The organism is Methylobacterium sp. 1030 (genome assembly GCF_040544715.1).
In the GTDB taxonomy this organism is placed as follows: domain Bacteria; phylum Pseudomonadota; class Alphaproteobacteria; order Rhizobiales; family Beijerinckiaceae; genus Methylobacterium.
This window is the reverse complement of the sequence record NZ_JBEPKM010000001.1, coordinates 274953-329693: the sequence shown is the minus strand read 5'-3', so window position 1 is coordinate 329693 and position 54741 is coordinate 274953. Positions and strand designations below refer to the sequence as shown.

The window sequence follows — 54741 nt, the reverse complement described above, 5'->3', positions numbered from 1 at the left end:
CGGCCTCGTCGAGCGGCAGCAGGGCCGCGGCACCTTCGTTCGGCGGCCGCGCTTCGACCGGTCCCTGTTCCGGTTCTTCCGGCATCTCGGCCCGGACGGCACCCAGGCGGTGCCGGAGGGCCGGATCCTGTCGCGCGAGGCCTGTCCGGCCCCCGCGACCGTCCGCGAGGCCCTCGGCCTGGACGCGCGCGGCGACGCGATCCGGCTGATCCGGACACGCCACCTCCAGGGCCGCCCGATCCTGTCCGAGACGATCTGGCTGCCGGCCGCGCGGTTCGCGCCGCTCCTCCAGGCCCCGCTGACGGAGATCGGCGACCTCCTCTACCCCGCCTACGAGCGTCTCTGCGGCGAGATCGTCGCCCGCGCCGAGGAGACCCTGACCGTCGGCATCGCCGACGCGACCGATGCGGAGCGCCTCGCAATCGCCGACGGAGACCCGGTCGTCGTCATCGAGCGCCTCGCCTACGGCTTCGATGCCCGCCCGATCGAGTGGCGGGTGACGCGCGGCGCCGCCCGGGACTTCCGGTATCACGTCGACATCCGCTGAAAGGCGGGCGCCTTGACGCGCCGGCCCACGCGTGCTCATCTATTCATATAAATGACTAGTCCTCTTCAGAGGACGGAGGAAAGCCCGTGTTCCGCTGGTACCGAGAGGTCGGTCCGGCCGAGCGTCGCACCTTCTGGGCCTGTCTGGGCGGGTGGTCGCTCGACGCCCTGGACGTGCAGATGTTCAGCCTCGCCATTCCCGCGCTGGTCGCGAGCTTCGGCCTGAGCCGCTCGGAGGCCGGCCTGATCGGCGCGGTCACGCTCGTCGCGGCGGCGATCGGCGGCTGGCTCGGCGGCCTCGCGGCGGACCGGATCGGCCGCGTCCGGGCCCTCCAGATCACGGTGCTGTGGTTCGCGGTCGCGACCTTCCTGGCGGCCTTCGCGCAGAGCTTCGCCCAGCTGCTGACCCTGAAGGCGCTGCAGGGGATCGGCTTCGGCGCCGAGTGGGCGGCCGGCGCCGCGCTGATGGCGGAGGCGATCCGGCCCGAGCACCGCGGCCGGGCGCTGGGCGCCGTCCAGGGCGGCTGGGCGCTCGGCTGGGGCGCGGCCGTGCTCCTGTCCACGGCGGCGTTCTCGGTGCTGGATCAGGAGACGGCTTGGCGAGCCCTGTTCGCCTGCGGCCTCGCGCCGGCACTCCTCCTGCTCTACCTCCGCCGCTCCGTCCCCGAGCCGGTCCGATCCGTGGCAGGGCCGGCGCCGTCACGGGCCGGAGGGCTCGCGATCTTCGCGCCCGGCCTGCGCCGGATCACGGTGCTCGCGACGCTGCTCGGCCTCGGCGCCCACGGGGGCTTCCACGCCCTGTTCACGTGGCTGCCCACCTACCTGAGCGTCGAGCGCGGCGCCTCGGTCCTCGGCACCGGGCTCTACCTCGCCATCATCATCGCGGCCTTCGGTCTGGGCTGCCTCGTCGCCGGCGGCCTCGTGGACCGGCTCGGCCGCCGCCGGACCGTGGCGCTCTACGCCGCCGGCTGCATGGCCCTGGTCGTCCTGTACCTGCTGCTGCCGGTCGGCGGCACGGGCCTGCTCCTCCTCGGGGCGCCCCTCGGCTTCTGCACGGCCGGCATCCCCGCGAGTCTCGCGGCGCTGTTCAGCGAGCTCTTCCCGGACGGGCTGCGCGGGACCGGGATGGGCTTCTGCTACAACGCCGGCCGCCTCGCCTCCGGCCTGCTGCCCCTCGGCGTCGGCCTGCTCAGCGAGATCTGCGGCCTCGGCCCGGCGATCGGCCTGTCGGCCCTCGGTGCCTACGGGCTCGTCCTCCTCGCCGTCGCGCTCCTGCCGGATCGGCAGCCCGGCGGCGCGCTGATCCCCCAGACCGTGAGATGATCCGATGAACCGGCGCCTCTTCTGCCGCACCCTGCTCGCGGGCGGCGTCACGCTCGCGCTTCCCGCCCGCGGCCGCGCGGCCGGGACCGCCGACGCCGGCGTCGCTGCGGTGGATACCCACGCCCACGTCTTCACCCGGGCCCTCACCCTCACGGGCGACCGGCGCTACGCCCCCGACTACGACGCGAGCATCGCCGATTACCGCGCCATGCTGGACCGGAACGGCATGGCCCGCGGCGTGCTGATCCAGCCGAGCTTCCTGGGCACCGACAACGGCTACATGGTCTCGGCCCTGCGCTCCGCGCCGGAGCGGCTGCGCGGCATCGCCGTGCTGGCCCCGGAGGCCGAGACCGCGACCCTGCGCGACCTCGCCGGGCAGGGCGTCGTCGGCCTGCGCCTCAACCTGATCGGCCGGCCGGACCCGGATTTCGCCGGCCCGGTCTGGCGCGCCCACCTCGCGCGCGTCGCGGATCTCGGCTGGCAGATCGAGGTCCAGGCCGAGGCGCGGCGCCTCGCGCGGCTGCTGCCGCCGCTGGTCGCGGCGGGCGTCCCCGTGGTGGTCGATCATTTCGGCCGGATCGACCCCGCCCTCGGCATCGCCGATCCGGGCTTCGCCGACCTGCTCGGCTTCGGCCGCGGCGGCCGCGTCTGGGTCAAGCTCTCGGGCGCCTACCGCATCGGCAGCGGCGAGGCCGGCCGGCAGACGGCGGTGCAGGCCGCCGAGCGCCTGCGCGGCGCCTTCGGGGCGTGGCGCCTGCTCTGGGGCAGCGACTGGCCGCACACGCAGTTCGAGACCCAGGCCAGCCCCGCCGAGGCCCGGCGCGATCTCGACGCCTGGGTGCCGGACCCGGCCGAGCGCCGGATCGTCCTGGCCGAGACGCCCGCCGAACTCTTCCGCTTCGACCGCTAGGCCGAGGCGGCCCCGCCCGAATTCCAGCGAGGACAGGACCATGGCAACACCGACCACGCCACACGCGGCGGACGCGGCCGCCTTCGAGAGCCGAACGATGCGGAAGGTCGGCCTGCGCCTGATCCCCTTCCTCGTGCTCTGCTACTTCATCGCCTACGTCGACCGGGTGAATGTCGGCTTCGCGGCGCTGACCATGAACCACGATCTCGGCCTCTCCGCCGCGGCCTTCGGCCTGGGCGGCGGCCTGTTCTTCGTCGCCTACGTCCTGTTCGAGGTGCCGAGCAACCTCGCCATGGAGCGCGTCGGCGCGCGGATCTGGATCGCGCGGATCATGATCACCTGGGGGCTCGTCGGCATCGGCTCGGCCTTCGTCACCGGTCCGCTGAGCTTCGCCACCGCCCGCTTCCTGCTCGGCGCGGCCGAGGCCGGGTTCTTCCCCGGCGTGATCCTGTACCTGACCTACTGGTTCCCCAAGGCCTACCGGGCGCGGATCGTGGCGATGTTCATGGTCGCGATCCCGCTCTCCAGCTTCTTCGGCTCGCCGCTCTCGGCGGCGCTGCTCACCCTCGACGGCGCCGCGTCCCTGCGCGGCTGGCAGTGGCTGCTGATCATGGAGGCGGTCCCGGCCGTCCTGCTCGGCGTCGCCGCCCTCGCGCTGCTGCCGAGCCGGCCGGCCGAGGCGACCTTCCTGAGCCCGGCGGAGCGCGGCTGGCTGACGGACCGGCTGGAGACCGAGCGGCGCGCCGCCGAGGCGAGCGCCGGGCACCACGCCCACGGCCTCGCGGCGGTCTGGGCGGTGCTCGCGAGCCGGCAGGTCTGGCTGCTCGCCGTGATCTACGCGGGCAGCTCGGCCACCAGCAACACGCTGTCGCTGTGGATGCCGCAGATCCTCAAGGGGTTCGGCCTCAGCAACCTGCAGACCGGCCTGCTGAACATGATCCCGTTCGGCATCGCCTCGGTCTTCATGATCGTCTGGGGCCTGCGGGCGGACCGCAGCGGCGAGCGGATCTGGAGCACGGCCCTGCCGCTGGCGCTGACCTCGGTGAGCTTCGCCCTGACGCTCCTGACGGGCTCGCTCTGGATGACGCTGGTCCTGCTCTCGCTGGTCCTGCTCGGCAACTACGCGATCAAGGGCCCGTTCTTCGCCCTCGCCACGGAGACGCTGCCGCCGGCCCAGACGGCCGCCGGCATCGCGGCGATCAACACCCTGGCGCATCTCGGCACCGGGGCGATCACCTCGCTGATCGGCGTGCTGCGCGAGCAGACCGGCAGCTTCCCCGTCGCCCTGCTGCCGCTCTGCGCGCTCACCGGCGTCGGCTGCGCCCTGGTCTTCTGGATCGGACGGCACCAGCCGCGGGCGGCGACCGTCGGGGCGGCCCCGTCGATCGCCCGGGGCTGAGGCGGCGACCCGTCAGGTCGGCTGGCCGAGGATCCCCAGGATCTCCCGGCGCAGCCGCACGATCTCGGCATCGTCGCGGTGGCGCGGATAGGGCGCCGCGACGGGCAGCTCGGCCCGGATCGCGGCCGGGCGGTCGGAGAGCACGATCACGCGCTCGGCCAGCACCAGCGCCTCCTCGACGTCGTGGGTGACGAGGAGCGCGGTGAAGCGCTTCTCCTGCCAGAGCCGCAGGATCTCGGCCTGCATGGCGAGCCGCGTCAGGGCGTCGAGCTTGCCCAGCGGCTCGTCGAGGAGCAGCAGCCGCGGCGCGTTGACGAGCGCCCGGGCGAGGGCCGCCCGCTGCGCCATGCCGCCGGAGAGCTGGTGCGGGTAGACGTCGGCGAAGCCCGTGAGGCCGACGAGCCCCAGCGCCTGGTCGACGAGGGCCGCCCGCGACCGCCCGACGCCGCGGGCCTCCAGCCCCAGGGCGACGTTGCCGCGCACGGTCCGCCACGGATAGAGCGTCGGGTCCTGGAAGACGAGGAGCCGGGACGGGTCCGGCCCCTCGACGAGGTCGTCGTCGACCCGGATCGCGCCCTGGTCGGGCGGCTCCAGGCCGGCGACGAGCCGCAGCAGGGTGGACTTGCCGCAGCCCGAGGGGCCGAGCAGCGCCACGAAGGCGCCGGGCTCCACGTCGAGGCTCACCCGGTCGAGGACCGGCAGGGGCGCCCCGCGGATCGCGAAGGCGTGGCTGACGGCCTCGACCGCCAGGCGGGCCCCGGCGCTCTGGGCGGCGGGGCGTTCGAGGGTCGCGGCGGCTACCATTGCACCAGCCCCTTCTGCCACGCGAGCAGGCGGTCGCGCAGGCGGAACAGCAGCGTGATCAGGGAGGAGCACATCAGCGCCATCACGATCAGCGCCGCGTACATGTTGGCGTAGGCGGCCCAGCCCTGCGCCCACTGGAGGTACCAGCCGAGGCCGGACTTCACGCCGAGCATCTCGGCGACGACCAGCACCGCGAAGGAGCCGCCGAGCCCCATGAACAGCCCGACGAAGACGTGCGGCAGCGCCGCCGGGATCGCCACGCGCAGGATCAGGAAGCCGCGCGAGGCGCCGAGCGTCCGCGCCACGTCGAAATAGGCCTTGTTGACGCCCGCCACCCCCGACCAAGTCAGCACCGTGACCGGGAAGCCGGTCGCCAGCGCCACCAGGAAGGTGCTGGCCGACCACGAGGACGGGAAGACGAAGAAGGCGAGGGGCAGCCACGCCGTGGCCGGCAGCGGCCCGACGAAGCGCAGAACGGGATGGGCCCAGTAGCCCACCGCCCGGAAGGTGCCGATGGCGACGCCCAGGACGAAGCCGGTCGCCGCCCCGATGGCATAGCCGCCGGAGAGGAGGATCAGGGAGTTGAGGATGCTGCCGCCGAGCTTCGGCCAGTCGTCGAGGAAGACCTCCAGGATCGCCTGGGGCGAGGGGAAGAACGGCATCGGCAGCAGGGCGAGCTTCGCCGTGACCGCCTCCCAGACCAGCAGCGCCACCGCCAGCGCCGTGAGCCAGGGGCTCCCGTGCCGCAGCCGCGACCCGAGAGGGCCGAGGCGGGTCGCCACGGGCGCGAGGGCCAGGAGGGCGAGGCCGAGCGCCGCCGCGCCGGACCCGAGGGCCGCGGTCTCGGGCAGGTCGTCCGCCTCGGGCAGGCCGAGGGTCACGCCGGCCAGGGCGAGCCAGGCGCCGCCCGCGAGGACGATCCGCCAGGGCGGCCGCGGCAGCCTTCGGGACGGGGCGGCGGCCCGCGGGGCGACGCCGGCGGTGATGCTTCCGGACATGGCGCGCCTCAGCTCAGCACGTCGGCGTAGATCCGCTCGGCGAACTTCGCCGTGTCGGTGGACCGCCGCAGGACGTTCACCTGCTTCAACTCGTCCCCGTAGAGCGCGAGCTGCTGCTTGAGATCGCCGCCGACCGGGCTGTCGCCGTGCTGCTGGCTGCGCAGCATCGCGGCGAGATCCGCGATCGAGCCCTTGCCGCCGTAGCCGGAGAAGGCCCGGGCCGCGGCCTCGGGATCCCGGTGGACGGCGTGGCCGCCCTCCAGGATCGCCCGGGTCAGCGCGCGCGCCACCGCGCGGTCGTTCCGGATCAGGCTGCCGCGGGCGGCCACGACGCAGCAGGTGCGGGTGGCGAACTCGCCCGACAGGTTGGTGGCGACCTCGGTGAAGCGCGGGTCCTTCAGCCAGATCCAGGTCCGCGGGTCGGAATCGGCCAGCGCCTGCGCCTCGCCCTTCTCTACCGCGAGGTTGAGCAGGTCGGCCGGGTACTGCCGCCACTCGACCCCGCTCTCCGGGTCGATCCCCGCCTTGGCGAGCAGCAGGCCGAAGAAGTTCTTGGCCGGGCTCGCCTGGTCGCTGATCGCGATCGTCTTGCCCTTCAGCCCGGCGATGTCGGCGATGCCGGAGGATTTGGCACTGAGCAGCCGCAGGCAGCCGCCGTGCAGCCCCGCGGTGATCTTCACGTCGAAGCCCTGTTCCAGGGGCTTGAGCCAGCGCAGGGCCATGCCGATCCCGGCATCGGCCTTGCCCGTGGCGATCGCCTCCAGCAGGGCCTCGGTCGAGCCGCCGAAATTGACGAACTCCACGTCGAGGCCGTGCCGGGCGAAGATCCCCTGCTCCTTGGCGAGCGGCGCGGCCGCCGTGCAGATGGCCGTGGCGTTCCAGGCCAGCTTGACCGTCCGGAGCGGGCCCGCGGGCGCCTCCGCGGCGGCGGGTCGGCAGAGCGGGCCGGGGTCGAACGGCGCCCCCGGTCCGGGTGCCCAGGCGCGGCCGGTGCCCATGCCGAGGCCGAGCGGCAGAGCGGCCGCCGCGGCGCCGACCTGCAGCAGGCGCCGCCGGGAGGGCGAGGGATCGGAGGAGGGGCTGCCCGGTCGGGAGGGCGCGTCGGTCATCTCGGGTCTCCGGGCCGCGCGACCGCGCGGCGGGAACGGCGCGCGTCACCGCACCGGTGGCGCGACCGGGCGGATCTGGCGTCCTCGTCTTCGGGAATGATCCGTCGAGGGATCAAGGTGCCGAGTATTCGATCGCTGCAGGACCGAGTCAACGAAAGCGTTTCCTCTATTTTCGCGCGATCGGGTAAGATCATTCACGGATCGGCGCCGTCGCACAGCGCTAAGGCGCCCCGGCTCATCGGCGAGAAGCGTCGCTCGTCTGTCTCTCGATGACGGGATCCCGAACGACGACCGGGAGAACGATCGATTCCTGCCCCCGGGGGCGGAAACACGTTCTTCTTCACCGTCCGACGACGCGGCAACATCCTCCTTCCGATCCATGAATATTCGGAACGGCATTCCGTTGACGCGACCCGGGTCCCGGCGGACCATCGCAGCTCCCGGGATGGCGCCGCGCGGCCGCCCGCCGATCACGTCGCCGAACACCCCATGACCGTCGCCGTCCCGCCCCCCGACATCGTCAGCAGCCTCGCCGGACGGCTCGCCGCCCGCGCGGCCGACCACGACCGCGCGGGGACCTTCCCGCACGACTCCCTCGCGGCGCTCCGGGAGGCCGGGCTCCTGGCCGTCACCGTGCCGCGGCGTCTCGGCGGCGGCGGCGCGGGTCTCGCGCGGGCCGCCGCACTGGTGCGCGCGCTCGGCGCCGCCGACCCGGCGACCGCCCTGGTCGTGGCGATGCAGTACCTCCAGCACGGGCTGATCCACCGGCCCGACACCCCGTGGCCGCGCGCGCTCGCCGACGCGGTCGGCGCCGCGGCGGTCGCGCGCGGGGCGCTGATCAACGCCCTGCGGGTCGAGCCCGAGCTCGGGACGCCCTCGCGGGGCGGCCTGCCGGCCACGGTCGCCCGCCGCGACGGCGCGGGCTGGCGGATCTCCGGGCACAAGATCTACGCGACCGGGGCGCCGGGGCTCGCCTACGGCCTCGTCTTCGTCCGCACCGACGAGGCGGAGCCGCGCACCGGCACCGTCCTGGTGCCGTTCGACGCGCCGGGCATCCGCATCGCGGAGACCTGGGACCATCTCGGCCTGCGCGCCTCCGGCAGCCACGACGTCCACTTCACGGACGTGCCGATCCCAGGGGACCACGCCGTCGACCTGCGGCCGCCGGGCGGCTGGTCGGGGCCCGATCCCTGGCAGCAGGCCTGGAGCTGCACCCTGCTCGCCGCCCTCTACGACGGCGTGGCCCGGGCGGCGCAGGACTGGTTCACCGGCTTCCTGCGGGCGCGCCGGCCCGGCAGCCTCGGGGCGCCGCTGGCGAGCCTGCCGCGCTTCCACGAGGCGGTCGGCGAGAACGAGCGGCTGCTCGCCGTCAACGCGCGCCTCGTCGCCGGGCTCGCCGCCGAGGTCGATGCGGGACATCCTCCGCCGCCGCGCGAGTCCGGCTTCGTGAAGCTCACCGCCACGGAGAACGCCGTCGCGGCGGTCCAGCGCGCCGCGGAGCTGTCCGGCAACGCCGGCCTGTCCCGGGCGAACCCGCTGGAGCGGCACCTGCGCGACGTCCTGTGCGCGCGCATCCACTGGCCGCAAGGGGACGCCGTCCGCGCCGCCGCCGGCAGGGCCACCCTCGGCGCCTGAACCCGCCCTCGACCCGGAGATCGCACCATGAGCCTGCTTCCCCCCGATGCCGTCGAGTTCATCGGCTTCGTCGCCCCCCGCCACACCTCCGAGATCCACCCGGCGGCGGGGCCGTCCATCGACCGCGACTACCTGAAGCTCCTGGCGCAGGCGCACGAATGGGGCGGGTTCGACCGGGTGCTGGTGGCCTTCCACGCGACCACGCCGGACGCGCTCCTGCTCGCCGGGCAGGTCGCCGCCGTGACCGAGCGGCTGGGGCTGATGATCGCCCACCGCACCGGATTCACGGCGCCCACCGTGGCGGCGCGGCAATTCGCGACCCTCGACCAGCTCACCGGCGGCCGGGTCGCGATCCACGTGATCAGCGGCGGCGACGACCGGGAACTCGCCCAGGACGGCGACCACCTCACCAAGGACGCGCGCTACGCCCGCACCCGGGAGTTCCTCGACATCGTCCGGCAGAGCTGGACCGCCGCGGAGCCGTTCGACTACGCGGGCGATCACTACCGGGTGGAGCGCGGCTTCTCCGAGGTGAAGCCGGTCAACGCGATCCCGGTCTATTTCGGCGGCGCCTCGCCGGCGGCGCTGGCGGTGGCCGGCCGCCACGCCGACACCTACGCCCTCTGGGGCGAGACCCACGCGCAGGTCGCCGAGCTGATCGGCCGGGTGCGGGCGGCGGCCGCGGCCCACGGGCGGGCGCCGCGCTTCAGCCTGTCGGTCCGGCCGATCCTCGCCGAGACCGAGGCGCGGGCCTGGGAGCGCGCCGAGGACATCCTGGCCCGGACCCGGGCCGTCCGGGCCGCCAAGGGCCTCGGCCCGGCGGCGACGCCGCAGAACGAGGGTTCCCGGCGGCTCCTCGCGGCCGCTGCCGCGGGGCCGCGCCACGACAAGCGCCTGTTCACCGCCATCGCGGCCGAGACCGGGGCGGCGGGCAACTCGACCGCCCTGGTCGGCACCCCCGAGCAGGTCGCCGACGCCCTGCTCGACTATCACGACCTGGGCGTGCGCACCTTCCTGATCCGCGGCTTCGACCCGCTGGAGGACGCGCTCCAGTACGGCCGGGCGCTGCTGCCCGCCGTCCGGGCCGCCCTCGGGCGCCGCGGCGCCGCCGAGGCCGCCTGATGCGCGCCGTCATCCTCGCCCTGCTGGCGCTCCTGGCGGTCCGGCCGGCGCACGCGCAGGAGGTGCTGCGGGTCGGCGACCAGCGCGGCAACGCCCGCGCCCTGATGGAGGCGGCCGGCGTGCTCGACAGGTTGCCCTACCGGCTCGACTGGAGTGAGTTCCCGGCGGCCGCGCCCCTGCTCGAGGCGCTGAACGCCGGCGCGATCGACGCGGGCGGCGTCGGCGACGCGCCCTTCACCTTCGCGGCGGCCGCCGGGGTGCCGGTGAAGGCGTTCCTGGCCTTCCGCAACCGGCAGGACGGGCTGGCGATCCTGGCGCTCAAGGAATCGCCCCTCCGCACCGTGGCCGACCTGAAGGGCAAGCGCGTCGCCACGAACCGCGGCTCGATCGGCCATCAGGTGGTCCTGGCGGCGCTGGAGGAGGCGGGCCTGCCCGCCGACAGCGTGACCTTCAGCTTCCTGCCGCCGGCCGACGCCAAGATCGCGCTGGCTTCCGGGGCGGTCGACGCCTGGGCGACCTGGGAGCCCTACACCTCCACGGCGGAGCTCGCCGGCCTCGTCCGGGTGATCCGCGACGGCAACGGCATCACCCCGGGCCTGACCTTCGCGGTGGCGAGCGACGACGCGATCCGGACCAAGCGGGCGCTGCTCGCCGATTTCGGCGCGCGCCTCGCCCGCGCCCGGGAATGGGCCCTGAAGGATCCGGCGCCCTACGCGTCCGTCTGGTCGAAGCTCATCGGCCTGCCGGAGGCGGTGCCGCTGCGCTGGTTCGGCCGCGCCGCCTACCGGGCCGTCCCGATCGACGCGTCCGTGATCGCCGACGAGCAGCGCAACATCGATCTCTACCTCCGCGCCGGGCTGATCCCGAAGGCCCGCGCGCCGCGGGCCGAGGCGATCCTCGACACGAGCGTCTCGCAAACCGCCGCCGCCGTGCAATGATGGCGCGGGAGGACCCGACATGCACGACCACGGCGACGACCACGGCCACAGCCACGATCATGGCCACGCCCACGATCACGCCCACGATCACGCCCACGACCACGGCGCGTCCGAGCGCTGGAAGCACGACGGCGTTCGGGTGATCCCCGGCGACCGGCTCGACGCCAACACCGCGCAGACGCCCGGCATGTACCGGCAGGCCGCGATCAACGCCGCCCGGGTCGGCGCCCAGAAGATCTGGGCCGGCACGGTGGCGATCCAGCCCGACGCCAAGACCGGCGTGCACCACCACGGCGAACTGGAGAGCGTGATCTACGTGGTCTCGGGCCGCGCCCGGATGCGCTGGGGCGACAGGCTCGAATACGTCGCCGAGGCCGGGCCGGGCGACTTCATCTTCGTGCCGCCCTTCGTGCCGCACCAGGAGATCAACGCCTCGACCGACGAGCCGCTGCACTGCGTGCTGGTGCGCTCCGACAACGAGGCGGTGGTGGTCAACCTGCCCGACGTCGAGGCCGCCGAGGCGCCCGAGACGGTGTACTGGGTCGACCCGATCCACAAGCATCCGTGAGAGACCGGAGACGGCAGCGATGAGCCGGGACCGCCAGCTGCATCTCGGCGCCTTCATGCGCCCGGTCGGCATCCACACCGCGTGGTGGCGCTATCCAGGCAGCTATCCGGACGCGAACTTCAACTTCGAGCACCTGGCGCACTTCGCCCGGCGGCTGGAGGCCGCGAAGTTCGACGCGTTCTTCATGGCCGACCACCTCGCGGTGATGAACATGCCGGTGGCGGCGCTCCGCCGCTCGGCCACCGTGACGTCGTTCGACCCGCTGACCCTGCTGCCGGCGCTCGCCGTGCTCACCGATCGGATCGGCCTGATCGCCACCGCGTCGACCACCTACAACGAGCCCTACCACGTCGCCCGCAAGTTCGCCTCGCTCGACCACATCTCGAAGGGGCGGGCCGGCTGGAACCTCGTCACCTCCGGCAACCCGGACGAGGCCCTGAACTTCGGCCGCGACGCGCATCTGGAGCACGCCACCCGCTACGCCCGGGCGCGCGAGTTCTTCGACGTGGTGACCGGCCTGTGGGATTCCTTCGCGGACGACGCCTTCACGATGGATCCGGCGAGCGGCCTGTTCTTCGACCCGGCGAAGATGCGCGTCCTCGACCACCGCGGCGACTTCCTGAAGGTGAAGGGCCCGCTCAACGTCGCCCGGCCGGTGCAGGGCTGGCCGGTGATCGTCCAGGCCGGCGCCTCCGAGGCCGGCAAGCAGATCGCCGCCGAGACCGCCGAGATGGTGTTCGGCGCGGCCTCGACCGTGGAGGCGGCCCGGGCCTTCTACGCCGACGTGAAGGGCCGGATGCCGGCGGCGGGGCGCGACCCGGACCAGCTCAAGATCCTGCCCGGCTGCTTCATCGTCCTGGGCGAGACGGAGGACGAGGCGCAGGCCAAGAAGGCGCGCCTCGACGACCTCGTCCATCCCGACAGCGGCCTCGCCAACCTCTCGGTCCGCCTCGGCGTCGACGCGACCGGCTTCGCCCTCGACGCGCCGCTCCCGGAGCTCCCCGAGAGCAACGCCAGCAAGAGCGGGCAGGCCCAGATCGTCGACTACGCCCGCCGCACCGGCGCGACCGTGCGGGAACTCGCCCGCAAGGTCGGCGGCTACGGCGGCCTGCAGATGGTCGGCACGCCCGCGCAGGTGGCCGACCGGATGGAGGAGTGGCTGGAGACCCGCGCCTGCGACGGCTTCAACGTGATGTTCCCGTTCGTGCCCGAGGGTCTCGACGACGTGGTCGACCGGCTGGTGCCGGAGCTGCAGCGGCGCGGGCTGTTCCGCCGGGACTACGCCGGGACGACGCTGCGCGACCATCTCGGCCTCGCGCGGCCGGCCAACCGCTTCTTCCCGCCCGACGCCCCGCCCGACGCCCCGCCCGACGCCCCGGCTCGGCCAGGGGGCTGATCGACCCGCCGCGCGGGCCGGCGCGGTCCCGCGCCGTCGGGGTGCGTGGCGGATCATGCGAACGGCGCGAACCTCCGGTCGTGTCGCGCGGTTATTCTCGGATCGTCGCGCGCCGATGGGAGGGGATCGTGCCCGAGGCTGTTCCGCCCCTGTCCGGGTGCCGCGTCCTCGTCGTCGAGGACGAGTATCTCATCGCCAGCGAGGTCAAGCGCTGGTTGCACAGCGCCGGGGCCGAGGTGATCGGCCCGGTCCCACGCGCGGATCTCGCCCTGGACCTGATCGCCGAGCAGACGCCCGACGCCGCGGTGCTCGACGTGAATCTGGGCGACGGGAACAGCGTCTATCCGGTCGCCGAGCGTCTCGGCGTCCTCGGCGTGCCGTACCTGTTCGCCACCGGCGACGTGCGGGTCACCGGCGCCCCGGCCGAGGCGAGCCGGCCCATCCTGGAGAAGCCCTTCGTGGCGGCGGAGCTGGTCCGGGCCGTGACCCGACTCGTCGCGGCCGCCTGAGGCCGCCGCGCCGCCTCAGAGAGGGCCCGGCCCGGGATGCGGGCCCATGCGCCGGCGGTCGTGCTCGATGGCGAAGACGTGGGCGTAGAGGTTCGCGACCCAGCCCCGCCCCTCGACCGTGAGGTCGAGGAACCGGATCGCGTCCCCGATCACGGGCTCGATCTTGCCCCAGAAGAACGACGGGTAGCGCTCCGCGAGGTCGGCCGGGCTGTCGTAGCCGAGTTCCGCGTTGACGCCGATCTCGGCGAATTCGTGGAACAGGGCGTTCAATTTGCGCGGGTAGAGCGGGTCGCCGAGCTGACCGATCAGGTCGGCCGCCCGCAGCAGGCCGGCCTCGGTCCCGGTCTCGCGATGGGAATCGTCCTCGGGGACCGGGAAGCGGGTCAGCTCAATCGCCCGGATGACCCGGGACGCGTCGACGAGATCGTGCGTGCCGAAGCGCTCCTGCACGGCCAGCTTCGAGCGCTCCACGTGGTAGGGTGCCAGCGCCGCGTCAGAGGCGCCCCGGGGCAGGCTGACGGTCGTGCCCTGCGCGTCGATGACGAAGGCCTGCAGCCGGTCTCCGGCGCAGACGCCGCGCACGTAGCCGATGTCGTGGTAGAGGGCGGCCAGGATCATGTGCAGCCAGTCCTCGGGCGTGATGCCCTGCTGCAGGAAGCGGCCGCGGAGGATGTCCTGGGCGACCAGGGTGACGAGGGCCGTGTGGTCGCCGTCATGGTAGAGGGCGTCGCTCCCGACGATCCGCTCGATCGTCAGGCGCGCCGCGGCCTCGATGATCTCGGCGTAGCGCGGCTCCCGGCTGCCGAAGGTCCGCTGGTAGGTCAGGGCCAGGTGCTCGCCGAGGGCGTCGGCGAGCATCTTGGTCGCGTCGAACATGGGATCCTCGCCGTCAGCTGCGTCGGGCGGCGCCGCGCCCGGCCGGGTCGATGGAGATCACGCGGATCGCCCCCCGCGATCGACGAGCCGCTCCTCGAGATAGGCCGCCGCGTCCGCGTAGAGTTCGTAGCGGCGCAGCAGCACCGCCCGCTTCTCGGCCTTCGTCGCCGCGTCGAGCTTGGCGCGGGCCCTGTCGGCGCGGGCGCGCAGCTTCCCGGCGAGCTTCTCGAAGGCGGCATCGATGCGCGCGCCGACCTTCTCGCCCTCGGCGCGCGCCGGATCGGGGTCGTCCCGCCGGCGCTTCGGCCCGGCCCTCTTCGCTTCTCCAGCCATGACGCATCTCCGGTCGCCCCGATCGGTGGCGGAACCGTATGACGGAACGATCACGGGCGCGACATGGGATCGGCCGCCGCGGGCGCGGCGCTTTCTCAGGCGTGTCACGGAACGCTGCTCTAGGTCGGCCCCGCGACGCGCAGGAGAACCGGCGATGCGGCCCGACGACAGCTCTGCCCCGGATGCCACCTTGAATGCCAACGCGGATGCCACCCTGGAGGCGATCCGGCGTGACCTCGCCGACAGCTACGACGAGGAGCTGGAACTCGGGCTCGAGGAGGATCGCCTCGACCGGCTCGCGGCCGAGCTCGGCGGCGCGCCGCCCGATCATCTCGACCGCAAGGTCTATTTCCGCGCGCTGCTCCGGCTGCAGCACGAGCTGGTCCGGCTCCAGGACTGGGTGCAGGACCGGAAACTGCGCGTGGTCGTGCTGTTCGAGGGCCGCGACTCGGCCGGCAAGGGCGGCGTGATCAAGCGGATCACCCAGCGCCTCAATCCCCGCGTCTGCCGCGTCGCCGCCTTGCCCGCCCCGAGCGAGCGCGAGCGGACGCAATGGTATTTCCAGCGCTACGTCTCCCATCTGCCCGCCGGCGGCGAGATCGTGCTGTTCGACCGCTCCTGGTACAACCGCGCCGGCGTCGAGCGGGTCATGGGCTTCTGCACCGAGGCGGAGGTCGAGGAGTTCTTCCGGTCGGTCCCCGAATTCGAGCGCATGCTGGTGCGCTCCGGCATCGTCCTGGTAAAATACTGGTTCTCGATCACCGATGCCGAGCAGGAATTCCGCTTCCGGATGCGGATCCGCGATCCGCTCAAGCAGTGGAAGCTGTCGCCCATGGACGTCGAGTCGCGGCGCCGCTGGGAGGACTACACCCGGGCCAAGGAGGACATGCTGGCGCGGACCCATATCCCCGAGGCGCCCTGGTGGGTGGTCGAGGCGGTCGACAAGCGACGGGCCCGCCTGAACTGTATCAGCCACCTGCTCGACCAGATCCCCTACGGCAGCGTGGAGCACCCGGCGGTCCACTTGCCCGAGCGCCTGCGGCACGCGGACTACGTGCGCGGCCCGGTCCCCGCCGCGATGCTCGTTCCGGCCGCGTTCTGATCGCGGCGCGGAGACGGCGCGGGAGTCGTGATCCTGTCGCGGTGGCGCGGCTATAGCGCCGCCATGGCGAAGCGCCCCATGACTCTCGACCTGTTCACGACCCTGGATATCGTCGATGACGACGTCTCGGCCGTCGTCGACGCCTATCTGGCCGATCCCACGCCCGGTTCGGTGGCGTTCGGGGACGGCTTCCGCATCGATCCCGCGGCCGCGGTGGCCTCGCATCCCTTCGCCCGGACGCTGATCGATCAGCCCTGGGCCGATGCCGGGCTGCGCCGGGCCGCCATCCGCGCCGCCATCCTGCTGGCGGAGCCGGAGCGGGTCTGACCGGATCGGCCGCCTGTCGCGCGATATTCGTGGGGCTGGCATGCCGCTTCCATCGCGCTGGCATACCGCTGTCATGCGGCCGTCATGGGCGGGATGGCAGGTCGCCGCCACGGCGAACCTCCCGACCCTATGCCGCCACTCCGCCCGCCCGGTCCTGCCGTGGCGGGCTTTTGTATGCCCGCGGCTCGGCCATCGCGACGACGCGCGTCGGATCCTACGCCTAAAACGGTAGGTGTGCCGGCCTCCGACCACACGACGCCCGGTTGTAATCTGAGGCGGAGACGGCGCGGATGAACGGCGCGCCTTCACGGTGAACGATCGGTTTACCCAAACCGCACAATTGCGCCGACCGCCCCGATCCGGGCGCGATCGGCGGGCGTTCTACGGGCAGGTCCACCGGAGACGTGCTGACATGCTGATCCTCAACCCGATGACCGGCCAGATGGTCGAGGTGCGCGTGCCCCGGCCGAAGCCGAAGGCCGCCTGAGCGCGCCAGCTCTCCGTCCGCTTCCCCGCACGCCCGCGGCCCAGGCGGCGTGCCCCTCCAGCCCCGCACGACCAATGCTGCCGACCGATCTCGACCGACCCGCCGAACTGACCCTCTGGCCGGGCTACGCGCCGGCCCGGGTGGCCGTGTCGCACAGTTTCCCGACGCTGCGGGCCGCCCTCGCCGCCGCGGTCGCGGCGATCGACGCCGAGGATGCCAATCCCTGGATCATCACCGAGGGCGGCGACATCCTCGCTCCGGGATGGATCCGCGCGAACACCGCGGGCGCCGTCCTGCAGTAGCCGGACGTCAGCCGGCGAGCTGGTCCGCGCCGCGGTTGCGCCACCGGTACTCGCTCGGCGAGATCCCGTAGCTGTCCTTGAAGCGGCGGCTGAAATGGCTCTGGGTGCAGAAGCCGCAGCTGTAGGCCAGCTCTCCGACGGCCAGATGGGCGAAGCCGGGATCGGCGAGACGCTGCGCGGCGGTCTCCAGCCGCCGCCGCCAGATCCAGTCGGCGATGTTGCGGTCCTGCTCGCGGAACAGGGCCTGGAGGTGGCGCAGCGACACGCCGACGGCCGCCGCGAGCCGGGCGGGGTCGAGGTTCAGGTCGCCGAGATGGGCCTCGATGTGGGCCAGCGCGCGCTGGAAGATCAGGACGCCCTGGATGTTCTTGGGGGTCTCGTGCGCGAGGCGTTCCGCGATGCTCGCGACGATGAGATCGACGCCGACCGACGCCATGCGGTTCGACATGTCCGGCGTCAGGCGCTCCGCGTTGCGGACCAGTTCCTGGAAAAAGGTCGTGACCATCGACGTGCCGACTTGATCCGCGCCGATCGTGAGGCACGTGAACCGGCGCGTCGAGCCGAGGGCGCGCTCCAGGGCCGCGCGCGGCAGCTCGACGAACAGCGTCTGCGTGTCGACGTCGGAGGCCATCGTCGCCGGCCGACGGTCCATCACGACGATGTCGCCGGGATTCTGGATCGCGGTGCGGTCGTCCTGCGCGCTGAACACGCGGCCCTTGAGCGTGATGGCGACGTTCAGGGTCTCGTACTTGCCGTGCCGGCGGATCGTGTCCGGGGTCGCGACGGTGGTGACGGCGCTCTGCGTCACGCGCGTGATCAGCAGCGGCCCGACCTCCGCGGCCTCCAGCGTGCCGGTGAAAGCGTGCGCCACGGCAGGCGTAAGTTCGACCGGCACGATCCGCTCGAAGATCGTCTCACGCCAGAGGCGGAAACTGTCTTTCGGCTTGAAATCCGCCGTAGAGAACAAAGTCCTCATAGAAAATTCTTGTATTCATGCTTCGCCGCGCGCGCTCGGGAAAACGGTAGCACGCTTTCAGGCAAGCGCAACGGCGCCGACCAACCTAAGAGGGTTCTCGACCTTGTCAGGAGCCCATAACGTGTCCGATTCGTCCCTCGTCAGCCCCCAATCCAATATCGTGCTGACGGCAGGGCTCGTCGCTGCCTATGTATCGAACAATCGGGTTCCGACCGCCGACCTTCCGACCCTCATCGCGCAGTGTCACGACGCGATCACCGCGCTGGCCGCCAACGGGGCGGCGTCGATCGAGGCGGCGGGGGACACGGACGCGCTGCGCGACCGGCCTACCGCCGCGCAGATCCGCAGCTCGATCCGGCCCGACGGCATCGTGAGCTTCATCGACGGGCGCCGGTACAAGACGCTCAAGCGCCATCTCACGGCCCACGGCCTGCACCCGCAGAGCTACCGCGAGCGCTACGGTCTGCCGGCCGATTATCCGATGGTCGCGCAGGAATATGCCGAGCGCCGGTCCGCGCTGGCGCGCTCCATCGGCCTCGGCGTGCCGGGCGAGCGCGCCGCCTGAGCCGACCCGCCTCGGCAGGCCGCGGCTGATTCGTGGCTGGCGCTCCGGGCCTCAGGCGGCCGCGTGCCGTCCGTCGGGCAGCAGATCCCGGCTCGCCTGCTCGATCCGTTTGAGCCAGTCCTCGGCCGCCGCCGCCCGCAGGGTCGCGGCCTCGGCCCGCGCCTGGGCCTCCCGGACGCGCCGGTCGGCTTCCGCCTCGCGTTCGAGGACCTGCCGCGCCGCCTGCGCCCGCGCTTCCTCCAGGAGCGCCCGCAGGGTCCGGATCTCCTGCTGGGCGGCCTCCAGATCCGCGGCCAGCGTCTCGCAGGCGGTCGATTGCTGGTGCAGGCGCTGATCCTGCGCCTGCTTCGCAACGGTCGCGGCCGACAGGGTGTCGAGGATCTGGCTCCAGTCCGCCACCGGCCGCGACGGCGTCTCCGGATCGGGTTCGGGGGACGCTTCGGAACGCGCCGCCGGGCTCGGTGCGTCGGCCACGAGGGGGCCGTCGGCGATCCCCGGAGCCGGCTCCGTCGGTTCTCCGCGCTCGCGCGCGATGCGGGCGTCGAGCTGGGCCCAGAACGTCGCGTTCATCGCCGTGGCGGTTCCGCAGGGCCCGCGCCGGTCACGAAGCCGCCCGCGTCGCGGAAGCCCGAGCGCTGCCCGCCTGGCCGGTCACCTGTCCGCCCGGCTGCATCACGAATTCCGCGTCGATCGTCTCGGCGATGCGCTGGAGCATCTGCTCCGCTGCCGCGGCCCGCTCCTCGGCGGCCGCGGCCCGGTCCTCGGCGGCCTGGATCAGCTTGATCGCCTGCGCGTGGACCTCGTGGGTCTCCCGCTCGGCCGCCAGCACCTGGGCGCGGGCCGCGTCCATGTCGGCGCGCACCTGCCGCAGCAGGTCCTGGACGTGCGTCTCCTGCTCCTGTGCCCGGTCCTCGACGTTCCGGATGTAGCGCGCCGCGCCCTGCACCCGCTCCAGCAGGTCGGGCCACCGCTCGACCGGCGACGGGTTCTGGTTGCGCCCCTGCGCCGAGACGCGCTCGTCCGCGGCGAGCAGGACGAGGTTGCCGGTGCGGATCCGGGTCGTCGGCTCGCGGGCGTCGCGCGCGACGGCATCGATCTGGTCCAGCGCCTCGGCCTTGGGGTGCTTCGTCTGTTCCATCACGCGTCCTGCCGACAGGGTGCAGCGCAAGCCTTCGGTGAGGCATCGGCGTCCGCCTCACACCGACGGAAAATGGTTAACAACTCCTTAATGTTCGCGCTAGGGTTGCGCTGCCGCGGCGATACCCGCGCGACGTCGCGCGGGACCGCCGGATCGCGGGCCGTCTCACGGGTAGCGGACGGGCTGCGGGTCCTCCGGCAGCGGGATGAACTCGGCGTCGTTCGGCACGGTGTCGAACCGGCCCTGGCGCCAATCCTCCTTGGCCTGCGCGATCCGCTCGGGCCGGGACGAGACGAAATTCCACCACAGGTGGCGCGGGCCGTCCATTGGCTCGCCGCCCAGCACCATGAACCGGGCCGATTCCGTGGCGCGCACGCTGATGCGGTCGCCGGGGCGGAACACCAGCAGCTGGCCGGGGCCGAAGCCGTCGCCGGCGATCTCGATGGCGCCCGCGACCGTGTAGATCGCCCGCTCGTCGTAGGTCGGATCGAGGGGCAGGACGGCGCCGGCCTCGAGGGCCACGTCGGCGTAGACCATCGGGCTCGAGGTCCGGACCGGCGAGCGCGCGCCGAAGGCCTCGCCGGCGATCAGCCGGACGGTCTTGCCCTCGCCGGTGAGGACAGGTAGCGCGGCGGCGTCGTAGTGCTCGAAGGCGGGGGCGTTCTCCTCGTCCCGGTCCGTCAGCGCGACCCAGCTCTGGATGCCGAACAGGCGGGAGCCGGTCTGACGCAGCGTCGGGGCGGTGCGTTCCGAGTGCGTGATGCCGCGGCCGGCGGTCATCCAGTTCAGCTCGCCCGGCCGGATCGGCAGCTCCGTGCCGAGGCTGTCGCGGTGCATGATCTCGCCGTCGAACAGGTAGGTGACGGTGGAGAGGCCGATATGCGGGTGCGGCCGCACGTCCATGCCCTGCCCGAGGAGGAATTCCGAGGGGCCCATCTGGTCGAAGAAGATGAAGGGGCCGACCATCCGGCACTCGGTGGAGGGCAGCGCCCGGCGCACCGCGAAGGAGCCGAGATCGCGCGAGCGGGGCACGATCAGGGTCTGGATCGCGTCGCAGCTGAAATGGTCGCCCGGGATCGGGTCATCGGCACTGTGCCAGCTCATCGCCTTGCTCCTCCGCGCGGGGATCGGCCCCCCATCCGCAGGCATCCTGGACCGGGAGCGTCCGGGTTGGAACAGAAACGATCGAAACGCATCGTTTCTGAAAAATCGCTCGATCGTCCCGGCCGGGGCGACGGCCTACCAGCGCGTCGGCTTGGGGTTGCGCTCGTCGAAGCCGCGCTGGTGCCAGTACGGGTAGATCGGGGTCTCCTGGCTCGCCGCGTCGAGCCGGGCGACCTGCTCGGCCGTCAGGGTCCAGCCGAGGGCGCCGAGGTTCTGCTTCAACTGCTCCTCGTTGCGGGCGCCGACCACGATGTTGCAGACGGTCGGCCGGGTCAGCAGCCAGTTGAGCGCCACCTGCGCCACCGTCTTGCCGGTCTCGGCCGCCACGGCGTCGAGGGCGTCGACCACGCCGAACAGGTAGTCGTCGGAGACCGGCGGCCCGCCCTCGGCGCCGCCGGCGGCGATGCGGCCGCTCTGGTTGGCCTGTCCGCGGCGGATCTTGCCGGTGAGACGGCCCCAGCCCAGCGGGCTCCAGACCATCAGGCCGACGCCCTGGTCGAGGCCGAGCGGCATCAGCTCCCACTCGTAGTGGCGGCCGATCAGCGCGAAGTAGCCCTGGTAGGCGACGTAGCGGGCGAGCCCGTGGCGCTCGGAGGTCGCGAGCGCCTTCATCAGCTGCCAGCCCGAGAAGTTGGAGGCGCCGATATAGCCGATCTTGCCCGCGCGGGTGAGGTCGTCGAGCGCCCGCAGCGTCTCGTCCACGGGGGTGAGGGCGTCGAAGCCGTGCATGAAGTAGACGTCGATATGGTCGGTGCCGAGCCGCTTCAGACTGGCCTCGCAGGCGCGGACCAGGTGGTAGCGCGAGGAGCCGACCTGGTTCAGCTCGTCGTTGAACCGGAAGGTCGCCTTGGTGGAGATCAGCGCCCGGTCGCGCTTGCCCTTCAGGGCCTGGCCCAGGATCTCCTCCGAGGCGCCGCCCGAGTAGATGTCGGCCGTGTCGAAGAAGTTGACGCCGGAGTCGAGGCAGAGATCGACCATGCGGGTCGCCTCGGCGACGTCCGTCTGCCCCCAGCGCTGGAAGAATTCGTTCGTGCCGCCGAAGGTGCCGGTGCCGAAGCTGAGCACCGGCACGGTGAGGCCGGAGCGTCCGAACTGCCTGTAGTCCATCGGGTCCTCGTCGCGATCGCGGCCGCCGCGCGGCGGCGCGCCTGCCGGATCAACGCGCCGCGCCGCCCGGTTTTCCCGGCCGGCGCGCGTCGTCAGCGCCGCGACTCGACGACCGGCGCCCCGTCGCAGCGCTGGCCGGCGGCCGCGCCCGTGCGCCGGCCGGGCGGCAGTGCGTCCGGCGACCCGGCTGTCTCGGCCAGGATCGCGACGTTCGCCGTCATCCCGGCCGCCAGCACGATCGGGCAGGGCACGTCGTCGAGGTCGATCCGGATCGGCACCCGCTGCGCCAGCCGGACCCAGGTGAAGATCGGGTTGACCGTCGGCAGCCCCTGGACGCCCGGGGCGGCGTCGGCGACGCTGATCCCGCGGCCGAGGCCGGTGACGCGCCCCCGGATCGGACGGTCCGGCCACGCCATCAGCGACACGCGCGCGGCGTCGCCCGCGCCGATGCGCGGGAGCTGCGTCTCCTCGAAATAGCCCTCGATCCAGAAGCTGTCGCCGTTGACCAGCGTCAGCGCCGGCTGTCCCGTGGCGGCGAACCCGCCCTCCTGCAGCAGCAGGTTGGTGACCCAGCCGTTCACGGTCGCCCGCAGGGTCGTGCGCTCCAGGTTGAGCCGCGCCTGCGCGAGCGCACCCTCCGCCTGGACCACGTCGGCCTGGGCGGCCTGCGCCTGGCCGCTGGTCGTCTGCTTCTGCTGCGGCGTGGTGGCGAGGTCGTCGAGGTCGGCGGTGCGCTGCGCGATCCCCGCGAGGTACCCGGCCCGCGCCCGGGCACTGGCGAGGGCGCCCTCGGCCTGGGTCACGGCGTTCCTGAACGTGCCGGGATCGATCGTGAACAGCACGTCGCCCTTGCGGACGAACTGGTTGTCGCGGACCCGGACCGCCACCACCGTGCCGGAGACCTCGGGCGCCACCTGCACGGTGTAGACGCGCACGCGCCCGTCCCGGGTCCAGGGCGTGTAGGCGTAGTAGAGGAAGGCGAGGTAGGCGAGGCCCACGGCCGCCGCCAGCGCCAGCAGGGTGGCGGCGACGTTGTAGGCGGGCGGCGGCTGCCAGTCGCGCAGCGACGGTCGCGGTTTCAGGGCCATCTCACGGGCCCTGGACGCGCAGGGACAGGATCAGCAGCGCCGTCACGGCGGTCAGGAGGCTGAAGTCGAACAGGGCGCGGTTCCAGACAAGGTGGTTGATGCCGATCCAGTCCAAGATCCAGCGCAGGGCCCAGGTGATCACCAGGGCGGCGAGCAGGCAGATCACCGCGGGCTCGACGAAGAGCCCCAGCACGTCGACCGCCCGCAATCCGACCACGCCGATCACGCCCGCCCTCCCGGATCGAGGTTCGGCCAGCCCGCGCGGTCGAGATCCGACACGAGGGCGGCCAGCGCCCCGATGCGCTCCGCCTGGAGGGGCAGGGTCGCCCGGTCGGCGAGCGCGCGCAAGGGATCCGGCACCGTCTCCGGCCCCGCCGGACGGGACGCGGCGAGCCGCGCCCAGACCGCCCGGCCGACGCGGCGGCCCTCCCGGTCGTCCGTCTCCCGCAGGGCGAGCAGCAGGAGCCCGATGACGAGCAGGCGCTCGCCGCTCCGGGCCGCCGCGTCGTCCGCGCCGATGAGGGCGAGTCGGCCGAAGCCCCGGGCGAGGTAGCGGTCGAGCGGCGGCAGCAGGAGCGCCGGGTCGAGGGCCGCGCCGCGCACCGACCGGACCAGCCGGCGTCGGGCCCGCAGGCGCAGGGTCGCGGCGCTCACCGGCGGCGGCAGGGCGGCGAACGCGATCGCCGCCACCGCCATGCCGAGCAGCTCGGCCAGCACGGTGTTGAGCGAGTCGGCGAGGTCGTAGGTCATCGGGTTCTTGGGATCGAGCACGCCGAAGACGAAGAACCCGAAGCCGATCCCGTAGATCGCGCGCTTGTCGGCGCGGCCGACCACCGCCAGCATCGCCACCGGCAGCAGCACCGCGGCCAGCAGCGCGAAGCTCCCGGTGGTCGTCAGCAGGGTGTAGCGGACTGTGAGCCCGACCACGCCGGCGAGCAGCGCGCCAACCAGGAAGGCGCGGGATTCCGCACGCGGGTCGGCATGGGCGGCGAGCAGGACGCAGACGAGGCTCGCCCAGGTCGCGGCGCCGGCCCCGTGCGACCAGCCGGTGACGTACCAGAAGCCGTTGACGAGCAGGACGGCGGCGGCGGTGCGCAGGGCGTTGTCGAAGGCGTGCCAGCCGTCCCAGTCCAGGTCGTTCCACAGGAGCAGGTGCGGGCGGAACGGGACGCGCCGCCGGCCCACGCGCCCGCCGGCCCGCAGGAGCCGCGCCGAGACCCGGACGCGCCCGACCTGCCGGACGGCGATCGCCCCGCCGGCCCCGATCAGGTCGGTCGAGCGCGATCCCGGCCGGTCCGGCAGCAGCGCCCGCAGCAGGCCCGCGGCGAGCACCCGCCGCAGCCGGGGGGCGGCGTTGCGGATGCCGCGGCCGCCGGAGCGCAGGGAGGGCTGCTCGGTGAACGTGTCGGTGACCTCCTCGCCCAGGGTCATGACCGCGGCGATCGGCATCGGGCCGGGCCGCTCGCCCCGCCGCAGGGCGGCCATCCAGGCGTCGCAGGCCTCCGCGGCCGCCTCGAGCCGCCCCGCCAGGGCGCGGCTGACGGCGGGGACGCCCGGCGCCACGAACACGTTCGACGCGTAGGCGCAGCCGATCCCGAGCAGGATCGTCGAGCAGCGGTCGACGCCGATCTGGAACACGGCCTCCGGGTTCTGCACGTCGGCCAGCGCGATGATCGGCACGGTGAAGCCCATCGAGGCGAAGCCGTAGGCGCGCTGGCCGCTCTCGACGCTGGAGGCCGCGGTGAGCAGGCCCATCCACAGGGCCAGCGCGAGGTCGAAGGCCAGGGTCGCCTGGGCGAAATTGGCCACCAGCACCATCGCGACGGTGACGCCCACCAGCGTGCTGCCGGCGCGCCACAGGCTCTTGCGCAGGGAGGCCGCGCGGGTGGCGAGCGTCACCGAGATGACCGTCCAGCCGGCCCAGTGCGGCAGCGCCAGCTCGAGCCACATGGCGAGCCAGATCGCCGCGATGGCGGTGAGCGCGATGCGCACGGCCTCGGCCGCCTCGCGCGGCCACCACGCCGCGAGGCGCTGCAGGAGGCCCGGCGCGTCGTCGGAAAGGGCCACCTCACCGGCCATCGCGCGGCCTCGCCGGCCGGGGCGGGTCCGGGAATCCGGCTGCAGGCTCAGTCATAGTGCTCGGCGATGTCGACCTTCCCCTTGAACACCCGGTAGACCACCAGGGTGTAGATCAGGGTGATCGGCAGGACCACGATGCCTGCGCCCCAGAACATGAAGGACAGGCTCGCCTCCGGCGCCGCCGCCTCGGTCACCGTCACGCTGAACGGCACCATGTAGGGCAGGAACGAGGCGGCGAGCGTCGCGAAGGCGGCGGCGAAGATCAGCGCCACCAGCGGGAAGGGCAGGGCATCGATCCGGCGCCGCGCCGCGTAGAGGAGCCCGGCGCAGGCCACGGCCCCCACGAGCGGCAGGACCAGCATCTCGGGCCGCTCGACCCAGCGGTGCAGCACCCGCAGGTTCATCGCCAGCGCGTACGCGAAGGCCGCGCCGAGGAAGACCAGGACGCCCAGCAGGAGCCGCGGCAGCAGCCGGAAGCCGAGGTCGCGCACGTCGGACTCGGTCTTGCCGCACAGCCACGCGGCGCCGAGCAGCGCGTAGCCGAGGCACAGGCCGAGCCCGCAGAGCAGCGAGAACGGCGTGAGCCACGTGAACGCCCCGCCGGCGTAGAGCCCGCCCTGCACCGGCAGCTCCTGCACGAGCGCCCCGACCGTCACGCCCTGCACGAAGGCCGCGCAGTAGGAGCCGCCGACGAAGCCCGCGTCCCAGACCCGCCGCAGCCGCCGGGACTTGTAGCGGAACTCGAAGGCGACGCCGCGCAGGATCAGGGCCGCGAGCATCAGGAGGAGCGGCAGGTAGAAGGCCGAGAGCAGCAGCGCGTAGACCGTCGGGAAGGCGCCGAACAGGATCGTGGCGGCGAGCACCAGCCAGGTCTCGTTGCCGTCCCAGACCGGGGCGATCGCCTGCATCATGTGCCGGCGCGCCGTCTCGTCCGGGGCGATCCCGAACAGCATGCCGACGCCGAGGTCGAACCCGTCGAGCAGCACGTAGAGCATCAGGGTGAGGGCGAGGGCGGCGGCCCAGAATTCGATCACGGCCGCTCACTCCGCCGGATTGCTGCTGGGGGTGCCGGGACTGTCGCCCGGCACGGCGAGCGGCCGCTTGGGGTTGGCGGCGCTCCCCGCACGGGCCGGGGTCGGCAGGATGCCGGCCTTGAGCATGCGGTAGATGTAGACGGTGCCGGCCGCGAAGATCAGCGCGTAGACCGCGCCGAACACGGCGAGCGAGGTCGCAACCTGCGGCGCGGCCAGGAACGGCGTCGCCGCGTCGGCGGTGCGCAGCTGGCCGTAGACCGTCCAGGGCTGGCGCCCGACCTCGGCGGTGAACCAGCCGGTCAGGGTTGCGACGAAGCCGAGCGGGAACGACAGGAAGATCGCCCATTGCAGCCAGCGCGCCCGCTCTAGCCGCCCGGTGGCGTAGAAGGCCATCCCGCCCCAGGCCAGCGCCAGCATCAGCAGCCCGCAGCCGACCATGATGCGGAAGGCGAAGAACGGGATCAGCACCGGCGGCCGGTCGGCCTTGGGGATGTCCTTGATGCCGATCACCTTGCCGGTGAGGGTGCCGTCGTCGATCAGGCTGCCGATCGGGGCGGGCAGCGCGATGACGAAGTGGTTCTTCTCCTGCGCCTCGTCGGGCCACGCGAACAGGATCTCGCCGGCCGGCGCCTGGCTCTCCCAGTGACCCTCGATCGCGGCGATCTTCGAGGGCTGGTGCTTGACGACGTAGTCGCCGGTGAGGTGGCCGAAGAACAGCTGCAGCGGCACCAGGATCGCGGCGAGGCCGAGCCCCATCCGGATCATGGCGCGGGCCTCGATCCGGTCGCTGCCGCGCAGCATGTACCACGCCCCCGTCGCGGCCACGCAGAAGCTGGTGGTGACGTAGGCGGCCAGGACCATGTGGGGGAAGCGGACCCAGACGACCCCGTTGAAGATGATCGCCCACCAGTCCGTCGGTACGAACACGCCGTCCGGGCGCTGGGCGAAGCCGGTCGGGTACTGCATCCACGAGTTGTTCACGAGGATCCAGAAGGACGACAGGCTGGTGCCGAGGCAGACCATCAGGCAGGCGAACAGGTAGAACCAGCGCGGCACCCGCCTGCGGCCGAACATCAGCACCCCGAAGAACGAGGCCTCGAGCGCGAAGGCCGTGAAGCTCTCGTAGCCGAGGAGCGGCCCCTGGATCGGGCCGGTGCGGCGGGCGAGCTCGCTCCAGTTGGTGCCGAACTGGAACGCCATGACGATGCCGGAGACGACGCCGAGCCCGAAGGCGACGGCGAAGATCTTGAGCCAGAAGGCGAACAGGCGGTCGTAGACCGGCTCGCGCGCGATCATCGCCCGCGCCTGCAGGAAGGCGAGCCAGGCCGCCAGCCCGACCGTGAAGGCCGGGAAGATGATGTGGAACGACACCGTGAAGGCGAACTGGATGCGCGAGAGCATCAGGGCGGAGATGTCCATCGTTCCTCTCTCCGGCCGAAGCTCGCCGGTCCGCCGCCGCGGGCCGGGCGCGTCGCACCCTCAGATGTCCGCCGGCGGGGCGCGGGGAACCGCGCCTCGCGAACCTGTCAGACGTTGTCGATCCTCAGGACCGGCGCCGTCTCGGCCCGGGTGCGGCGGCAGGCCTCGGCGTCCCGCTTGAGGTCGATGCCGTAGGTCGGGATCACCGCCTTGAGGCGGGGCAGCCAGGCATCCGGCGTGAGCCGGTCGGCGAAGCACTTCTCCAGGACCTCGACCGCGATGAAGGCCGCCGTCGAGGCGCCGGGCGAGGCGCCGAGCAGCGCGCAGATCGAGTTGTCGGCCGCGGCCACCAGCTCCGTGCCGAATTCGAGGTAGCCTTCCTCCAGCGGGTTCGCCTTGCCGGTCGGCTTGATCGTCTGCACCCGCTGGCCGGCCACCGCCGAGGTCCAGTCCTGCTTCAGCGCCTTGGGGAAGAAGTCCTTGAGGGTCGCGAACTGGTGGTCGGAGCTCTGGAGCACCTGGCCCACGAGGTACTCGGTGAGCGCGACGTTGTCCTTGGCGACGTCCAGCAGCGGCACGATGTTGTGCGGTGTCAGCGCGGTGAACAGGTCGGTGAGCGACCCGTGCTTCAGGAAGCGCGACGAGAAGCCCGCGTAGGGCCCGAACAGCAGCGAGCGCTTGCCGCCGATGATGCGGGTGTCGAGGTGGGGGACCGACATCGGCGGCGAGCCGGAGGCGGCCTTGCCGTAGACCTTGGCGTGGTGGCGTGCGCTGACCGCGTCGACGTCGCAGCGCAGCCAGATCCCCGAGACCGGGAAGCCGCCGTAGCCGCGCCCCTCCGGGATCTTCGAGGCCTGCAGCAGCGGCAGCGAGCCGCCGCCCGCGCCGATGAACACGAACTTGGCCGTCACGGTCTGGCGCGTGCCGTCGTAGGTGTCCTCGACGGTCACGGCCCAGCGGCCGTCGTCGACCCGGTCGAGGGCGACGACCTTGCGGTTGTAGTGGACGGCGAAGCCGGGCTGTGCCGCGAGCTGCTTGACCAGCAGGTGCGTCAGGGCGCCGTAATCGACGTCCGTCCCGGTGACGATCCGGGTGGCGGCGATCGGCTCGCCGGGATCGCGGCCCTCGATGATCAGCGGCGCCCAGCCGGCGATGACCTGCGGGTCCTCGCTGTACTCCATGCCGTGGTAGCAGTGGTGCGCCGACATCGCGGCGTAGCGCGCCTTGAGGAAGGCGACGTTCTCGGCCCCCCAGACGAAGCTCATGTGCGGGCAGGGATGGATGAAGGCGCGGGGGTCCGGGATCGCGCCCTTCCTCACCAGATGCGCCCAGAGCTGGCGCGAGATGTCGAACTCGGTGTTCACCTCCAGGGCCTTGGCGATGTCGACGCTGCCGTCGGGGCGCTGGGGCGTGTAGTTCAGCTCGCAATTGGCCGCGTGGCCGGTGCCGGCGTTGTTCCAGCCCTCCGAGCTCTCCTGCGCGCAGTCGTGCAGCGTCTCGAACATCGCGATCCTGAGCGACGGCTCCAGCTCCTTCAGGACCGTGCCGAAGGTCGCGCTCATGATCCCGGCGCCGATCAGCACCACGTCGGGAGCGTCGTCGAAGCTGATCTCGGCCATCGGGCCCCTCCTCAGGCGGTCTTGTTCGGGACGAAGGGGAGCCGGGCCTCGGCGCCGGGGGCGAGGATCACGTAGGCCCGGCACCAGGGCTCGTCGTCGACGAGGCGCCAGGAATGGCCGGAGCCGGCCGTGTCCTCGGCGATGAGGATGTCGCCGGGGCGGATCGTGAAGTGCGCGCCGGCCCTCGTCTGGAAGTCGAGGGTGCCGCGCAGGGTGATGACGAACTGCCGGGTCGGCGCCGCGTGCCACGCGTAGGTCCCGCCGGCCTGGGTCTCGCGGAAGGAGATCGAGACCACGTCGGTCGTGCCGCTGAGGATGTCGCCGCGCTCGCCGTGGGGCAGGTCGATGACGCCTTCCTCGAAGTAGGAATTGTCGTCGTCACCGGTCCAGATGCGTACGCAGCGGATCATCGGGCAGAGCTCCGGCTTCGGAAGGGCGCCTCAGCGCCAGAGGTTGGTCTTGGCGAGGTCGATGATCTCGGTGCCGCGCCCGTCGATGACCGCCCGGGCGAGCCACATCCCGAAGCCCGTCACCTGCTCGAGGCCGACCTTCGGCGGCATCGACAGCTCCTGGCGGGCCGAGACGACGTCGAGCAGCGCCGGGCCGTCATGGGCGAGCATCGCGGCCATCGCGTCCGGCAGCGCGGCCGGGTCCTCCACGCGCCGGGCGAAGATGCCGGCCCCGCTCGCCATGGCGGCGAAGTCCGGGTTCACCAGCTCGACGCCGGTCTCGAGGAAGCCCGCCGCCTTCATCTCCATCTCGACGAAGCCCAGCGTGCCGTTGTTCAGCACCACGATCTTCACCGGCAGCTTGTGCTGGTTGAGGGTCAGCAGGTCGCCCATCAGCATGGCGAAGCCGCCGTCGCCGGAGAACGAGATGATCTGCCGCCCGGGATAGGCCGCCTGCGCGCCGATCGCCTGCGGCAGGGCGTTGGCCATCGAGCCGTGGTTCAGCGAGCCGATCAGCCGGCGCTTGCCGTTCATGGCGAGGTAGCGCGCCGCCCAGATCGTCGGCGTGCCGACGTCGAAGGTGAAGACCGCGTCCTCGGAGGCCGCCTCGCTGAGCGTCCGGGCGACGTATTGCGGGTGGATCTTGCCGCCGGGCTTGCCGACCGCCAGCGCGTCGAGCCCGGCGCGGGCCTTGCGGTAATGGGCGAGGCTGTCGTCGAGATGCGCCCGGTCGGTCTTGGCCTGCAGCTTCGGGAGCAGCGCCGCGATCGTCTCCCCGACGTCGCCGATCAGGCCGAGATCGATCCGGCAGTGGCGCCCGAGGCTCCCGGCCCGCAGGTCGACTTGCGCGACCTTGGCGTCGTCCGGGTAGAACTGGCGGTAGGGGAAGCCGGTGCCGAGCAGCAGCAGGGTGTCGCAGTCGAGCATCGCCCGGTAGCCCGACGAGAAACCGATCAGGCCGGTCATGCCGACGTCGTAGGGATTGTCCCACTCGACGTGCTCCTTGCCGCCGAGCGCGTGGACGACCGGCGCCTTCAGCGCCTCGGCGAGTTGCAGCAGCTCCGCGTGGGCGCCGGCGCAGCCGCGGCCGCAGAACAGGGTCACGCGCCCGGCCGCGTTGAGCATCCCGGCGAGCGCGTCGAGGTCGGCCTCGCGCGGGCGCACCACGGGCGGGGGCGGCACCAGGGCGGCCGAGAGCTCGGGCGCGTTCCCCGGCATGGCCATGAGGCCGACATCGCCGGGGATCACCACGACGGCGACCCCGCGCTCGGCGATGGCGACGCGCATCGCGGTCTCGATCACGCCGGGCAGCTGGGCCGGCGAGGAGACCAGCTCGCAGTAGTGGCTGCATTCCTGGAACAGGTTCTGCGGGTGCGTCTCCTGGAAGTAGCCCCGGCCGATCTCCGCCGAGGGGATCTGGGCCGCGATGGCCAGCACGGGCACGCGGGAGCGGTGCGCGTCGAACAGGCCGTTGATCAGGTGCAGGTTGCCCGGCCCGCAGGATCCGGCGCAGACCGCGAGCTCGCCGGTCAGGTGCGCCTCGGCGCCGGCTGCGAAGGCGGCGCTCTCCTCGTGGCGCGTGTGGATCCAGGCGATCGAGCCGTCCTGGCGCAGGGCCTCGGTCAGGCCGTTGAGGCTGTCACCGACCACGCCGTAGATGCGCTTCACGCCGGCCTGCGCCAGCGCCCGGACGAACAGATCGGCGACCTTCGTGCTCATGGTGTCTCGCTCAGCTGAGGGGGCGGACGGACGGTCCCGGCGCGCTTCAGGCGCCGGCCAGCCCGTGGCCGATCATGGTTCTGGGATCGCACACCGCGTCGAAGCGCTCGGCCGGGACGCCCTCGGCCAGGGCGGCCGCGCGCAGCGTCGTCCCCTCGTCGTTGGCGCGGTGGGCGATCTTCGAGGCGAGGTCGTAGCCGATCACCGGCGACAGGGCCGTGACCAGCATCAGCGACTGGTTCACGGTCTCGTCGATCCGCGTCCGGTTGAGTTCGGTGCCCTCGACCGAGTAGGTCCGGAACTTCTCGCAGGCGTCGCCCAGCACGCGGATCGAATGCAGCGTGTTGTTGATGATGATCGGGCGCATCGCGTTGAGCTCGAAGTTGCCCTGCGAGCCCGCGAAGGCGACCGCGTTGTCCTCGCCGATCACCTGGATGCAGACCATCACCAGGGCCTCGCACTGGGTCGGGTTGACCTTGCCGGGCATGATCGAGGAGCCCGGCTCGTTGGCGGGCAGCAGCAGCTCGCCGAGGCCGCAGCGGGGCCCCGAGGCGAGCCAGCGCATGTCGTTGGCGATCTTCATCAGCGCGACCGCGAGCCCGCGCACCGCCGCCATGGCGGCGACCATGGCGTCCAGCGACCCCTGCGCGGCGAACTTGTTGGGCGCCGTGACGAACGGCTTGCCGGTGAGATCGGCGATCCTGGCGGCGATCTCCGCGCTGAACCCCTCCGGAGCGTTGAGGCCGGTGCCGACCGCGGTGCCGCCGGCCGCCAGCTTGTACAGCCCGGCGCGCGACGCCTCGACGAGGGCCAGCGCGTCGCGCATCTGCGCCACGTAGCCCGACCATTCCTGGCCGACGGTGAGCGGCGTCGCGTCCTGCAGGTGCGTCCGGCCGGTCTTGACCACGTCCATCCAGGCCCGCGCCTTGGCGTCGATCGCGTCGGCCAGCGCCCGCGCCTTGGGGAGCAGGACCTCGTCGAGTTCGAGCACCGTGGCGACGTGCATCGCGGTCGGGAAGGTGTCGTTCGACGACTGGCCCATGTTGACGTGGTCGTTCGGGTGGACCGGGCTCTTGGAGCCGAGCACACCGCCGAGGAGCTGGATCGCGCGGTTCGACAGCACCTCGTTGACGTTCATGTTGGACTGGGTGCCGGAGCCGGTCTGCCAGACGTAGAGCGGATAGTGCGCGTCGAGCTTGCCGGCGATCGTCTCGTCGGCGGCCTGGACGATGGCCTGCGCGCGCCAGTCCTCCAGGCGGCCGGCGGCGGCGTTGACCAGGGCGGCGGCCTTCTTGACGTAGCCGTAGGCGTGGTAGACCCGCTTGGGCATGCGATCGTCGCCGATCGAGAAGTGCTGGAGCGAGCGCTGCGTCTGCGCGCCCCAGTAGCGGTCCGCCGGCACGTCGATCCCGCCCATCGAGTCCGTCTCGTGCCGCATCCCGGTGGCGGCGATGCCGATCGGAACGTCGCGCAGGATGGGGTGGCCCGGGGCAGACTCGTTCATCGTCATCCTTCTCGGTGTCGGACCGTCTGGCACAGTGCGAGACGGGTTCGGCGAACCGGGTGCGCTTTGACGTAAACGGTGGTATTATTTTCGGTCTTCGGTCGATATGTGCAGATTTTAAGAAGACTGACTATTAAATCTTCACTTAAACCTAGTATTAAAAACGCCGACAAAACGCATTACAGATCATGAAGGCGAATTGCCAGATAACATAGATCGGTGTCAAGCGTTCCGCCGCGCGGAGGCTGCAAAAACATTCCCGCGATTGGTCAATTTATAGCGCTTCTGCTCCCCGGAGCGGCTTTCGAGCCGGACAAGCGCGCGCCGCCGAAATGTCTGACTTGTGCGGCCTCCGCCGTGCCGAGATCGCAGGCCGGGCGATCCCACCGCAGCGGCGCGCCCTCGATCCGCACGGGCGCGTGCAGCCGGAGGGCAGGTCCCCACGCCGTGTCCTCGATCTCCGGGGCGTAATCCGCGTCCCGATATCCGCCGAAGGCGGGCCCCGGCGCGCTGCCGGGATGGTCCGTGAGCAGGCGCGCGGTCCGGGCCAGGGAGAGCCGCGCGATGACGGCGTGCCCGTCGCGCTGCCGGGCGATCAGGCCTCGCACGGCCGCCGCCGCCATCAGGTAGCCGGTGGCGTGATCGAGCGCCTGGACGGGCAGCGGCACCGGCCGGTCGGCCTGTTTCCACCGCTGCCCGGCCGCCGCGATGCCCGTCGCCATCTGGACGAGGCTGTCGAAGCCGCGCCGTCCGGCCCAGGGTCCGGTCCAGCCGTAGGCGCAGAGCGCGACGTCGATCAGGTCCGGGTTGAGTGCCCGGCGTCGCGCCGCGCCGTAGCCGAGCCGCTCCAGGGCGTCCGGGCGGTACCCGTGCACGAGGATGTCGGCCTCGGCGAGCAGGGTCTCGAAGTGCCGGCGGTCGTCGACCTGCCGGAGGTCGAGGCGCGTGCAGACCTTGCCCAGGGTGACGTCGGGCGCCAGGGACGGTTCGTCCCAGCCGGGCGGGTCGATCCGCAGGACGTCGGCCCCGAGGCCGGCCAGGACGCGCGTGGCCACCGGCCCGGCCAGGATGCGGGTCAGGTCGAGGACCCGGATCCCCGCGAGGGGACGGGCCGGGTCCGGGCGCCACGGCGACCGGTGCTGGACGGGCCGTTCCGCGACCGCCACGAGGGGCTCGGCCCGGACCGCCCGGCCCTGGTCCAGGCCTTCCCAATCGTCCGGACCGCGCATCGCCGCGGCGCAGCCGCCGGCGCGCAGGATCGCCCCTTCCAGGTCCTCGGCCGCCGTGCGGGCCACGGCGGCCGTGACCGCCTCCCGCTCGCCCGGGCAGTCGAGGATTGCGAGGGCGGCGGCGCGGTGATGGGGCGCGTTGGTGTGCAGCCGGATCCAGCCATCCGCCGCCTGGTAGTCGCCGGCGATCGGGTCCCAGGCGGCCGGCAGCGTCCAGCCCTGCGGCCGCACGGAGGTGCCGAACCACGCTGAGGCCAGGTGCCGGTCGACCGTGACGGCGGGCGCGGGGCCGGACAGGCCGAGGAGTTCGGAGACGGCGAGGCCGGCGGCGCCGATCGACGCCGTCGCCAGCGCGGTGACCGGGAAGCAGGAGGGCAGGCTCCCGGTGCCGGTCACCGCCAGCCGGTCCCCGGCCTCGGGCGGCAGCGCCAGGGCGGCCAGCGCCTCCGCGAGGATCGGCGCCAGGGCGTCGTGGTCGGCGTGTCGTTCGCGCATGGTCCCGGCCCTCGATCGGTTCGCGCAGGCTGCCGGCCATCGACGGATCGATCAATCTTGATACATCTAATCAACATGACGGAATGGCTGGACCGCGCCGAAGCCCTCGACGCCCTCGGGATCCGGGCCCAGACGCTCTACGCCTACGTCAGCCGCGGGCTGATCGAGGCGCGGCGGGCGCCGGGGCGGCGGCACAGCCAGTACCGGGCCGCCGACGTCGCGACGCTCGCCGACCGGCGCGGCCGGAGCCGCGCCAGCGCGGCGATCGCCGCGGGGGCCATGGCCTGGGGCGAGCCGTCGGTCGTCACCGCGATCAGCACCGTCCACCGGGGCAGCCTGATCTACCGCGGCCGCGACGCCGTGGCGTTCGCCCGCGACGCGAGCCTGGAGGCGACCGCCGACCTCCTGTGGGACAGCCCGGAGGCGACGCTGTTCGAGGTTCCGGCCGACGCGGCCGCGACGCCGTTCCTGGCGCTGGCCGGGCTTCTGCAGGAGGCCGAAGCCGCGCTGGGCCGCGGGCACCACCGCCTGTGCCGCGACGCGCGCCGCGCCGTCGCGCATCTCGCCGCGTCCTGCGGCATCCCCGAAGGCCGGGCGCCCCTGCATCAGGGCTTGGCGCGGCTCTGGTCCCTCGACGCCGCGACCGCCGACCGGGTCCGTCAGGCGCTGGTGCTGCTGGCCGACCACGAACTGAACGCCTCGACCTTCGCGACCCGGGTCGCCGCCTCCACCGGCGCGCCGATCGCGGCCTGCCTCATGGCCGGGTTGAGCGCCCTGTCGGGACCGCGCCACGGCGGCGCCGCGGCGGCGGTGCTGCGGCTCGTCGACGAGGCTGACGCGACGAACCCCCGGGAGGCCGTGCGCGCCTGCCTGGATCGGAGCGGCGCGCTGCCGGGCTTCGGCCACCCGCTCTACCCGGACGGCGACGCCCGCGCCGCGGCCCTGGGCGCGGTCCTGCCCGCCGACCCCCTGCTGGACGCCGTCCGGGACTGCGCCGAGGCGGCGACGGGGGCGCGGCCGAACATCGACTTCGCGCTGACGGCGCTCGTCCGGACGGCGGGCCTGCCGCGGAGCGCGCCGTTCACGATCTTCCTGCTCGGCCGGAGCCTGGGCTGGGCGGCGCACGCCATGGAGCAGGGCCGCCAGGGGACGCTGATCCGGCCGCGGGCCCGGTACGAGGGGCGGCGCAGCCCGGCGGACCGCCCATAGCGAGAGGGCCGGCCTCGCGGCCGGCCCTCAATCCGTCGCAGCCTCCCGCGCCGGCCTCAGGCGAACATGTCGGGCTGGGTCTCGGCGATGTGGCTGTACAGCGTCTGGAAGTGCAGCCAGCCGATGTAGTCGCTGCCGACGTGCTCGCGGCTGTAGCGGGCGGTCTTCTCCGAGAGGAGCTGCGGCTTGATGCCGGAGGCCTCGACCAGGAGCTGCTGCTGGCAGGCCCGCTCCAGGGCGATGAACCAGAAGGCCGCGTCGTCGATGCTGTGCTGCGAGCAGGTCAGCAGGCCGTGGTTCTGGTGCAGCACGCCGCGGTTGCGGCCGATCTGCTGGGCGACCGACAGGCCGCTCTCCTTCTCCACCGCCACGGCGCCCGCCGAGGCGCCGATCACGGCGTGGCTGTTGTAGAAGGCCGCCGCGTCCTGGCTGATCATCTCCAGCGGTCGGCCGGTGGCGCACCACGCGGTGCCGTAGGTGGTGTGCGCGTGGCACATCGCCATGACCTCCGGGTACTCCTCGTGCACGGCGGCGTGGAGGACGAAGCCCGCGCGGTTGATGGCGTGGCGCCCCTCGACCACCCGGCCCTTGTGGTCGGCCAGGATCAGGTTCGACATCCGCACCTGCGAGAAGTGCACGCACATCGGGTTGGTCCAGTACAGCTCCGGACGCTCCGGGTCGCGGATCGTCAGGTGGCCGGCGAAGCCGTAGTCGAAGCCGTGCATCGCGAAGGCGCGGCAGGCGGCCACGAGGTGCTTCTTGCGGTAGTCCCGCTCCTCGGCGTGGTCGGCGAAGTCCGGGATCTCCGGGAAGATCAGGCCGGCCTGCTCGGGCTGGTAGATCGAGGTCCGCCTGCGGCCGGCATCGTCGTTCGGCAGGTCGAGGGCGACGGCCGCCTCGTGGGCGTGGTCGTCGAGCATGGCGTCTCCTTTCGTCGGGGTACGGACCGGCCCGCCGATCGCGTCGTGGCCGGCACTATCCTGCCGGATCCGCGCGTTGACAAACGACGATTTTTCACGCAATCCATGAATTCAATTCACGGATTGCGCATGCGCCGGATCCCGAGCTTCTCCGCCCTGCGGGCCTTCGAGGCGGCCGCGCGCCTCGGCAGCTTCGCCCGCGCCAGCGCGGAGCTGCACCTCACGCCCTCGGCGGTGAGTCACCAGATCCGGGCGCTGGAGCGCTGGTTCGGGCGCGCCCTGTTCCGGAGGGCGAACCGCCAGGCGCTCCTCACCGCCGACGGCCAGCGCCTGCTGGCCGGGCTCTCGAGCGCCTTCGACGCGATCGAGGCGGTCTGCGCCGACCTCAGCCCGCCGTCGCCCACGTCGCTGGCCGTGCACTGCACGCCGAGCTTCGCGGCGAAGTGGCTCGGGCCGCGGCTCCCCGCCTTCGTGGAGGCGCATCCCGGCATCGCCATCCGCCTCTCCACCAGCGCCGACCCGGTGGATCTCGGCCGGCACGAGGAGATCGACATCCTGATTGCCTACGGCCGGCCGCCGCACGGGCCCGGCCTGACCGTCGAGTCCCTCGGCCCGGAGGAGATCGCCGCCCTCTGCGCGCCGGAGGTCGCCCGGGCCGCGCAGCCGGACGCGGCCGGATCGATCGGGCCCTTCACCCGGCTCGACTCGTCCTTCAGCCCCGTCCGCTGGCCGGACTGGTTCGCCCATAACGGTCTGCCGGTCCCGGCCGGGGCGGCGGGCGCGGCTTTCGACCGGGGCTCGCTGGTGATCTCGGCGGCCGTTCAGGGGCTCGGCGTGGCGCTGGAGACCCTGCGGTTCGCCCGGGACGAGCTCGCCGCCGGGCAGCTGGTGCGCCTCGGCGGCGATCGGGTCGCGAGCCTGACCCGCGACCTCCACTTCATCTGCTACCGCGAGCGCGACGGGGCCCTGGAGAAGATCCGGGCCTTCCGGCACTGGCTCCTCGACGTGGAGGCGCAGAGCCGGGCCGAGGCGGCCTGAGGCGGCCCGAGGCGGAGAGACCCGATCCCTCACCCCGCCCCGCTCCCGCACGGGAGAAGGGGGCGGCGCGTCGCCCGAACAGACCCCCCGTCTTTTCATCCGGCAGGCCTCAACGGCATCGGGAACCGCGCTAGGTCCCCGTCCAACGACGCGGCGAGCGCGGCGGGGTCCGGTCCCGACCGCGCGCCACCCAGGGAGAGAACGCCCCATGTCCCTTTCCGCCAAGCTGCAGCGGCGCGCCGACGAGGGCCGGCCCGTCCGGGTTGGCTTGATCGGCGCCGGCAAGTTCGGCTCGATGTACCTGTCGCAGGCGCCGCGCACGCCCGGCATCCACCTCGTCGCGGTGGCCGACCTATCGCCCGACCGGGCGCGCGAATCGCTGCGCCGGGTCGGCTGGGACGATTCCCGGTTCGCCGCGCGGGGGCTAGAGGAGGCCGCGCGCGGCGGCACGACCCTCGTGACCGAGGATGCCGACGCGATGATCGCGAGCCCGTTCGTGGACATCGTCATCGACGCCACCGGCAGCCCGGCCGCCGGCATCCGCCACGCGCTCAAGGCCTTCGCGCACGGCAAGCACATCGTCATGGTCAACGTCGAGGCCGACGTGCTGGCCGGGCCGCTGCTGGCGCGCCGGGCGGCCGAGGCCGGGGTGATCTACTCCATGGCCTCGGGCGACCAGCCGGCGCTCATCGCCGAGCTGGTCGACTGGGCCCGCACCATCGGGCTGGAGGTGATCTGCGCCGGCAAGGGCACCAAGTACCTCCCGGCCTACCACGCCTCCACGCCCGACACGGTCTGGGGCCATTACGGCTTCAGCGAGAGCCAAGTCGCGGGCGGCGACTTCAACCCGCAGATGTTCAACTCCTTCCTCGACGGCACCAAGTCGGCGCTGGAGATGGCCGCGGTGGCCAATGCCTGCGGGCTCACCCCGCCGCGCGACGGCCTCGCCTTCCCGCCCTGCGGCGTCGACGACCTGCCGAGCGTCCTGAAGCCCGCGGCGGATGGCGGCCTCCTCACCGAGCGCGGCACCGTCGAGGTGGTCTCGTCGGTGGAGCGGGACGGGCGGCCGGTCTTCCGGGACCTGCGCTGGGGCGTCTACGCGGTGTTCGAGGCGCCGAGCGCCTACGTGCGCGACTGCTTCGCGCAATATGGCCTCAAGACCGATTCGAGCGGCCGGTTCGCCGCGACCTACAAGCCCTATCACCTGATCGGGCTCGAGCTCGGCATCTCGGTCGCCTCCATCGCGGTCCGCGGCGAGGCCACGGGGGCGACGGGCGACTGGCGCGGCGACGTCGCCGCGACAGCCAAGCGCGCGCTGCGGGCCGGGGAGCGGCTCGACGGCGAGGGCGGGTTCACCGTCTACGGCAAGCTGATGCCGGCGGCGGATTCCCTGGCGCAGGACGCCCTGCCGATCGGCCTCGCCCACAACATGGTCCTGAAGAACGACGTGCCCGCGGGCCGGGCCGTGCGCTGGAGCGACGTCGCGTTCGACGCAGATCAGGAGGCGATCCGCGTCCGGCGCGAGATGGAGGCCCTGTTCCGCGGGGCGGCGGGGCGGGCCGCCGGGTAGCGCCTCAGGCGCGCCGGCCGGCCGTGCGCCCGGTCGGCGAGCGCCCGACGAGCTTCCGGAACGTGCGGCTCATGGCACTGGCGCTCGTGAAGCCCGATCGCGCGGCGACCTCCGCCATCGATCCCGCGCCGGAGCGGATCAGGGCCTCGGCCCGGCCGACGCGCTCGCGCATGATGTACTGGTAGGGCGTGACCCCGGTGGTCTGGCGGAAGGCTCGGATGAAGTAGCCCTCGCTGAGCCCGACGATGCCGGCCAGGGCGGAGACGGTGATCTCCCGGTCCAGGTGCTCCTGGATATACGCGCAGGCCCGCCCGGCCTGCGACGCCGAGAGGTCGGGCGCCGCCGACCGGCCCGGAGCGCGCGCGGCGACGACCGAGCGCAGGATCGCCAGGTGGAGGCTCTCGATCAGCAGCGCGTCGGGCGACGGGTCGTCCCGGTGCGCGCAAGCCAGCGCGTCGAGGATGTGCCAGGTGCTGCGGCAGGCGCGGAGATCGCGCCCGTCCGCCGCGAAGGCGATCTTGCCGATCGGCGCCTCGGCCAGCCGCTCGACGGCGGCGGCCGAGAAGGAGAGGACGCGGCCGGCATACGGGCCCGCCCAACGGGTCGTGCCGTTCAGGCCGGGACGCCGGACCAGCAGGCCCTCGCGCTCGCTCAGCCGCGCCGCGATCTCGTAATCGACCGCGTGGTGCGCCCCCGCGGGCTGCGTGCTGGCGGCGACCTCGAGGCCCGTGACCGCGTGCGTGCTCCACCCGCCGGTCGGGAAGCGGAAATCGATGAAGGCGACCTCCGGGAGGCCGCGGTCGCTCGGTGCGTAGCAGGTCAGCTCGGGGCGGCCGGAGAGATGCCCGGTGCTGCCGCTCGTTGCGTACGCGATCGTCTCGGCTGTGGTCGCGGCTGAACTCTCGGCTGTGCTGTCCATGCGGGCCCGTGATTCCGGTGTCGTCGCGGTCACGCCCCGCGACGGAGGAGGGCGGCCCCGCGGCCGCCCTCCCGGTGTCAGACCGTCAGCGCAGGGAGCCGGTCACGCCGCCGACGACACCGCCGACCGCGCCGAGCACGCTGCCCACCAGGCCGCTCACCAGACCGCCGACCTGGCCCACGACCCCCGAGACCGCACCGAGCTCCTGGCTCGCGTCGACCCCGAGGCCGACAGTGAGGCCGACCCCGAGGCCACCGCCGACCTGGTCCAGCTCGGCGGCGCTCAGCTCGCGGACGGTATCGATGCTGTCCTGCATGATCGTTCTCCAGATTGAGATTCAGGTAGAAGGTTATTTGCTTCGATCTATTGCCTGATCGTAGCGTCTAGGCGCCTTGGACGTCGGCACCTGCCTTTAGGATTACAGAGATGTGCTTCGTGTCAATCGGTCATGGCCAGCCGATAATGCTCGCGGACGATCGAGCCCGGCCAATGCGCAAAAACTGACAGGCCTTGTCTTTCCCAGGCCGCGCTCCAGACGCTGTCGGCACCGCGGCCGCCCGCGCTGCGAAGCGGCGCGTCTCACCGCGTCTCACGCCGTCGAGTTTTCGCAACGCAGCACGCGATGATGCAAAAACTGACGTCCTGCTGCGCTGCAAGGCAAGCTCGACGGCGAATTGGAATAAGCCGTTGGAAATCAGACGGTTTTCAACGCAGGCGCGACGTTCTGACGCGGGCAGGATTATTCAAAATTCGCCGTGTCGGCAAGTGTTGACATGAAACTCCCGCGATGCGACCGAGTAAGGTGGCAAATGCGCTGAGCATTGTCCTCGAATACGGCTGTCTCCTTCAGGAAGGTTGCTTTCTCCGGGTGCCAAGTCCGCTCTTTCGACTTGAGGTTATAGAGGCGCGACGCAACGCGTGGCTGGGCGAGGCGCAGATCATCCAGCCTCTGCCGGTCCGCATCGTGGCCGCGGCCTGCGTGATCATGGTGGCGGCGGTCGGCCTGTATGCCTGGCAGGGCACCTACACGCGCCGCATCCACGCCGTCGGCCTTCTCGCGCCCGATATCGGGCTGATCAGCCTCGCCAGCCCGGTGGCGGGGCGCGTCGGCTCGACCGGCGTCCGCGAGGGCGACAAGGTCGCGCGCGGGCAGCTCCTGTACACGATCGACCTCGACGCCGTGTCGGCGAGCGGCCCCACGCAGGAGCGCGTGATCGCCGAGCTGGAGCGCCAGCGCCAGAGCGTCGAGCGGCAGCGGACCGCCCGGGCCGATCTGGCCGGCACGGAGCGGCAGGCGCTGCGCGAGCAGGTGGCGAATCTGAGCGAGCAGTCGGCCCAGCTCGCCAAGCAGATCGACCTGCAGGACAAGCTGGTTCCGCCGCTCCGGGCGCGGGTCGAGGAACTCGCCGACGCCGTGGCGCGCGGCTACGCCCGCGCCGCCGACTTCCAGAGCCAGAACTACCTCTACATGCAGGCGAGCGCGCAGCTCGCCCAGTTCCAGCAGAGCCGCCTCCAGATCGACGGCAAGCTCGCCGAGACGAAGTCCCAGCTCGCCGCCTACGACGACCGGTTGGCCCGCGACCTCGCCGACCTCGACCGGACCGCCGCCCAGCTGGCGCAGCAGAAGGCCGAGAGCGAGGCGCGCCGCGCCATCGAGGTCCGGGCGCCCGAGGCCGGGACCCTGACGTCGATCCGCGCGCAGGTCGGCCAGACCGTGGCGGCCGGGGCGACGCTCCTGACCCTGCTGCCGAGCGCCGGGCGCCTCCAGGCCAACCTGTTCGTCGATTCGTCGGCCATCGGCTTCGCCGAGGCCGGCGCGCCCGTGATGCTGCGCTACGCCGCCTTCCCGTTCCAGCGCTTCGGCCTGCACCGCGGCGTCGTCACCGAGGTCACGCGGGCGCCGCTGGGCAGCGACGACGCGCCCGACTTCGCGCGGCGCGCCGCCGCCCGGGGGGAGGGGACCGACCTCTACCGCATCGTGGTCCGGCCCGATTCCGACACCGTGCTGGCCTACGGCGAGCGGCGCAGCCTCGAGGCGGGCATGCGCGTCGAGGCCGACATCGCCCTGGAGAAGCGGTCGCTCTACCGCTGGCTGCTCGATCCCGTGACGCATGTCCGGGAGAGCCTCGCCCTCGTCACGCGCGGCGGCCTCGACGCCCTGCCGGTCCGGAAGGCCGCCCCGTGACGGCGCCGTCCCTCGCCGCCCGGCTGGATTTCGGGCTCCGCCGCCGGGTGCCGGTCGTCCTCCAGGCCGAGGCCGCCGAGTGCGGCATGGCCTGCCTCGCCATGGTCCTGGCCTATCACGGGCGCCAGATCGACCTCGCGACGCTGCGGCGGCGCCATCCCCTGTCCCTCAAGGGCATGACCCTGCGCAACCTGATCGACCTCTGCGGCGCCCAGGGCCTGACCGCCCGCGCGCTCCGGGTCGAGCTCACGGACCTGCCCCGCCTCCGGTTGCCCTGCATCCTGCACTGGGGCCTCAACCACTTCGTGGTGCTGACCCGGGTCGAGCGCGGCGGCCTCGTCATCAACGATCCGGGCCGCGGCCGGCGGCGGGTCAGCCTCGCGGAGGCCTCGCGGGAATTCACCGGCGTCGCCCTGGAGGCGGTGCCCAATCCGGGCTTCCGGCGCGAGCGGGCCGCCCCGGGCCTGCGGCTGCGCGACTTGTTCCGCAACATGGCCGGCATCCGCGCCGCCCTGGCCCAGGTCCTGGCCCTCTCCCTCGGGATCGAGCTCGTCGCCCTCCTGATGCCCATCGCCTCGCAGGTCGTCATCGACGAGGTGATCGTGAACGCCGACCACGATCTGCTCCTCGTGGTGGCGATCGGCCTCGCGCTGCTGCTGCTGCTCCAGCTCGGCCTCAGCATCGCCCGCACCTGGGCGATCATGCTGGCCGGAACCCGGCTGAACTACCAGTGGTCGGCCGGCCTGTTCGACCACCTGTCGCGGCTGCCCCTCGACTACTTCGAGAAGCGCCATGTCGGCGACGTGATCTCGCGGTTCGGCTCCCTCGCCACCATCCAGAAGGGCCTGACGACCGATCTCGTCCAGGCCATGCTCGACGGGCTCATGGCGGTCGGCATGCTGGTGATGCTGACGGTCTACGGCGGCTGGCTGGTCGCCGTGGTCCTCGCCTCGACGGCGCTCAACGCGGTCCTGCGGGTCTTCGCCTACGGCGCCTACCGGGAGGGGAGCGAGGAGGCCCTCGTGGCCGAGGCCCGCCAGCAGACGCACTTCATCGAGACGGTCCGCGGCATGGCGAGCGTCAAGCTCCTCGACCTGCGCGAGCGGCGCGGCGGCGCCTGGATGAACCACTTCGTCACGGCCCTGAACGCCCGGCTGCGGCTGCAGCGCCTCGACCTCGTGTTCGGCCGCGCGAACGAGTTCCTGTTCGGCCTCGACCGGCTGATCCTGCTGGTGCTCGGCGCCCGCGCGGTCATCGGCGGCTCCCTGTCGCTCGGCATGCTGGTGGCGTTCCTGGCCTATCGCGACCAGTTCGCCACCCGGATCGGCAGCCTGATCGACGCGTGGTTCAAGCTGCGCATGCTCGACGTGCAGACCGACCGGCTCGCCGACATCGTGCTGTGCGAGCCCGAGGAGCAGGATCTCGCCGCCGGGGCGCAGCCGGGGGCGCCCCCGGTCGTCGCCCTGAAGGCCGGAACGCTCGCCGGCGCGGGCCTGGCGCTGCGCTACGGGGCCGACGAGCCCTGGATCTTCCGCGGCGTCTCGCTGTCCGTCCGGGCCGGCGCGTGCTTCGCGATCACCGGTCCCTCGGGATGCGGCAAGACCTCGCTCATGAAGGTGATGATGGGGCTGACGCCGCCCAGCGAGGGGATCGTCACCGCCGACGGCCAGGACATCCGCACCGCCGCCGGGTCCTACAGGCGCCGGATCGCCGGCGTGATGCAGAGCGACGGCCTGTTCGCCGGCTCGATCGCCGAGAACATCGCGGCCTTCGACGAGCATCCGGACGCGGGCTGGATCGCCGAGTGCGCCGCCCGGGCGGCGATCCTGGACGACATCCGCCGCATGCCCATGGGCTTCGAGAGCCTCGTCGGCGACATGGGCTCGACCCTGTCGGGCGGCCAGAAGCAGCGCATCGTGCTGGCGCGCGCCCTCTACCGGCGGCCCGAGATCCTGTTCCTCGACGAGGCCACGAGCCACCTCGACGAGGCCACCGAGGCGGTGATCGCCCAGGCCCTGCGCGACCTGCGGATGACGCGGGTCATCGTCGCCCATCGCCCGGCGACGATCGCCCACGCGGACGCGGTGTTCGATTTCCCCGCCCAGGTCCGCGACCGGGCGGATCTCGCCGCCGCGGGCTGACGCGCCCGACGCGCTTCGCCTAGGGGAGCGCGGGCCGCAGGTCGCCCGGGGCCAGGCCGAAGCGCTTGCGGAAGCCGCGGTTGAAGGTCGGCACGTCGGTGAAGCCGCACGCGTAGGCGATCGAGGCGATCCGCATCTTGTCGTCGCGGCGGGCCTCGAGGCGCCGGCGCGCGAGGTCGAGGCGCGCGTCGCGGATCGCCGCCGCGATGCCGCCGGTCTCCGCGAAGGCGCGGTACAGGCTGGTCCGGGAGAGACCGAGCGCGCGCTGGATGTCCTGCGGGTTCAGGTCGGGGTCGTGCATCCGCCGCGCGATGTGGGCGCGGGCGAGCGACACGACGGCCGCCTGCGAGACCGCCTCCGGATCGCCGCGCCGGGCCGCGCCGTCGACGAGGTGGCCGAGGAGGTGGAGCACGCCCTCGACGGCCGCCTGCGCCTCGTCGGCGGACATCCAGGCGACCGAGCCGGCCACCCCGCGCAGCCGCGCCCGGACCTCCGCCCCGGCCGGGAGCGGGCCGAGGCTGCGGCCCGCGAAGGCGTCGGCGTCGCCGACGAAAGCCTCGAACATCTTGCGCGGGACGGCGAGGCGGATCTCGCCGTAGGCGCTCTGGGTGCCGGCCACCAAGGGCCGGTTCCGCGTCAGGAAGCTGATGTCGCCGGGGGTCAGCTGGGCCCCGCGGCCGTTCTGCTCCTGGTAGCCGACGCCGTCGAGCGCGAGGCCGATCACCACCATCCCGCGGGCGTTCCGGTCGACGTGGCGGGAGCGGAACTCCACCGCGACCGGGCTGCTCACCGTGTGGGTCAGCGACCAGCCGGCCGAGGCCACGCTCAGGCGCTTGGCCGCGAAACGCTCCCGAGGGTGCCGCCGGCCGATGTCGCCGAACCCGGCCAGGGCCGTGCAGCGCCAGAACTCGAAGGCCTGCTTGGGGTCGACGTGGCTGGTCGTCTCGACGAGGCTCGGGACGAGCACCGGGCTAGACACGTGTGACACCCCCGGCGTGCCCGGCGGTTCCGTCCGGCTGCCTGCGCAACTTTATCGGGTGAATCTTGCCGGATTGGCAACCGACGCCATCCGGCGCGGCGCCGTGGTTCGGAGACCCGCGCTTCCGGGTTTCCCTAAGCAAGGGCCTGCCCGGACAGGCCGCGCGGTCCGGCGAGGAGCAGGGCCGCGCTCGCCGCGAGGACGAGCGTGATCACCGCGAACATCGCGTGCGGCCCGTAGGCCGAGAGGATCGGCAGGAGGATGATCGGCGCCAGCGCGGCCCCGACCCGGCCGCCGGCCCAGGCGCAGGTCATGGCCGAGGCCCGCAGCGGCGTCGGGAGCAGCTCCGTCGCGTAGACGGCGAGGATGCTGCCGTAGGTCGCCGCCGCGGTGTTGAAGGCGATGCCGACCAGGACCAGGGTCAGGAACGTGCCGCTCGCGGCGAAGGCCGTGCCGAGGGCCGCCATCGCCGCCGCCAGGGCCGTCAGGACGGCGCGCCGCTCGAGCCGGTCGATCGCCAGCGCGGTCAGCAGGGTACCCAGGGGCGGGCCGAGCATCGACAGCGCGGCGAAGACGAGGGATTGATCGACCTTGAAGCCCTTCTCCACCATCACGACGGCGCTGAGCAGCGGGAAGGCGATCGTCGCCAGGGGGGCGAGGGTGTAGAGGCCGACGAACAGGGCCGTCCGGCGCAGCTGGCGCGTCTCGGCGAACAGGCCCCGGAACCCCGCGGGCCCGGTCGCGGGCGGGTCCGTGTCCGGGTCGGTGGGGGCGGCGACCCGGACCCGGCCGGCCGCGCGCTCGAACCGGCGGCAGGCGGCGTCGGCCTCGGCGGAGCGCCCGACCGAGGCGAGCCACCGCGGCGATTCCGGCAGCCGCGCGAACAGGACGCCGCCGAGCGCCGCCAGGGCGCCCCCGAGGATCAGCGCCCAGCGCCACGGCTCGATCCCGAGCGGCGCGGCCGGTGCCATCATCTGGACCAGGCCGATGGCGGCCAGGCCGCCGAGGAGCCCGAGTCCGGCGCAGACCAGCAGCGTCGCGCCGCGTCGGCGCGCGGGCGTCACCTCGGCGAGGTAGGTGGCGACCAGGGGCGGGAACCCGCCGATCGCGAACCCCGAGACCGTCCGGGCGATCGTCAGCGCCGTGAGCCCCTGGCTCGCGGCGGCCGCCAGCGATCCGGCGGCCATCAGCGCGAGGGAGGCCTGGAGCGCGCGCCTGCGGCCGAGGCGATCCCCCAGCATCCCGAAGACGGGTGCGCCCACCGCCCCGCCGGCGAACACGGAGGCGAGGAGCAGCGAGAGGCTGCCCCGCGGCAGGTTGTGGGGCGGCGCGAGGAAGATGGCCGCCAGGGCGTTGCTCAGGGCGACCTCGGCGATGTCGGTGAACAGGCCCAGCGTGCAGACGGCGAGCGCCGCCGCGTGAAGCCGCGTCATCGGAAGGGAATCGAGCCGCCGCGTGACGGCCGCGATCGACCCGGCGACCGATGCGGCGGCACCGGAGGCACTCGCGGTCTGGCTTCCGGCGTCGATCAAGCGTGTGAATCCTCTCCGGCCGGAGCGTGCCCGCAACCGGTGACGCACCGCCACGGCAGCGTGTTCCCCACCGGGGAACGTGACGGCGTTCACAAATGCACCATGCGCGCCATGGTTGCGGGTCGCAGGGAGGTCGGCGGTCCGCGGGTCTTGCGGAGCTGTCGATCCGCCCTCCGCCGGGAGCCTCGGCGCGGGGGCCGCACCGCCGTTCCGCGCCTTGCTGATCGTTGATCGGGAGGACATCCTGCGCGGGGGATGTCGGGGCGGATGGCCGGGGCACGATGTTCGAGATCGCGCGGGACGATCTGTCCGATACGCAGACACGAGCGCTGCTGGCGCTCCATCTCGCCGGCATGCACGCATCCTCGCCGCCGGGCAGCGTGTTCGCTCTCGACCTGTCAGGCCTGCAAGCACCGGACGTGACCGTCTGGACGGCGCGCCGCGGCGGGCGGGTGGCGAGCGTCGGGGCGCTCAGGATGGCGACGGACGGCACCGCGGAGGTGAAGTCCATGCGGACGCATCCGGATTTCCTCCGCCTGGGAGCCGGCGCGGCGATCCTCGACACCATCATCGCGGCCGCCGCCGCCCGCGGCGCGCGACGCCTCAGCCTCGAGACCGGATGCGGACCCGCATTCGCGCCCGCGCTCGAACTCTATCGGCGTCGGGGCTTCGTGAACGGCCCCGCGTTCGGGACCTACGTGCCGAGCGAATTCAACCAGTTCCTCCATCTCGAGATCGCCTGACGGATCGGGTCGGCGTCCTCGTCGCGCCGCCGTTCCCGAAGCGGCCCGCGCCGCGCGTCCGCGAACCGTACGTCCAGGCGCAGAGGCCGACTGGGTTAGGGTCAGCAAGGCTGGCTGTCGGCCCGGTGAGTCGCGCGCGTCAGGGGGCCGCTCAGGACCCTCAAGGCCCGTCCAGGAAGCCGAGGAGCGCCGCGTTGAAGAGCGCCGGATCCTGGAGGAACGCGAAGTGGCTGGCGTTCGGCAGGATCAGCAGCCCAGCCCCGGGAATCGTGGCAGCGAGGTACTCGGTGTGCGCGCGTTTGATACCCTCGTCGTGGTCGCCGTCCGCGATGAGGACCGGCGCGCGGATCCGCTTCAGATCGGCTTCGGTCCAGCGCGGCTGCCCGCCCCACATCCGGCCAACCGCGTCGACGAAGGCGGCGTAGTCCTTCGGGGTCGGCGAGAGGGCCTCGTACTCCTTGCCGGCCCGGTCGATGAAGGCGGCGAAGGTCGGGTTCGTCTCCACACCCTCGATCAGGCCCGACGGGTCGGCGTTGGCGCCGAACGCGAACACCTTGCCGACGCGGTCGGGGTGGCGCATCGCCATGTCGAGACCGAGGATCGCGCCGTCGCTCCACCCGACGATGTCGGCGCGCGGGATCTTCAGCACGTCGAGCAGCCCGACCACGTCGTCGGTCATCAGGTCGTAGCCGAATGGCCGATCGTCCCGGGTGCTGCGGCCGTGCCCGCGGCTGTCCACGAGGATGACCGTGCGGCGGGCGGCGAGCGCCGCGACCTGGTGGCCCCAGTAATCGGAGTTCGACAGGCCGCCGTGCAGCAGGACGACCGGCGGACCGTTGCCGATCGTGGCGTAATACAGCCGAATGCCGTTGACAGCGGCGCGCCCGGAGACCGTGCCGGCGACCGGCGCGGGGGTCGGCGGCAGGTCCTGCCAGCGCGGTCCGGCCCAGGCCGGGGCTCCGGCCAGCAGAAGCGTCAGGGTGATCGCAGTCCGAAGCATCGAGCACCTGTCGTCGTTGCCGGGGCCGGGCTGCCGGGGCGATCCGGTCCAGCGCGACCCGCCGCGACCGCGAGCTGCGGTCGACCTGCGCGCGGACCGTGACCAGCTCGGATTACAGAACGATTTCAGGCCGTGGCCCGCGGGCGGCGAGCGCCGTCTCCGCCGGCGCCCGGGCGCCGAAGGCCGGCGCGCAGCGCGGCGCTCGCGCGAGGAGCGGGGCCTCTAGAAGCGCGGGCTCGTGCGGCGGGGCCGGTCCGGCCGGGGCGCGGGGGCGGCTGGCGCATGTCGATGGCCGACCACGTCGCCGTTGCGGTAGGCCTCCTGGATGTTGCGTCGCGCGGCCCGCCCCGCCGTCCCACCGAGCTGCGTCACGGCCGAGTCTCCGGACGGGGCCAGGACGGTCTGCGCCGAGGCCGGTCCGATGCCGAGGAGAAGGAGGGCGACGCAGCCAGACAGACCCTTCATGGCCAGATCCCTCTCACCCGATCGCGTTGCCAGACGGGCCAACCCGCAGTGCCGGCACGCGCGCGCCGCCCCGCCCAGCGCATCTACGTCCGTGCGGGCCATCGGTTCACGGGGGCTCGGCGGACGGGCTGCGTCGATCAGGCGGCCTTGCTGCCGAGCCGGATCGCCTTGGCGATCTCTGACCGGCGCTCGGCGTAGCCCGGCGCGGTCATCGGGTAATCGTCCGGCAGCCCGTAGCGCGCGCGGTAGAGTTCCGGCGTCAGCCCGTGCGCCGTGAGATGCCGCTTCATGGTCTTGTACGACCGGCCGTCGATGAAGCTGACGATGCCGTCCTGGCGGACCGAGCCGCGGATCTGAGCGGCGTCGGGCTGCTCGGGCGGCGCCTCGACGACCGCGGGCCGGTCGGTGAGCGCGGAGAGCGCGCCGTGCACGGTGAGCAGGAGCGGCGGTATGCTGGTGTGCGGCAGCGCGTTGTTCGACAGATAGGCGGTCACGACGCGCAGGGCCACGTCGCTGATGGTCGGCTCGAGCTGGTCCTGGTTCTTGCGCAAAGCGATCGACCCCTTCTTCGACCCTGCCAACACCTATTATAGACCAGGAATACTCGGACATTATCGTCTGTCAATGCAGAATGACATGCTTGGCAAGTAACGAATTTTGAATGCAGAATTTCGATGCGACGCGCGCCGTCCGGTTGGTCAATGACATGGCCATGGTCCTGGCCGAGATTGGGAGAGCGCCGCCGGATTTTTCGGGTCGCGCCTGCCGGACACTTCGCCGGCGCGGTTCCGACGCTTCCACTTCGCAGATCTTCGTGATCCAATACGCTTCGAGCGCATCGCGAAGTCCGTTCATGGCCGCCACACGCCGCCCGTCCGTGCCGAGGTCGAGGGTCCGGAAGTCCCGCACCGTGCCTGGGGCGGGATGGGGACGCGCGATGCTGGCGGCGCTCCTCGGAGGCATGCTCGCGGCGCCGTTCGCCCACGGGCAGGGCGCCGACGATCTGGAGGCCGAGATGCGGGCGCGGGTCGCCGCGGCCTTCCCGGATGCGGGCCTCGTGAGATTCCGCAAGATCCGACCGATCCCCGCCGAGGCGGAGTCCGCCGTGGCGTTCTGCGGCCAGGTCAGCAGCGGCCCCGTCGGGCAGGGGCGGTCGGATTTCCAGGTGTTCCTGTACGACCGCACCGCGTCGGCCGAGACCGTCCGCATCCTCGGATCGGAATCCCTCAACGGCTACCGCGTCGGCCGGAAGCTGATCGGCGCCCTGCGGCGGGTCGGCTGCCTGTGAGGCGTGCGGCCGGGGTGGTCTGTCTCACACGTGACGAAAATGTGGCAGAAGCTTGACTATTGCTCCAAGGTCGGTTTATAGCTTGACCGTGGCGTTGCGGTTACACCCCCGAGTCCCATGGAGGTTCGGATGTGCGCGCGGAAGACCTTCTACATTTTCGTTTCGGCCTCGGACGAGGAGCAGTTCTGCGCCGTCCGACAGGACCAGCCCATCCCGTCGCTCATCGACGGTGTCCGATGGATGTATGTCGGCTGCATCGATACGACCCGGGACAGGCCGTACGGATTCGACGTGGACGCGGCGCACGCGGCGATGCGCCACCGCGGCGTCTACTTCTACCGGCGCGAATTGATGTTCCGCCGGGCCAACTTCCTCCTCGAAGCCGCCTGATGGTGGCTGCCCCCGGACCGATCCTGGCCGGCGCCCTCGTGGTCGCCGGTCTCGGGTTCGCGTCCGCCGCCGAGGCGCAGGTGCCGACGCGGGTCGGCACCTGCGCGGCGACCACCATCGCGCGGATCGGGACCCGGTTCAGCGACACGCTCGTGAAGCCGAAGGGCGACGGGATCGGCGACGGGACGAGCGTCGATCTCAAGAACGGCGTCTACGGCGTCTCCTACGCGTATGTCGAAGCGGTCGCGCGGTCGCGGGTCGGCGACCGGGTCATGACCTGCCTCGTACTCGTGCCGACGGGCTGCCCCAAGGGCGACGATCGCGGCAAGATGTACACGACGACCAACCTGCGCACGCTGGATTCCTGGACTTTGCCCGACTCCCAGCACATGTGCGGCGGGGCCTGATCGGGCGTCCGTGAACCCGCCGCCCGGAGGGGCGTGCTGCCTCAGGGGGTGGGATCCGGGGCTCGGTGAAGAGGAGAGGGATCCGTGTCGCTCAGGAACGCTCTTGCCGCCCTCGCACTGGCGGTGGCGGGTTCCGCGCCGGTCCCCGCCTGGGCGTGGGGCGTCCCCGGATGCATCAACCTTCCCGAGTACAACCGCGCCCTGGGCGCCCTGCAGGGCATGACGAGCGCCTGCGACATGAGCGTCGAGGAAGCCCGCCGGATCGTCGCCGCCCGTGACGGCGTCGCGCCCGGGCCCCCGGTCGCCGCCGCGGAGCCGCCGGCGGCGCCGCGGGTCGCGCCGCGGCACCGCAGGGCGCGGGCGCACCGGAGCGCGCGGCCGCGGCATCACCGCTGAGCCGGCCGACCGGCGCTCAGGTCCCGTCCTCCGGCGCCCCCGGGGGATCCGCGCGGGTGCGCGCCCAGTCCCGGTCGCGCTCCGCCTGCCGGGCGCGCTGCTCCGCCACGTAGGCCTCCTGGTCGGCGCGCTCCCGCTTCCGGCGGCGGTCGGCGGCGGCCGCGCTGCGCTTGCGCCACGCCTCCGTCTCGGCCTTCTGGCGCAGCAATTCCTCGACCGTGACGGGTGTCACCGGTTCCTTGGGTTGCGCCCAGGGATAGGACCGCCGGGGCGGGGGCGGGCGGGCCGCCCGATCGGCGGAGGCCTGCCCGCTCCGCCGGAGCGCCTCGGCCGCCGCCGCGAGGGTCAGCCCGGCACCCCGGGCGATGCGCTCGGCGGCCGCCCGGGCGGCCGCGCGCTCGCCCGCCGTGGCCCCCTGATCGGCGAGCGCGAGGCACTTCTCGAACCGGTCTCGGTCGGCGGGCGTCATGGGCGACGTCATGGGCAGCGTCTTATCGCCGAGTCGACCCGCCTGTCCCGTCGCACCGGATCCGTCGATCCGGTTTCGCGCCAGCCTCCGTGCCGGTCAGGCCGCCGCGGCCGCGCGTCTCGCCGGCCGTCCGGCGCCGCGACCCGCGCGGCTACGTCTGGGCGCGTCCGTTCCCGCCCGGACCGATCGCCGGCAGTCCGGCCCCGTCCGGCAGGCCGCCGAGCACCACGAGGATCCGTCCCAGGAGCACCCGCGAGTGCCGCGCACCGCTGCCGATGGCCGTGAGGTCCGGCCGGCCCGCGCGGGCCTCGTAGGCCGCGCGCAGCCGGTCGAGCTGCCGCCTGCGCGTCTCGGGATCGCTGGAACCCATGGCCCATCCTCCCGGCGGGCCCTGGCTCGCGGTGCGCCCCCGCGAGCGAGCCTTCGACCATCCCGAGTCGGGGAGTTGGAAAACCGTGTCTGAACGGTCCCTACGACCTTTAGCGCCGGAACGCCTGGACATACGCCGCAGGCTCCCCGACCGTGTGGCCAAGGATACGGGTGCCGTTGTGGTCGGCACCGACCATCAGACAGGGGGTTCCACGCCCCAGGGCCGCGCGTACGGCCCCGCTGGCCTTCTAGTCGCCTCTAGGAAGGAAATCCAGCCCGGCGTGCCGCGCCGCGCTCGAGTCGGCGGAAACCGCCGTCGATCAGGAGCGCCAGCGCGGACACGACGAGGCCGCCCTGCAGGACGTAGGCGGTGTTGCCGGTCAGCAGGCCGGAGATGATCACCTCGCCGAGGGTGCTGGCGGCGACCGTGGAGCCGATGGTCGCCGTCGCCAGCCCGATGATCGCGGCGAGGCGGATCCCCGACAGGATCATGGGCAGCGCCAGGGGCAGCTCGACGCGGACGAGTCGCTGCCGGTCGGTCAGACCCATGCCGCGGGCGGCCTCCATCAGCGCCGGGTCGAGATCCTCGAGCCCGGTGAGCGCGGTCTCGAAGATCGGCAGGAGCCCGTAGAGGACGAGGGCGATCAGGGTCGGGACCGCGCCGAACCCGAGGATCGGCACGGCCAGGGCCAGGACCGCGACGGGCGGGAAGGTCTGCCCGATTCGGGCCACCGACCGGGCGAAGGGCAGCACGTCGCGGCCGGCCGGCCGCGTGGCCGCGACCGCGAGGCCGAGGGCGATCGCGGCCGCGGTCACGGTCGCGGTGGCGACGAGCAGGAGGTGGTTGACGGCGAGCGTCAGCAGCGGCGTCTGGGCGTAGATCGGCGGCGTGTCGCCGGGGGCGAAGGGCCGGAACAGGGGCGCGAACCACCCCGGAGCGACCAGGAACGCCCCGAGCAGGGCGAGGAGCGCGGCCCGGGCGATCTGCGGGGCGCGGATCACGGCCGGGCGCCCCGCGCCTCGAGGGCCTCCCGCGTCACCCGGCCCAGGACGACGCCGTCGCGGCTGACCGGCAGCGCCGGGCGCCGGGACCACAGGCTCTCGGCGAGGGCGGCCCGCACCGTGGTCCCGGCCGGGATGGGCGGGCCCGGCGCCGGGCCGGGCTCGATCAGATCGTCCACGGCGCGCAGGGCCATGAGCTGGAAGGCCCGGTCGCCGCTGCCGAGGAGGGCGCCGACGAAGGCGGTGGCGGGCGCGCCGACGAGGTCTGCCGGCGCGGCCTCCTGCACGAGGCGCCCGCCATCCATCACGGCGACCCGGTCGCCGAGATGCAGGGCCTCGGTCATGTCGTGGGTCACCAGCACGATCGTGGTGCCGTAGCGCGCCTGGATCGCCAGAAGGTCCGCCTGCGCCCGCCCGCGGATGATCGGATCGAGGGCGCCGAAGGGCTCGTCCATGAGCAGGATCGGCGGCTCGGCCGCGAGCGCGCGGGCGACGCCGATCCGCTGCTGCTCGCCGCCGGAGAGCGCCGCCGGCAGGCGGTCCCGGTAGATCGCCGGATCGAGGTTGAACAGGCCGAGGAGCTCGTCGACCCGCGCGGCGATCCGCCGGCGGTCCCAGCCGACGAGCCTCGGCACCACCGCGATGTTCTCCGCGACCGTGCGGTGGGGGAACAGCCCGTGGCCCTGGATGGCGTAGCCGATCCCGCGCCGCAGCAGGTGCGGCGGCACCTCCCGGACGTCCCGGCCCGCGATCCGGATCGTCCCGGCGCTCGGCTCGATCAGGCGGTTGATCATGCGCAGCAGGGTGGTCTTGCCCGATCCCGAGGTGCCGACCACCGTCAGGATCGTCCCGGTCTCGACCCGCAGGGTGACGTCCGCCACCACCGTGCGCCCCTCGAAGACGCGGCTCACCCCGGCGAGGTCGATCATGGGATCCGCTCCGCCGCGCGGCCGCGGCTCAGGTCGATGACGGCGTCGAGCAGCACCGCGGCGCCGGTCGCCATGGCGACGGTCGGCAGCGCGCCGAGCAGGACGAGGTCGCCCGCGTTCTGGCTGATGCCCTGGAAGACGAACACGCCGAGGCCGCCGCCGCCCACGAGACCCGCGATCACCGCGAGGCCGATATTCTGGACGAGGACGATCCGGATCCCGGTCAGGATCGCCGGCAGGGCGAGGGGCAGGTCGACCTGGAACAGCCGCTGGCGCGCGGTCATGCCGACGCCCCGGGCGGCGTCGCGCACCGGCCGGGGCACCGCGTCGAGGCCCGCGACGGTCGCGGCGGCCACGGGCAGGAGCGCGTAGGCGAACAGCGCCACGAAGGCCGGCGCGGCGCCGATCCCCGCGATGCCGAGGGCGGCCGCGCCCGGCACCTCCCGGCCGATCCAGGCCAGGGGCGCGATCAGCATGCCGAACAGCGCCATGGACGGGACGGTCTGCACGACGTTGAGGCT

At 72.8% G+C, this 54741-nt stretch carries 58 protein-coding genes (2 of these 58 running past the window's edge); 24 read left to right on the top strand and 34 right to left on the bottom strand.

All coding sequences use genetic code 11. The features are described from left to right. From ABIC30_RS01635 to ABIC30_RS01620, 4 genes are all read left to right on the top strand, one after another. Positions 1–547, top strand: the 3' portion of a protein-coding gene (locus ABIC30_RS01635) for a GntR family transcriptional regulator (RefSeq protein WP_020091051.1). Its footprint begins 194 nt before the window's first position; 547 of the gene's 741 nt are visible here — the last part of the coding sequence; its start codon lies off the left edge, out of view; it ends in the stop codon at positions 545–547. A gap of 86 nt (positions 548–633) precedes the next feature. Further along, entirely contained in the window at positions 634–1869 is a 1236-nt protein-coding gene (locus ABIC30_RS01630) for an MFS transporter (RefSeq protein WP_020091050.1), read from the top strand. A 4-nt stretch (positions 1870–1873) separates the two neighbouring features. Next, positions 1874–2779: an amidohydrolase family protein gene (locus ABIC30_RS01625; protein ID WP_020091049.1), complete on the top strand. Its 906-nt coding sequence runs from the start codon at positions 1874–1876 to the stop codon at positions 2777–2779. A 40-nt stretch (positions 2780–2819) separates the two neighbouring features. Beyond that, a complete protein-coding gene (locus ABIC30_RS01620) occupies positions 2820–4178 on the top strand; it encodes an MFS transporter (protein ID WP_020091048.1) in 1359 nt (452 codons plus the stop codon). A gap of 12 nt (positions 4179–4190) precedes the next feature. Here ABIC30_RS01620 and ABIC30_RS01615 read toward each other — a convergent pair whose 3' ends face one another. From ABIC30_RS01615 to ABIC30_RS01605, 3 genes are read right to left on the bottom strand one after another with little or no spacing between them, the layout of a single operon-like run. Continuing rightward, a complete protein-coding gene (locus tag ABIC30_RS01615) occupies positions 4191–4982 on the bottom strand; it encodes an ABC transporter ATP-binding protein (protein WP_020091047.1) in 792 nt (263 codons plus the stop codon). Further along, the gene (locus ABIC30_RS01610; protein ID WP_020091046.1) at positions 4976–5980 is read right to left on the bottom strand and encodes an ABC transporter permease; all 1005 of its coding nucleotides are present in this window, start codon (positions 5978–5980) and stop codon (positions 4976–4978) included. The genes ABIC30_RS01615 and ABIC30_RS01610 overlap by 7 nt, the downstream gene beginning before the upstream one ends. An 8-nt stretch (positions 5981–5988) precedes the next feature. Further along, the gene (locus ABIC30_RS01605; RefSeq protein WP_020091045.1) at positions 5989–7089 is read right to left on the bottom strand and encodes an ABC transporter substrate-binding protein; all 1101 of its coding nucleotides are present in this window, start codon (positions 7087–7089) and stop codon (positions 5989–5991) included. A gap of 489 nt (positions 7090–7578) precedes the next feature. On the opposite strand from ABIC30_RS01605, the gene ABIC30_RS01600 reads away from it, so the two are divergent. The 6 genes from ABIC30_RS01600 to ABIC30_RS01575 all read left to right on the top strand — a co-directional run bounded on the left by ABIC30_RS01600 (position 7579) and on the right by ABIC30_RS01575 (position 13257). After that, positions 7579–8724 carry an acyl-CoA dehydrogenase family protein gene (locus ABIC30_RS01600; RefSeq protein WP_020091044.1) on the top strand — a complete coding sequence of 382 codons (1146 nt, stop codon included), beginning with the start codon at positions 7579–7581 and terminating at the stop codon, positions 8722–8724. Positions 8725–8751: 27 nt separating this feature from the next. Further along, on the top strand, positions 8752–9846 hold the full coding sequence (locus ABIC30_RS01595; protein ID WP_020091043.1) for an LLM class flavin-dependent oxidoreductase: 1095 nt from the start codon (positions 8752–8754) through the stop codon (positions 9844–9846). Then, positions 9846–10784: an ABC transporter substrate-binding protein gene (locus ABIC30_RS01590; RefSeq protein WP_354453717.1), complete on the top strand. Its 939-nt coding sequence runs from the start codon at positions 9846–9848 to the stop codon at positions 10782–10784. The genes ABIC30_RS01595 and ABIC30_RS01590 overlap by 1 nt, the downstream gene beginning before the upstream one ends. Before the next feature lie 19 nt (positions 10785–10803). Further along, the gene (locus tag ABIC30_RS01585) at positions 10804–11352 is read left to right on the top strand and encodes a cupin domain-containing protein (RefSeq protein ID WP_020091041.1); all 549 of its coding nucleotides are present in this window, start codon (positions 10804–10806) and stop codon (positions 11350–11352) included. A gap of 19 nt (positions 11353–11371) precedes the next feature. Next, positions 11372–12748 (top strand): LLM class flavin-dependent oxidoreductase, encoded by a 1377-nt coding sequence (locus ABIC30_RS01580; protein ID WP_020091040.1) that lies wholly within the window; start codon positions 11372–11374, stop codon positions 12746–12748. 128 nt (positions 12749–12876) lie between these two features. Further along, positions 12877–13257, top strand: coding sequence for a response regulator (locus ABIC30_RS01575; protein WP_020091039.1), 381 nt, complete (start codon positions 12877–12879; stop codon positions 13255–13257). A gap of 15 nt (positions 13258–13272) precedes the next feature. Here ABIC30_RS01575 and ABIC30_RS01570 read toward each other — a convergent pair whose 3' ends face one another. Next, positions 13273–14133: a hypothetical protein gene (locus ABIC30_RS01570; RefSeq protein ID WP_020091038.1), complete on the bottom strand. Its 861-nt coding sequence runs from the start codon at positions 14131–14133 to the stop codon at positions 13273–13275. Positions 14134–14190: 57 nt separating this feature from the next. Then, complete coding sequence (locus ABIC30_RS01565; RefSeq protein WP_020091037.1) at positions 14191–14466, bottom strand: hypothetical protein; 276 nt, start codon at positions 14464–14466, stop codon at positions 14191–14193. A gap of 154 nt (positions 14467–14620) precedes the next feature. Between ABIC30_RS01565 and ppk2 the strand changes: the two genes are divergently transcribed. From ppk2 to ABIC30_RS01550, 3 genes are all read left to right on the top strand, one after another. Continuing rightward, the gene (gene ppk2 / locus ABIC30_RS01560) at positions 14621–15568 is read left to right on the top strand and encodes a polyphosphate kinase 2 (RefSeq protein WP_020091036.1); all 948 of its coding nucleotides are present in this window, start codon (positions 14621–14623) and stop codon (positions 15566–15568) included. Positions 15569–15646: 78 nt separating this feature from the next. Further along, the gene (locus tag ABIC30_RS01555) at positions 15647–15895 is read left to right on the top strand and encodes a hypothetical protein (RefSeq protein ID WP_128083267.1); all 249 of its coding nucleotides are present in this window, start codon (positions 15647–15649) and stop codon (positions 15893–15895) included. A gap of 561 nt (positions 15896–16456) precedes the next feature. Beyond that, entirely contained in the window at positions 16457–16684 is a 228-nt protein-coding gene (locus ABIC30_RS01550) for a hypothetical protein (RefSeq protein ID WP_020091033.1), read from the top strand. Positions 16685–16691: 7 nt separating this feature from the next. On the opposite strand, the gene ABIC30_RS01545 is transcribed toward ABIC30_RS01550, so the two are convergent. After that, entirely contained in the window at positions 16692–17660 is a 969-nt protein-coding gene (locus tag ABIC30_RS01545) for a helix-turn-helix domain-containing protein (protein WP_026604602.1), read from the bottom strand. A 121-nt stretch (positions 17661–17781) separates the two neighbouring features. Between ABIC30_RS01545 and ABIC30_RS01540 the strand changes: the two genes are divergently transcribed. Next, positions 17782–18225, top strand: coding sequence for a Ros/MucR family transcriptional regulator (locus ABIC30_RS01540; RefSeq protein WP_020091031.1), 444 nt, complete (start codon positions 17782–17784; stop codon positions 18223–18225). A 51-nt stretch (positions 18226–18276) separates the two neighbouring features. Here ABIC30_RS01540 and ABIC30_RS01535 read toward each other — a convergent pair whose 3' ends face one another. The 14 genes from ABIC30_RS01535 to ABIC30_RS01470 all read right to left on the bottom strand — a co-directional run bounded on the left by ABIC30_RS01535 (position 18277) and on the right by ABIC30_RS01470 (position 34269). Beyond that, complete coding sequence (locus ABIC30_RS01535; protein ID WP_020091030.1) at positions 18277–18795, bottom strand: hypothetical protein; 519 nt, start codon at positions 18793–18795, stop codon at positions 18277–18279. 31 nt (positions 18796–18826) lie between these two features. Beyond that, a complete protein-coding gene (locus tag ABIC30_RS01530; RefSeq protein WP_020091029.1) occupies positions 18827–19363 on the bottom strand; it encodes a hypothetical protein in 537 nt (178 codons plus the stop codon). 165 nt (positions 19364–19528) lie between these two features. Next, entirely contained in the window at positions 19529–20467 is a 939-nt protein-coding gene (locus ABIC30_RS01525) for a pirin family protein (protein WP_020091028.1), read from the bottom strand. 135 nt (positions 20468–20602) lie between these two features. Further along, complete coding sequence (locus ABIC30_RS01520; RefSeq protein ID WP_354453712.1) at positions 20603–21634, bottom strand: aldo/keto reductase; 1032 nt, start codon at positions 21632–21634, stop codon at positions 20603–20605. 92 nt (positions 21635–21726) lie between these two features. After that, positions 21727–22722 (bottom strand): HlyD family secretion protein, encoded by a 996-nt coding sequence (locus tag ABIC30_RS01515; RefSeq protein WP_020091026.1) that lies wholly within the window; start codon positions 22720–22722, stop codon positions 21727–21729. 1 nt (position 22723) lies between these two features. Further along, positions 22724–22948 (bottom strand): DUF1656 domain-containing protein, encoded by a 225-nt coding sequence (locus ABIC30_RS01510; protein ID WP_020091025.1) that lies wholly within the window; start codon positions 22946–22948, stop codon positions 22724–22726. After that, positions 22945–24801, bottom strand: a complete 1857-nt coding sequence (locus ABIC30_RS01505; protein ID WP_020091024.1) for an FUSC family protein — start codon at positions 24799–24801, stop codon at positions 22945–22947. Before ABIC30_RS01505 ends, ABIC30_RS01510 begins: the two co-directional genes overlap by 4 nt. 47 nt (positions 24802–24848) lie before the next feature. After that, positions 24849–25835: a cytochrome d ubiquinol oxidase subunit II gene (cydB, locus tag ABIC30_RS01500; RefSeq protein ID WP_020091023.1), complete on the bottom strand. Its 987-nt coding sequence runs from the start codon at positions 25833–25835 to the stop codon at positions 24849–24851. Between the two features lie 6 nt (positions 25836–25841). Then, positions 25842–27254 (bottom strand): cytochrome ubiquinol oxidase subunit I, encoded by a 1413-nt coding sequence (locus tag ABIC30_RS01495; protein WP_020091022.1) that lies wholly within the window; start codon positions 27252–27254, stop codon positions 25842–25844. A 107-nt stretch (positions 27255–27361) separates the two neighbouring features. After that, positions 27362–28873 carry a malate dehydrogenase (quinone) gene (mqo, locus tag ABIC30_RS01490; RefSeq protein WP_331327625.1) on the bottom strand — a complete coding sequence of 504 codons (1512 nt, stop codon included), beginning with the start codon at positions 28871–28873 and terminating at the stop codon, positions 27362–27364. Positions 28874–28884: 11 nt separating this feature from the next. After that, positions 28885–29283, bottom strand: a complete 399-nt coding sequence (locus ABIC30_RS01485; RefSeq protein ID WP_020091020.1) for a cupin domain-containing protein — start codon at positions 29281–29283, stop codon at positions 28885–28887. A 30-nt stretch (positions 29284–29313) separates the two neighbouring features. Next, a complete protein-coding gene (poxB, locus tag ABIC30_RS01480) occupies positions 29314–31041 on the bottom strand; it encodes a ubiquinone-dependent pyruvate dehydrogenase (RefSeq protein ID WP_091676006.1) in 1728 nt (575 codons plus the stop codon). A gap of 46 nt (positions 31042–31087) precedes the next feature. Further along, positions 31088–32545, bottom strand: a complete 1458-nt coding sequence (gene fumC, locus ABIC30_RS01475; protein ID WP_026604601.1) for a class II fumarate hydratase — start codon at positions 32543–32545, stop codon at positions 31088–31090. A gap of 269 nt (positions 32546–32814) precedes the next feature. Next, on the bottom strand, positions 32815–34269 hold the full coding sequence (locus ABIC30_RS01470; RefSeq protein ID WP_234081839.1) for a CoA transferase: 1455 nt from the start codon (positions 34267–34269) through the stop codon (positions 32815–32817). Between the two features lie 75 nt (positions 34270–34344). Here ABIC30_RS01470 and ABIC30_RS01465 point away from each other — a divergent pair, with 75 nt between their 5' ends. Beyond that, entirely contained in the window at positions 34345–35478 is a 1134-nt protein-coding gene (locus tag ABIC30_RS01465; protein WP_234081841.1) for a citrate synthase, read from the top strand. A 56-nt stretch (positions 35479–35534) separates the two neighbouring features. Here the strand turns inward: ABIC30_RS01465 and ABIC30_RS01460 are convergent, their stop codons facing one another. Next, the gene (locus tag ABIC30_RS01460) at positions 35535–36398 is read right to left on the bottom strand and encodes a class II aldolase/adducin family protein (protein WP_020091015.1); all 864 of its coding nucleotides are present in this window, start codon (positions 36396–36398) and stop codon (positions 35535–35537) included. A 129-nt stretch (positions 36399–36527) separates the two neighbouring features. On the opposite strand from ABIC30_RS01460, the gene ABIC30_RS01455 reads away from it, so the two are divergent. Then, positions 36528–37436 (top strand): LysR substrate-binding domain-containing protein, encoded by a 909-nt coding sequence (locus ABIC30_RS01455; protein ID WP_234081842.1) that lies wholly within the window; start codon positions 36528–36530, stop codon positions 37434–37436. A 208-nt stretch (positions 37437–37644) separates the two neighbouring features. Further along, positions 37645–39006 (top strand): NAD(P)H-dependent oxidoreductase, encoded by a 1362-nt coding sequence (locus ABIC30_RS01450; RefSeq protein ID WP_234081845.1) that lies wholly within the window; start codon positions 37645–37647, stop codon positions 39004–39006. 4 nt (positions 39007–39010) lie between these two features. Here ABIC30_RS01450 and ABIC30_RS01445 read toward each other — a convergent pair whose 3' ends face one another. After that, on the bottom strand, positions 39011–39925 hold the full coding sequence (locus ABIC30_RS01445) for an AraC family transcriptional regulator (protein ID WP_354453706.1): 915 nt from the start codon (positions 39923–39925) through the stop codon (positions 39011–39013). 85 nt (positions 39926–40010) lie between these two features. Beyond that, positions 40011–40241: a hypothetical protein gene (locus ABIC30_RS01440; protein WP_012321783.1), complete on the bottom strand. Its 231-nt coding sequence runs from the start codon at positions 40239–40241 to the stop codon at positions 40011–40013. Positions 40242–40793: 552 nt separating this feature from the next. Between ABIC30_RS01440 and ABIC30_RS01435 the strand changes: the two genes are divergently transcribed. Together ABIC30_RS01435 and ABIC30_RS01430 are read left to right on the top strand one after the other, a co-directional pair. Further along, a complete protein-coding gene (locus ABIC30_RS01435) occupies positions 40794–42110 on the top strand; it encodes an HlyD family secretion protein (RefSeq protein WP_026604600.1) in 1317 nt (438 codons plus the stop codon). Further along, entirely contained in the window at positions 42107–44251 is a 2145-nt protein-coding gene (locus ABIC30_RS01430; RefSeq protein ID WP_020091010.1) for a peptidase domain-containing ABC transporter, read from the top strand. Before ABIC30_RS01435 ends, ABIC30_RS01430 begins: the two co-directional genes overlap by 4 nt. Before the next feature lie 19 nt (positions 44252–44270). Here the strand turns inward: ABIC30_RS01430 and ABIC30_RS01425 are convergent, their stop codons facing one another. Continuing rightward, positions 44271–45230 (bottom strand): helix-turn-helix domain-containing protein, encoded by a 960-nt coding sequence (locus ABIC30_RS01425; protein ID WP_042675645.1) that lies wholly within the window; start codon positions 45228–45230, stop codon positions 44271–44273. Between the two features lie 134 nt (positions 45231–45364). Next, on the bottom strand, positions 45365–46663 hold the full coding sequence (locus ABIC30_RS01420) for an MFS transporter (RefSeq protein WP_245274458.1): 1299 nt from the start codon (positions 46661–46663) through the stop codon (positions 45365–45367). 380 nt (positions 46664–47043) lie between these two features. Here ABIC30_RS01420 and ABIC30_RS01415 point away from each other — a divergent pair, with 380 nt between their 5' ends. Continuing rightward, positions 47044–47505 (top strand): GNAT family N-acetyltransferase, encoded by a 462-nt coding sequence (locus ABIC30_RS01415; RefSeq protein ID WP_020091007.1) that lies wholly within the window; start codon positions 47044–47046, stop codon positions 47503–47505. 160 nt (positions 47506–47665) lie between these two features. Here ABIC30_RS01415 and ABIC30_RS01410 read toward each other — a convergent pair whose 3' ends face one another. The 4 genes from ABIC30_RS01410 to ABIC30_RS01395 form a co-directional block, all read right to left on the bottom strand. Beyond that, positions 47666–48505 (bottom strand): alpha/beta fold hydrolase, encoded by an 840-nt coding sequence (locus ABIC30_RS01410; RefSeq protein WP_020091006.1) that lies wholly within the window; start codon positions 48503–48505, stop codon positions 47666–47668. Positions 48506–48727: 222 nt separating this feature from the next. After that, on the bottom strand, positions 48728–48970 hold the full coding sequence (locus ABIC30_RS01405; RefSeq protein WP_020091005.1) for a hypothetical protein: 243 nt from the start codon (positions 48968–48970) through the stop codon (positions 48728–48730). Between the two features lie 137 nt (positions 48971–49107). Beyond that, positions 49108–49521 (bottom strand): Ros/MucR family transcriptional regulator, encoded by a 414-nt coding sequence (locus ABIC30_RS01400; protein WP_020091004.1) that lies wholly within the window; start codon positions 49519–49521, stop codon positions 49108–49110. A 70-nt stretch (positions 49522–49591) separates the two neighbouring features. After that, on the bottom strand, positions 49592–49834 hold the full coding sequence (locus ABIC30_RS01395; protein WP_128083334.1) for a hypothetical protein: 243 nt from the start codon (positions 49832–49834) through the stop codon (positions 49592–49594). A gap of 73 nt (positions 49835–49907) precedes the next feature. Here ABIC30_RS01395 and ABIC30_RS01390 point away from each other — a divergent pair, with 73 nt between their 5' ends. From ABIC30_RS01390 to ABIC30_RS01375, 4 genes are all read left to right on the top strand, one after another. Continuing rightward, the gene (locus ABIC30_RS01390; protein WP_020091003.1) at positions 49908–50258 is read left to right on the top strand and encodes a hypothetical protein; all 351 of its coding nucleotides are present in this window, start codon (positions 49908–49910) and stop codon (positions 50256–50258) included. A gap of 129 nt (positions 50259–50387) precedes the next feature. Further along, positions 50388–50648, top strand: coding sequence for a hypothetical protein (locus ABIC30_RS01385; RefSeq protein ID WP_042671974.1), 261 nt, complete (start codon positions 50388–50390; stop codon positions 50646–50648). Next, positions 50648–51055, top strand: coding sequence for a hypothetical protein (locus ABIC30_RS01380; RefSeq protein ID WP_020091001.1), 408 nt, complete (start codon positions 50648–50650; stop codon positions 51053–51055). Before ABIC30_RS01385 ends, ABIC30_RS01380 begins: the two co-directional genes overlap by 1 nt. A gap of 84 nt (positions 51056–51139) precedes the next feature. Continuing rightward, complete coding sequence (locus tag ABIC30_RS01375) at positions 51140–51451, top strand: hypothetical protein (RefSeq protein ID WP_026604598.1); 312 nt, start codon at positions 51140–51142, stop codon at positions 51449–51451. A gap of 16 nt (positions 51452–51467) precedes the next feature. On the opposite strand, the gene ABIC30_RS01370 is transcribed toward ABIC30_RS01375, so the two are convergent. The 5 genes from ABIC30_RS01370 to ABIC30_RS01350 all read right to left on the bottom strand — a co-directional run. Then, a complete protein-coding gene (locus ABIC30_RS01370; protein WP_020090999.1) occupies positions 51468–51932 on the bottom strand; it encodes a hypothetical protein in 465 nt (154 codons plus the stop codon). Positions 51933–52071: 139 nt separating this feature from the next. After that, positions 52072–52290, bottom strand: a complete 219-nt coding sequence (locus ABIC30_RS01365) for a hypothetical protein (RefSeq protein WP_020090998.1) — start codon at positions 52288–52290, stop codon at positions 52072–52074. 257 nt (positions 52291–52547) lie between these two features. Continuing rightward, positions 52548–53291 (bottom strand): ABC transporter permease, encoded by a 744-nt coding sequence (locus ABIC30_RS01360; protein ID WP_020090997.1) that lies wholly within the window; start codon positions 53289–53291, stop codon positions 52548–52550. Continuing rightward, positions 53288–54220, bottom strand: coding sequence for an ABC transporter ATP-binding protein (locus ABIC30_RS01355; protein ID WP_020090996.1), 933 nt, complete (start codon positions 54218–54220; stop codon positions 53288–53290). The genes ABIC30_RS01360 and ABIC30_RS01355 overlap by 4 nt, the downstream gene beginning before the upstream one ends. Next, positions 54217–54741: the 3' end of an ABC transporter permease gene (locus ABIC30_RS01350; protein WP_103984617.1), read on the bottom strand. 666 nt of this gene lie beyond the right edge of the window; the window shows 525 of its 1191 coding nt (coding positions 667–1191); its start codon lies off the right edge, out of view; it ends in the stop codon at positions 54217–54219. Before ABIC30_RS01350 ends, ABIC30_RS01355 begins: the two co-directional genes overlap by 4 nt.

Bases quoted from the DNA above. Each gene is read 5' to 3' on its own strand.
- ABIC30_RS01555 (WP_128083267.1), top strand. From the start codon at position 15,647: ATGACTCTCGACCTGTTCACGACCCTGGATATCGTCGATGACGACGTC.
- ABIC30_RS01580 (WP_020091040.1), top strand. From the start codon at position 11,372: ATGAGCCGGGACCGCCAGCTGCATCTCGGCGCCTTCATGCGCCCGGTC.
- ABIC30_RS01525 (WP_020091028.1), bottom strand. From the start codon at position 20,467: ATGAGCTGGCACAGTGCCGATGACCCGATCCCGGGCGACCATTTCAGC.
- mqo (WP_331327625.1), bottom strand. From the start codon at position 28,873: ATGGCCGAGATCAGCTTCGACGACGCTCCCGACGTGGTGCTGATCGGC.
- ABIC30_RS01605 (WP_020091045.1), bottom strand. From the start codon at position 7,089: ATGACCGACGCGCCCTCCCGACCGGGCAGCCCCTCCTCCGATCCCTCG.
- ABIC30_RS01505 (WP_020091024.1), bottom strand. From the start codon at position 24,801: ATGGCCGGTGAGGTGGCCCTTTCCGACGACGCGCCGGGCCTCCTGCAG.
- ABIC30_RS01585 (WP_020091041.1), top strand. From the start codon at position 10,804: ATGCACGACCACGGCGACGACCACGGCCACAGCCACGATCATGGCCAC.
- poxB (WP_091676006.1), bottom strand. From the start codon at position 31,041: ATGAGCACGAAGGTCGCCGATCTGTTCGTCCGGGCGCTGGCGCAGGCC.
- fumC (WP_026604601.1), bottom strand. From the start codon at position 32,545: ATGAACGAGTCTGCCCCGGGCCACCCCATCCTGCGCGACGTTCCGATC.
- ABIC30_RS01600 (WP_020091044.1), top strand. From the start codon at position 7,579: ATGACCGTCGCCGTCCCGCCCCCCGACATCGTCAGCAGCCTCGCCGGA.
- ABIC30_RS01570 (WP_020091038.1), bottom strand. From the start codon at position 14,133: ATGTTCGACGCGACCAAGATGCTCGCCGACGCCCTCGGCGAGCACCTG.
- ABIC30_RS01415 (WP_020091007.1), top strand. From the start codon at position 47,044: ATGTTCGAGATCGCGCGGGACGATCTGTCCGATACGCAGACACGAGCG.
- ABIC30_RS01620 (WP_020091048.1), top strand. From the start codon at position 2,820: ATGGCAACACCGACCACGCCACACGCGGCGGACGCGGCCGCCTTCGAG.
- ABIC30_RS01405 (WP_020091005.1), bottom strand. From the start codon at position 48,970: ATGAAGGGTCTGTCTGGCTGCGTCGCCCTCCTTCTCCTCGGCATCGGA.
- ABIC30_RS01595 (WP_020091043.1), top strand. From the start codon at position 8,752: ATGAGCCTGCTTCCCCCCGATGCCGTCGAGTTCATCGGCTTCGTCGCC.
- ABIC30_RS01465 (WP_234081841.1), top strand. From the start codon at position 34,345: ATGACGGAATGGCTGGACCGCGCCGAAGCCCTCGACGCCCTCGGGATC.
- ABIC30_RS01520 (WP_354453712.1), bottom strand. From the start codon at position 21,634: ATGGACTACAGGCAGTTCGGACGCTCCGGCCTCACCGTGCCGGTGCTC.
- ABIC30_RS01355 (WP_020090996.1), bottom strand. From the start codon at position 54,220: ATGATCGACCTCGCCGGGGTGAGCCGCGTCTTCGAGGGGCGCACGGTG.
- ABIC30_RS01485 (WP_020091020.1), bottom strand. From the start codon at position 29,283: ATGATCCGCTGCGTACGCATCTGGACCGGTGACGACGACAATTCCTAC.
- ABIC30_RS01495 (WP_020091022.1), bottom strand. From the start codon at position 27,254: ATGGACATCTCCGCCCTGATGCTCTCGCGCATCCAGTTCGCCTTCACG.
- ABIC30_RS01535 (WP_020091030.1), bottom strand. From the start codon at position 18,795: ATGAACGCGACGTTCTGGGCCCAGCTCGACGCCCGCATCGCGCGCGAG.
- ABIC30_RS01470 (WP_234081839.1), bottom strand. From the start codon at position 34,269: ATGCGCGAACGACACGCCGACCACGACGCCCTGGCGCCGATCCTCGCG.
- ABIC30_RS01625 (WP_020091049.1), top strand. From the start codon at position 1,874: ATGAACCGGCGCCTCTTCTGCCGCACCCTGCTCGCGGGCGGCGTCACG.
- ABIC30_RS01365 (WP_020090998.1), bottom strand. From the start codon at position 52,290: ATGGGTTCCAGCGATCCCGAGACGCGCAGGCGGCAGCTCGACCGGCTG.
- ABIC30_RS01420 (WP_245274458.1), bottom strand. From the start codon at position 46,663: ATGACGCGGCTTCACGCGGCGGCGCTCGCCGTCTGCACGCTGGGCCTG.
- ABIC30_RS01565 (WP_020091037.1), bottom strand. From the start codon at position 14,466: ATGGCTGGAGAAGCGAAGAGGGCCGGGCCGAAGCGCCGGCGGGACGAC.
- ABIC30_RS01545 (WP_026604602.1), bottom strand. From the start codon at position 17,660: ATGAGGACTTTGTTCTCTACGGCGGATTTCAAGCCGAAAGACAGTTTC.
- ABIC30_RS01460 (WP_020091015.1), bottom strand. From the start codon at position 36,398: ATGCTCGACGACCACGCCCACGAGGCGGCCGTCGCCCTCGACCTGCCG.
- ABIC30_RS01380 (WP_020091001.1), top strand. From the start codon at position 50,648: ATGGTGGCTGCCCCCGGACCGATCCTGGCCGGCGCCCTCGTGGTCGCC.
- ABIC30_RS01615 (WP_020091047.1), bottom strand. From the start codon at position 4,982: ATGGTAGCCGCCGCGACCCTCGAACGCCCCGCCGCCCAGAGCGCCGGG.
- ABIC30_RS01530 (WP_020091029.1), bottom strand. From the start codon at position 19,363: ATGGAACAGACGAAGCACCCCAAGGCCGAGGCGCTGGACCAGATCGAT.
- ppk2 (WP_020091036.1), top strand. From the start codon at position 14,621: ATGCGGCCCGACGACAGCTCTGCCCCGGATGCCACCTTGAATGCCAAC.
- ABIC30_RS01370 (WP_020090999.1), bottom strand. From the start codon at position 51,932: ATGACGTCGCCCATGACGCCCGCCGACCGAGACCGGTTCGAGAAGTGC.
- ABIC30_RS01610 (WP_020091046.1), bottom strand. From the start codon at position 5,980: ATGTCCGGAAGCATCACCGCCGGCGTCGCCCCGCGGGCCGCCGCCCCG.
- ABIC30_RS01450 (WP_234081845.1), top strand. From the start codon at position 37,645: ATGTCCCTTTCCGCCAAGCTGCAGCGGCGCGCCGACGAGGGCCGGCCC.
- ABIC30_RS01385 (WP_042671974.1), top strand. From the start codon at position 50,388: ATGTGCGCGCGGAAGACCTTCTACATTTTCGTTTCGGCCTCGGACGAG.
- ABIC30_RS01390 (WP_020091003.1), top strand. From the start codon at position 49,908: ATGCTGGCGGCGCTCCTCGGAGGCATGCTCGCGGCGCCGTTCGCCCAC.
- ABIC30_RS01455 (WP_234081842.1), top strand. From the start codon at position 36,528: ATGCGCCGGATCCCGAGCTTCTCCGCCCTGCGGGCCTTCGAGGCGGCC.
- ABIC30_RS01440 (WP_012321783.1), bottom strand. From the start codon at position 40,241: ATGCAGGACAGCATCGATACCGTCCGCGAGCTGAGCGCCGCCGAGCTG.
- ABIC30_RS01550 (WP_020091033.1), top strand. From the start codon at position 16,457: ATGCTGCCGACCGATCTCGACCGACCCGCCGAACTGACCCTCTGGCCG.
- ABIC30_RS01515 (WP_020091026.1), bottom strand. From the start codon at position 22,722: ATGGCCCTGAAACCGCGACCGTCGCTGCGCGACTGGCAGCCGCCGCCC.
- ABIC30_RS01590 (WP_354453717.1), top strand. From the start codon at position 9,846: ATGCGCGCCGTCATCCTCGCCCTGCTGGCGCTCCTGGCGGTCCGGCCG.
- ABIC30_RS01410 (WP_020091006.1), bottom strand. From the start codon at position 48,505: ATGCTTCGGACTGCGATCACCCTGACGCTTCTGCTGGCCGGAGCCCCG.
- ABIC30_RS01445 (WP_354453706.1), bottom strand. From the start codon at position 39,925: ATGGACAGCACAGCCGAGAGTTCAGCCGCGACCACAGCCGAGACGATC.